Origin of the sequence: Anaerobiospirillum sp. NML120449, from assembly GCF_023051105.1 — a bacterium.
Lineage (GTDB): Bacteria > Pseudomonadota > Gammaproteobacteria > Enterobacterales > Succinivibrionaceae > Anaerobiospirillum.
Window position 1 is genome coordinate 1 of record NZ_JALKIL010000018.1, and the last position, 57,671, is coordinate 57,671.

At 51.3% G+C, this 57,671-nt stretch carries 29 protein-coding genes and 2 pseudogenes; 14 read left to right on the forward strand and 17 right to left on the reverse strand.

Annotated elements, in window-relative coordinates; genetic code table 11:
- Positions 1–118: 118 nt before the first annotated feature.
- The 3 genes and pseudogenes from MXE41_RS06620 to MXE41_RS06630 all read left to right on the forward strand — a co-directional run.
- Positions 119–256, forward strand: a pseudogene (locus tag MXE41_RS06620) (flagellin); the annotation flags it as partial.
- A 127-nt stretch (positions 257–383) separates the two neighbouring features.
- Entirely contained in the window at positions 384–1,295 is a 912-nt protein-coding gene (locus MXE41_RS06625) for a flagellin (RefSeq protein ID WP_247099937.1), read from the forward strand.
- A 244-nt stretch (positions 1,296–1,539) separates the two neighbouring features.
- Positions 1,540–2,142: a GNAT family N-acetyltransferase gene (locus tag MXE41_RS06630; protein ID WP_247099938.1), complete on the forward strand. Its 603-nt coding sequence runs from the start codon at positions 1,540–1,542 to the stop codon at positions 2,140–2,142.
- Positions 2,143–2,618: 476 nt separating this feature from the next.
- Here MXE41_RS06630 and MXE41_RS06635 read toward each other — a convergent pair whose 3' ends face one another.
- Positions 2,619–2,768 carry a hypothetical protein gene (locus MXE41_RS06635; RefSeq protein ID WP_247073862.1) on the reverse strand — a complete coding sequence of 50 codons (150 nt, stop codon included), beginning with the start codon at positions 2,766–2,768 and terminating at the stop codon, positions 2,619–2,621.
- 170 nt (positions 2,769–2,938) lie between these two features.
- Between MXE41_RS06635 and mltB the strand changes: the two genes are divergently transcribed.
- The 5 genes from mltB to MXE41_RS06660 all read left to right on the forward strand — a co-directional run bounded on the left by mltB (position 2,939) and on the right by MXE41_RS06660 (position 10,187).
- On the forward strand, positions 2,939–4,003 hold the full coding sequence (gene mltB, locus MXE41_RS06640; protein WP_247099939.1) for a lytic murein transglycosylase B: 1,065 nt from the start codon (positions 2,939–2,941) through the stop codon (positions 4,001–4,003).
- Between the two features lie 721 nt (positions 4,004–4,724).
- Positions 4,725–5,969 carry a septal ring lytic transglycosylase RlpA family protein gene (locus tag MXE41_RS13075; RefSeq protein WP_281503557.1) on the forward strand — a complete coding sequence of 415 codons (1,245 nt, stop codon included), beginning with the start codon at positions 4,725–4,727 and terminating at the stop codon, positions 5,967–5,969.
- Positions 5,970–6,572: 603 nt separating this feature from the next.
- The gene (locus MXE41_RS06650) at positions 6,573–7,892 is read left to right on the forward strand and encodes a D-alanyl-D-alanine carboxypeptidase family protein (protein WP_247099940.1); all 1,320 of its coding nucleotides are present in this window, start codon (positions 6,573–6,575) and stop codon (positions 7,890–7,892) included.
- A gap of 171 nt (positions 7,893–8,063) precedes the next feature.
- A complete protein-coding gene (locus MXE41_RS06655; protein WP_247099941.1) occupies positions 8,064–8,345 on the forward strand; it encodes a DUF493 domain-containing protein in 282 nt (93 codons plus the stop codon).
- Positions 8,346–9,221: 876 nt separating this feature from the next.
- A complete protein-coding gene (locus MXE41_RS06660; protein WP_247099942.1) occupies positions 9,222–10,187 on the forward strand; it encodes an ElyC/SanA/YdcF family protein in 966 nt (321 codons plus the stop codon).
- 395 nt (positions 10,188–10,582) lie between these two features.
- Here the strand turns inward: MXE41_RS06660 and MXE41_RS06665 are convergent, their stop codons facing one another.
- From MXE41_RS06665 to MXE41_RS06685, 5 genes are all read right to left on the reverse strand, one after another.
- On the reverse strand, positions 10,583–11,968 hold the full coding sequence (locus MXE41_RS06665) for a hypothetical protein (protein WP_247099943.1): 1,386 nt from the start codon (positions 11,966–11,968) through the stop codon (positions 10,583–10,585).
- A gap of 1,236 nt (positions 11,969–13,204) precedes the next feature.
- On the reverse strand, positions 13,205–13,924 hold the full coding sequence (locus MXE41_RS06670; RefSeq protein ID WP_247099965.1) for an amino acid ABC transporter ATP-binding protein: 720 nt from the start codon (positions 13,922–13,924) through the stop codon (positions 13,205–13,207).
- A gap of 402 nt (positions 13,925–14,326) precedes the next feature.
- Positions 14,327–14,983, reverse strand: a complete 657-nt coding sequence (locus MXE41_RS06675) for an amino acid ABC transporter permease (RefSeq protein ID WP_246977199.1) — start codon at positions 14,981–14,983, stop codon at positions 14,327–14,329.
- Between the two features lie 982 nt (positions 14,984–15,965).
- A complete protein-coding gene (locus MXE41_RS06680; protein ID WP_247099944.1) occupies positions 15,966–16,730 on the reverse strand; it encodes a basic amino acid ABC transporter substrate-binding protein in 765 nt (254 codons plus the stop codon).
- Positions 16,731–16,890: 160 nt separating this feature from the next.
- Positions 16,891–17,070, reverse strand: a complete 180-nt coding sequence (locus MXE41_RS06685; RefSeq protein ID WP_247073860.1) for a hypothetical protein — start codon at positions 17,068–17,070, stop codon at positions 16,891–16,893.
- 1,027 nt (positions 17,071–18,097) lie between these two features.
- Between MXE41_RS06685 and MXE41_RS06690 the strand changes: the two genes are divergently transcribed.
- Positions 18,098–18,757 carry an HAD family phosphatase gene (locus tag MXE41_RS06690; RefSeq protein ID WP_247099945.1) on the forward strand — a complete coding sequence of 220 codons (660 nt, stop codon included), beginning with the start codon at positions 18,098–18,100 and terminating at the stop codon, positions 18,755–18,757.
- Positions 18,758–19,316: 559 nt separating this feature from the next.
- On the opposite strand, the gene rpoD is transcribed toward MXE41_RS06690, so the two are convergent.
- From rpoD to lpxK, 9 genes are all read right to left on the reverse strand, one after another.
- A complete protein-coding gene (gene rpoD, locus MXE41_RS06695) occupies positions 19,317–21,338 on the reverse strand; it encodes an RNA polymerase sigma factor RpoD (protein ID WP_247099946.1) in 2,022 nt (673 codons plus the stop codon).
- A 1,423-nt stretch (positions 21,339–22,761) separates the two neighbouring features.
- Positions 22,762–23,361, reverse strand: a complete 600-nt coding sequence (locus MXE41_RS06700) for a cell division protein ZapC domain-containing protein (RefSeq protein ID WP_246977194.1) — start codon at positions 23,359–23,361, stop codon at positions 22,762–22,764.
- A gap of 2,558 nt (positions 23,362–25,919) precedes the next feature.
- Entirely contained in the window at positions 25,920–26,945 is a 1,026-nt protein-coding gene (gene pyrD / locus MXE41_RS06705) for a quinone-dependent dihydroorotate dehydrogenase (RefSeq protein WP_247099947.1), read from the reverse strand.
- A 508-nt stretch (positions 26,946–27,453) separates the two neighbouring features.
- Entirely contained in the window at positions 27,454–27,681 is a 228-nt protein-coding gene (locus MXE41_RS06710) for a DUF2835 family protein (protein ID WP_246977192.1), read from the reverse strand.
- Positions 27,682–28,146: 465 nt separating this feature from the next.
- Positions 28,147–30,954, reverse strand: a complete 2,808-nt coding sequence (pepN, locus tag MXE41_RS06715; RefSeq protein WP_247099948.1) for an aminopeptidase N — start codon at positions 30,952–30,954, stop codon at positions 28,147–28,149.
- A gap of 647 nt (positions 30,955–31,601) precedes the next feature.
- Complete coding sequence (locus MXE41_RS06720; protein WP_247099949.1) at positions 31,602–34,322, reverse strand: carboxy terminal-processing peptidase; 2,721 nt, start codon at positions 34,320–34,322, stop codon at positions 31,602–31,604.
- A gap of 829 nt (positions 34,323–35,151) precedes the next feature.
- Positions 35,152–36,120: a ProQ/FINO family protein gene (locus tag MXE41_RS06725; RefSeq protein ID WP_247099950.1), complete on the reverse strand. Its 969-nt coding sequence runs from the start codon at positions 36,118–36,120 to the stop codon at positions 35,152–35,154.
- A 1,004-nt stretch (positions 36,121–37,124) separates the two neighbouring features.
- Entirely contained in the window at positions 37,125–37,919 is a 795-nt protein-coding gene (kdsB, locus tag MXE41_RS06730) for a 3-deoxy-manno-octulosonate cytidylyltransferase (RefSeq protein WP_247099951.1), read from the reverse strand.
- Between the two features lie 228 nt (positions 37,920–38,147).
- Positions 38,148–40,013 carry a tetraacyldisaccharide 4'-kinase gene (gene lpxK, locus MXE41_RS06735; protein WP_247099952.1) on the reverse strand — a complete coding sequence of 622 codons (1,866 nt, stop codon included), beginning with the start codon at positions 40,011–40,013 and terminating at the stop codon, positions 38,148–38,150.
- A gap of 2,735 nt (positions 40,014–42,748) precedes the next feature.
- Between lpxK and MXE41_RS06740 the strand changes: the two genes are divergently transcribed.
- From MXE41_RS06740 to MXE41_RS06755, 4 genes are all read left to right on the forward strand, one after another.
- Complete coding sequence (locus MXE41_RS06740) at positions 42,749–43,003, forward strand: hypothetical protein (protein ID WP_247099953.1); 255 nt, start codon at positions 42,749–42,751, stop codon at positions 43,001–43,003.
- A 684-nt stretch (positions 43,004–43,687) separates the two neighbouring features.
- Positions 43,688–48,433: a hypothetical protein gene (locus tag MXE41_RS06745; RefSeq protein WP_247099954.1), complete on the forward strand. Its 4,746-nt coding sequence runs from the start codon at positions 43,688–43,690 to the stop codon at positions 48,431–48,433.
- Positions 48,434–49,167: 734 nt separating this feature from the next.
- The gene (lon, locus tag MXE41_RS06750; RefSeq protein WP_247099955.1) at positions 49,168–54,012 is read left to right on the forward strand and encodes an endopeptidase La; all 4,845 of its coding nucleotides are present in this window, start codon (positions 49,168–49,170) and stop codon (positions 54,010–54,012) included.
- Between the two features lie 365 nt (positions 54,013–54,377).
- Complete coding sequence (locus MXE41_RS06755) at positions 54,378–56,522, forward strand: transposase (RefSeq protein WP_247099956.1); 2,145 nt, start codon at positions 54,378–54,380, stop codon at positions 56,520–56,522.
- A gap of 62 nt (positions 56,523–56,584) precedes the next feature.
- Here MXE41_RS06755 and MXE41_RS06760 read toward each other — a convergent pair whose 3' ends face one another.
- Positions 56,585–57,058, reverse strand: coding sequence for a hypothetical protein (locus MXE41_RS06760; protein WP_246977183.1), 474 nt, complete (start codon positions 57,056–57,058; stop codon positions 56,585–56,587).
- A gap of 50 nt (positions 57,059–57,108) precedes the next feature.
- A complete protein-coding gene (locus MXE41_RS06765; protein ID WP_247099957.1) occupies positions 57,109–57,366 on the reverse strand; it encodes a hypothetical protein in 258 nt (85 codons plus the stop codon).
- 151 nt (positions 57,367–57,517) lie between these two features.
- On the opposite strand from MXE41_RS06765, the pseudogene MXE41_RS13220 reads away from it, so the two are divergent.
- A pseudogene (locus MXE41_RS13220) lies at positions 57,518–57,622 on the forward strand (flagellin); the annotation flags it as partial.
- Positions 57,623–57,671: the final 49 nt, after the last annotated feature.

The following is a 57,671-nucleotide window of genomic DNA, read 5'->3' on the forward strand; positions in this document are numbered from 1 at the left end:
TAAAAATTATGTAGCTTTTCTACATATACGGCTGTTCAGTTTGATAGAATTAAATACGAGGTAAAAAAAATGAATGGCCTGTCTATGCGGCTTTAGCTATGGAAGATAGCTTAAATGCCGGGCTATGATTCGCGACGCAGATTTCGCCGAAGAATCTGCAAACCTTACTCAGCAATCCATTATCCAGCAAGCAGCGGCTTCCATGCTTATGCAGGCTAATACCCGCCCTCAGTTAGGTCTTGCCCTGTTAGGTTAATATACTTTATAAAATATTTTAGCCATTATTTAGTACTCACTTCAGTGCGAGTACTGATACACAGGTATTGTTTGCAGGCCATATACTCACATGTTTATGACCACTGCTTGAGAAGAAGGAAAGGAAGATGGCTATTTACGTTAATACGAACGTAAGCTCGTTAAACGGACGCAGGTATCTGAATAACGTCCAGAATCAGCTTACTACGACCTACCAGAGACTGAGTTCAGGTCTGAGAATTAACAGTGCTAAGGACGATGCCGCTGGCCTGCAGATCAGCTCACGTCTGACAACTCAGATTAACGGTCTTAATCAGGGTAACCGTAATGCCAATGATGGTATTGCCTTTGCCCAGACAGCTGAAGGCGCCATGGACGAAATTACTGGCATGCTTCAGAAAGTACGTACTCTGGCAGTTCAGGCAAACAACGGTACCAACACTGCTGATGACAAGACCGCATTAAGCTCAGAAGTACAGTCATTGCTTGAGGAAGTTCAGCGTGTAGTAAAGAAAACAACCTACGGCGGTAAGAGCATCCTAAACGGTCAGCAAGAAAATGCTATTTACGGTAAAGCAGCAACCGCTGACGTCAACAAGGATGCTGAAATATCTTTCCAGGTAGGTGCAAACAGTGGCGACACCATCACTTTTGAGATGAAGAACTTTGCACTATCTAAAATAGTTACTGATGCTAATAAAGAAGCATTTGGTATTGGTACCAATGGTGCAATTACATTTGACTTCAATGATGCCAAAATGGCTCCTGATAAGATACTTGCTGTAATTGACAGTGTAATTGCAAAGTATGACGGCGAGCGTGCAAACCTGGGCGCTTTACAAAACCGTTTAGAGTCATCTATTCGCAACCAGGCCAACGTTTCTGCCAATCAGGCTGATGCCCGCAGCAGAATTCGCGACGCCGACTTTGCCGAAGAGTCTGCAAACCTGTCCCAGCAGTCTATTATTCAGCAGGCTGCCACCTCCATGCTGATGCAGGCTAATACCCGCCCTCAGCTCGGTCTGGCCCTGTTAGGCTAAGCCCCTTTTAATTTGTTATAACCTTTGTCTCTCTTATTTAGCAAGGCTAAATACAGCCTTCATAAAGCCCCGAGCTCTCAAAAGCCCTGGGCTTTTTTATTTGTGGTCTGCGCTGATTCTGGCATCAGGCTCGGCTGTTGTTATATCAGACATTTGAATGTGTAAGCCGGTCCTTGCTCCCATGCCCGATACTGGAATAGGATAGCCATAAACATATTATCTTTGTTATATGAGGAACTTCGTTATGAGCAAGGTTAATCTGGACAAGATTGCCGATGAAAGCAGCATAAGAGATATCAGACCAGGCGATGTTGAGCGTGTCCATGAGATTTTTACCTGGTATGTAAACAATACAGCTGTGACCTTCATGCATAAAGCTCCTTCCCTTGAGGAGTACCGTGAGCATGTTGCCGCTATCAGACACCAATATCCTTTCCTGGTAGCTGAGCATGAGGGCAAGGTGGTCGGATTTGCCTATGCCAACGGATTTGGTCGTGGTGAGGCTTATAACTGGAGTGCTGAGCTCACCATTTACATAGATCCTGAACTGCGCCATGCTGGTCTGGGACGAAAGCTCTACGATGCCCTTGAGGTCATACTCAAGGATATGGGACTGTTAAATCTGTATGCCTGTGTTGGCATCCCTGCCGAAATTGAGGACGAATACCTCAACTACAACAGCTCTCAGTTCCATGAGCATATGGGCTTTAAAACTGTGGGCACCTTTGACCGCTGTGGCTACAAATTCAATCACTTCTATTCCATGATCTGGATGGAAAAGGTCATTGGAGAGCATCGAGACGGTCATGCTCCTGAACGCAAGGGACCACCACACCATCACGTCTGAGTTTCGTCATGTTCACTGTAATGAACTGATCTGGCGGTTCAATGGTTTAACCGATGCAGCAGCGTGGCTGTGCAGCCATTAACTGGTGATGCAATGCACCTGTGACAGGTGGAGCTGTGCACCTGTGACAGGTGGTGCTGTACACCTTTGTCAGCTGATATACAGCACCTGTGACAGTTACGAAACAGTTTTACAAAGGGGCATGCTGTCTGTCGGTGGCATGCCCCTGTCTTTTCTTCTGCTATGCAGGACCATGCCTGCCCTTAAACTCTCTGGTGCACAGTGTGCAGATTTGTGTTTTCCCGTTTTCTGCTTTACGTGCGGGGTATGGCTGAAGCTTACTGTGTACTGGTCAGAGTTTTTGCCTTAGCTGTGCGTATGCAGCGGCCTGAGGTGGTCTTGCCGGGTGTTGAGTTGGTCTTGAGATGGTCAGTAGTGGTGCTTTCTGTCTTTTGCCTAATAGTGAGGTGATACAATCAGGTGCTGATTTTTCCTGAAAAAAGACAAAAAAGATATTGCTGTACTGTAATGGTCATGGCATTTGTGCTATCTTTTTGAGCTTTGCCGGAGCTGTTTAAAGTTCCGGGAGCATTGTAACTGGCACGGGTCGATTTATCGATTTTCAAGGGATCGGCTTGCAGGCTGTCCCGTATGCCATGGATACAGCGCCACTGCATGCAGGAAGTATGTGCATGGACTGAAGTTAAGTTAAGTTCAGTACTTATGCCTGATGTCCTGTCCTTACCGGGGAGTCATGGCACTTCGTCGGAATCTTTTTCAGTATCGAGTATTTTTTATGAGACTTAGCAGTTCCTTATCCAAAACCGCTTTAAGCCTGAGCCTGGGAGTGGGCCTGGCCTTTGGGGCATTTAACTGTACTGCCGTACAGGCTGCCGACAACGGTCCTGACTTAAACGAGCTGGCACGCTACGCCTCCATCGACCGCGCCCTGCTGGACAGCGCCATCACTCAGGCCACTTACCAGCAGAAGATTATCGACACCATGAACCGCCCTTACGAGGGTAAGCCATGGCATCAGTACCGCAAGCTCTTTATTACTGACAAGCGCATCAATGGCGGTATTGATTTCTACCTCAAGCACGAAGCTGAGCTGCAGCGCGCTCAGACTGAGCTTGGTGTAGCTCCTGAAATCATCTGCGCCATTATCGGCGTTGAAACTTTCTATGGTGCCAACATGGGTACCTGGAAGGTGCTTGATGCTCTGTACACCCTGGGCTTCCACTATCCAAAGCGTTCGGCCTACTTCTCAAAGGAGTTTGCCAATTACGTTAAGCTGGCCACCCGTGAGGGCTGGGTACTTACCGATACTCTGGGCTCCTATGCAGGTGCTATGGGTATGGGCCAGTTCATGCCAAGCTCTTACCTTAACTTTGCCATCGATTTTGACGGCGACCAGCATGTCAATCTGTTTAACAACACCCTCGATGCCATTGGCTCTGTTGCCAATTACTTCAAGGGTCATGGCTGGATTTATGGCGCCGGTGTGGTTTACCCTGCTCACCTCAAGGGCATCAAAGGCAAGCCTGTCTCCAAGGCCACTATTGACCAGCTGATGAAGAAAGAGTGGAACCTCAAGCCAGCTGATCTTACCCGTGCCGGCATTACCACCAAGGTTGCCTTAAGCGCCGATCAGAATGTCCGCCTGTTCTCCTTTGAGCTGGAAAATGGCTCCTTTGAGTACATGGTTGGTCTGAACAATTTCAACACCATTACCCGCTATAACAAGAGCCCTCTGTACGCACGTGCAGTATTTGAGCTCTCTGAGGCCATTGCTGCAGGCTACCAGGAAGCCAAGCTGCTGCAGGGTCAGTATGTTGGCAAGGGTGGCCGCAACCCGTAATCTTTTATGGGGTACCACACTCTCTGGTTTGGTCACGACCTTTTACTGGGCCGTATTCCTCATGGAAGAGGTAATCTGCAGGACCAGTAATTTTTATGATTCCCATAATCTTTTTGGGAATCATAATCTGTCAGAGGCAAGCTTTTTTGCCTGGTCAGATTTTCCACTTTAAAGGCGGAAACCATGCTCCGTGATCCTGTCATAACTGAAAGTTCTCTTATCAGTTATGTAACGCATGGGGCACAAGGCTTTCTGACGGCCTTAAGTCAGAACCTTTGTGAGAAATAATTTTCCCGGGAGAGCAGCCGGCAATAAGGCCGGTTAGCTTACACGCAATGACAGCCAGTGAGGCGGCTGTCACAGGATCTGACAGCTTATGTCAGAGCCGCTGCCTGTTGAGGTTATTACCTGAAGGCAGTTGCCTGTAAGCCTCAGACTGATGCCATGGATCTGAGCTGTATGAGTTTACAGCAAGGCCGTGAGCTTCCACAGGTTGCCAGCTTCCACAGGTTGCCAGCTTCCAGATGCTGTCAGCCTCCCACAGCTGATGCTGCCGATGGCGCGTCTGCTCATGATCAGTCTGATGCGGTGGTTAGGCCGCCGTACAAATGCTGCATCATATGCCCTGTAATGTCAGCCGGTATGGTCCGGCGGTTCAGCTACAGGCGATCCCGGTCGGCGTCATGCGACGCGGCTTTGTAATTTATATTTTCTGAAGTTGATGAGAATTTCAAAAATTAAGCTCACCGGAGCAATACTGGCAGTTGTGATGGGCTGCTCTACCCTCCTGATCAATGGCTGTGAGAGTACTTCTGATGTAGTAACCAAGACTCATGGCTCCAAGGCCGGTGACGGCTACACCTATGGTACCGGTCCTAACAAAACCAGACCTTACCCTCAGACTGAAAAGGTAGTCATCAAGGGTGTAGGCGGTGCCACTCCAAAATATGAGCCTGTTTCCCGTGGCGGCAACAAGGATTACACTGTACTGGGCCAGAATTATATGGTCTGGACCGGATGTGATTCTTATCAGGAAGTAGGAACTGCCTCCTGGTATGGCCCTGGTTTCCATGGCAACAAGACATCAAACGGTGAAGTCTATAATCAGAAAGGCTTTACCGCTGCCCATAAAAATCTGCCTCTGCCATCCTTTGTGAAAGTTACCAACCTTGAAAATGGCAGAACTGTTATCGTTCGCGTCAACGACCGTGGTCCTTTCCATGGCAGCCGTATCATCGACCTGTCAGAGGGTGCAGCCAAAGCTATTGATATGACCCGCAAGGGCACGGCCAAGGTCAAGCTTGAGCTCGTTGATATCCGTGGCGGCAACGTGTCCGACCGTACCCAGAGCGCAGGCGGCCAGGTCCTGGCCGGTGTAATTGGAGCAGTGGTAAAAGATAAAGTCAGCTCCAAAAACCAGAGCAACCTTAGCAGTATTGGTCAATACATTCATGAGGTAAGCAAGAACGGTGAAGCCAGTTCAGCCACTACCAGCGCTGCCATTGGCGCCGGCCTGTCCATAGCAGGACAGATCCTGAGCAAGGCTGACAACTTCAAGGACACCAGAGCAGGTGATACTGCCGGTTCCAGCGTTACCCGCACCATTACTACCACTACCTCAGGCCCGGATGGCCAGAAGAACATTGTTGATGAGCAGATTGATACCATCAACTATGGTGCTCCTCCAAAGCAGCCTGAAACCAAATACACTATTGATTATGCCAATCCTGTAGCTGCTCCATCATTTAATGCCAGCTATGTTCAGGTATTCAGCTCCAATACCCAGGAAGGTGCCGCCAAGCAGCGCTGGAAGCTCCAGCAGCAGACTCCTCACCAGGTGGTAGTAATGCCTGAAGACGGATTGTTCCGCGTTCGTGTCGGACCATTAAATGAAGGCGATCTCAACACTACACTTGAGTACATGAGACAGCTCGGTCACAGCGACGCCTTTATCAAGCGCCTTTAACAAGTCAGTCAAACAGCGCGCTGCTCCTGTCACAGCAGGCAGGTGACCTCACAACGTGAAGGGGCTGTATCAGCAGGCAGCTGACGTCAAAACATTAAGGGGCTGTATCAGCAGGCAAGTTCTGACTCAGAATGCCTTATCTGCCATGACAGAGCATGTTCTGTTATCAGGTCAGCACGGCGCTGATCACTGATGCCTGACTGAGATGGTTGCAGGAACTTTTTCCTGCAGTTGGCCGTCTTATTTTCGTGTTTGACACAAAGAGTTCCTCACAATGTTTAAACATGTGGGGTACAGTAACTTCCATGCGCTGTAGCAGATGCCATATGTCCGGCACTGCATTATATGTTTTTTCAGGCGCGGCCCGGCGGTCGCGCCTGTGCGCACCTGTAAGGACGGGATTTACGGCCTTACAGGCAGTTTTTCAGAACAATTACTTCTGCCCTGTGCAGAGGGCGGAACGGGTGCTCGAGCCAATGCCGTGCAGCAGTGGCCCTGCCCCTGGTATCAGATCTGCCAGGAGTCAGATCTGGCCAGCACTGTATTATTGCTTTGCTGATGGGCTATTGCGGCCTAATCGGAGTATTTATTGTGGAGATTAGAATGGATCAGAAAAATGGTCTGAGCTCACGTAAGTTTCAGTCTGACAAAAGCTTAAAGCGCTGGTGTCTGGCAGCCGCTGTGGGTTGCACACTGGTTAGCACAGCCCCGGCCTCTGCTGAAGCCATTCCCGATCCATTTGCAGCTGTGCGTGCCCAGCAGTCCGTAAATCCGGCTGCTCAGGGTCCAGCCACTGTCGATCCGGCCAACAGCGCAGCCAGTGCCCCTATCATCATTCCAGAGCCTCCTGTATTCAATGCCGAGTCCTGGGTACTGATGGACTATGCCACCGGTCAGGTTCTCTTTGAGCGCGACATGCACAAGCGCATCTGGCCTGCCTCCCTTACCAAGATGATGACCTCCTATGTCATCGGTATGGAAATCAAAGCCGGCCGTCTTGATCCTGAAAGCTATGTAACCATTCCTGAGAGTGCATGGGCTGCGCTGGACAAGTATGCCGACTCCTCCAAGATGTTTATTGAGGTAGGCAAGAAAGTAAAGGTCAGCGACCTTAACAAGGGTATTGTTATTCAGTCTGGTAATGACGCCTGCGTAGCCATGGCCATTGTGCTGGCCGGCTCTGAGGACGGCTTCGTTTCCGTGATGAACACCTATGCTGCTCAGCTTGGTCTTAAGGGCACCCACTTTGCCAATGTTCACGGTCTGTTTGATGAGCAGAACTACTCTACAGCCTATGACATGGCCATCCTGGGCCGTGCTCTGATCCGTGACCTTCCTGAAGAGTACAAGCTCTACAGCCAGAAGGAGTTTACCTTCAATGGTATCAAGCAGGTTAACCGCAACCGTCTGCTCTGGGACAAGACCATGAATGTAGACGGCATCAAGACCGGTCACCTCTCAGCTGTAGGCTATAACCTCGTATCTTCATCTGTTGATGGCAATATGCGCCTTATCAGTACCATTATCGGTGCCAAGAGCGAGTCAGATCGTTCCGCCATCTCAAAGCAGATGCTTACCTACGGTTTCCGCTACTACGAGACCTATGAACCATTCCCTGCAGGCAAGACCCTGCTTACCCGCGAGGTTCGCATGGGCAAGCAGGACAAGGTCAACCTTGCTGTGACCACTCCTGTAAATATCATGATTCCGCGCGGCTCCCAGCCAGGCATCAAGATCTCCTACGCCCTTAATCAGGCCACCTTTGTCGCCCCTATCAAGGAAGGCGATCAGCTGGGCGTAATCGAGTTCAAGCTCAAGGACAAGGTGCTGGCCAAGTACCCGCTTACCGCCACCAACTCCATTGAAGAAGGCAGCTTCATGTCCCGCATGTGGGACCGCATCATTATGGCCATCAGCGGCTAACAGCAATCAAAGGCAGACAGGAGGGCAAATGATGGTGCTGCTGCAGCGTCATACTTTGCCCGCTTTTGGTGAAAACAGCCTGTAAATGCCCTGCTGACTTATCATGACAGCGCCTTGCCTCTTAGCTCCTGATAGAATTAAGAGGCTTTTTTTGATCACGGACAATTTAATATGTCTTTAAAATACAAGTTTAATGAGGCTCTGGATTTTCCCTGCGACCAGCACATGCGCATTATCGTGCTCAATGAAGACAGCCAGCCACAGCGCCTTGTCGATCAGGTAAATTCAATCCTGCCTGAGAGCACTTCTGTAGACGGCGTAATTGACTCCCGTCTGAGTGCCAATGGCAAATATGTCTCCTACACTCTCAGAGTACGCTTTGACTCTGCAGAGAATATGGAGCTGCTCTACGAAAAGCTCCCAAAGAGCGACTTCGTCAAGCACCTGCTCTAAGTCACGGAATACAGCCCACCGAACATGCAAAGGTCTGGCAGCTTGTACCATGAACCTGGCACCATTGTGGCTGACACTGCCCCTGTGATCCCGAATATGGATCAGTCCTGAAACCAACTGGCAATCCCCTGAAGATGAGCCCTCGCGCAAGCACCCTGAATACGGGCACCCGCGCAAGCAACCGCATAAGGGCACCCGCGCAAGCAACAGCATAAGGGCACCCGCGCAAGCCCATGAATACGGGCACCTCAAGTCAGAAACTGGCCGGTACTGTCACAGGTAATAGCCATGTTCTGCAGGGATCATGATAAGACTGACTCTCCAGGGCTGCCTGAGCTACATGCTCTCAGGAAGTATTCAAAATCAGGATAAAGTCAAAGCCTGAGGCAAAGGCATGGCCACATTTGAGGTGATGCTAAGTGCTCTTCCAGCCCCCATGGCAAGTGTCTTAGGACCATGTGAAAGTCCAGGTCCACCTGACTGTACAGCCCCTGCTTGCCAAGTGAGCATCCAGAGCACCTGGTTACCAATTACGCTGCTCTCAGCTCGCAAGGTTGCTTGAAAGCTGCTTGAGGTTTGCCTGATGGTTGCCCTGCTAAGTTCAGAAGCGTAAATGGACAGAGCCATGTGAAGCCGTACAGTGACAGACGGAGACGGACAGTGCATGGCACAGGATGGCTGGCTGACAGCCTGACTGAATATTTGTGATTTCCTGCTCCTGCAGTCGCCGGGAGTAGTTTATGGCCCACTGTTGCGTACAGCGGGTCTGCCGTTTTGTAAAGCAGGTTTGCTCCTGCCGGCCGGTGCAGCGGCCGTAAAATTCTTTGGAAGCGGTAGGAACTGTGCTTACCGTATTTGTTTTGAGATCCTGGAACCATGCTAGGCTTAAAAAGAAAAACTCACGAGTCCTCCAACGGATTTGAACACGAGTTCGGAAACTTCTTCAGCGCCCTCTGTTATCTGGTGGTAACCACCCTGCTTGCCTTTATCATTTTTATGGTACTGGCCATGTTCCGCATCTCCAGCTTTGCCTTCAACACCTACGATTCCCTCAATAACATCCCTTACAATGAGGTAGGACTGCTTCTGGGCACGTCTTCACTCATGTCTGATGGCAATACCAATCCTTTCTTTGTCAACCGTATCCGCGCAGCCGCACTGCTCTACAAAAAGGGCAAGATTAAGTATGTACTGGTATCAGGCGACAATATGCATGCCTCCTACAATGAGCCACGTCAGATGACTCTGGCTCTTATCAGAGCCGGTGTGCCTAAGGAAAATATCATTGCCGACTATGCAGGTTTCTCCACTATCGACTCTGTGGCCCGTGCGCACCGCGTATTCATGCTAAAGAACGTTACTGTTATTTCCCAGGAGTTCCAGAATGAGCGTGCCCTCTTTATTGCCAATAACGAAGGCATGAGTGCCATTGGCTTTAATGCCTCTGACCCGGCCTCCAAGCTCTCACACTACATAGTCTATGTAAGAGAGTTCTTTGCCCGCGTCAAATGCGTACTTGATATCTACTTCTTTGATACCCAGCCTACTTATCTTGGCGCTCCGGTGCAGATTGGCTCCAGCCCTCTGCCAAAGCAGCCAAGCAACAAGCCAAAGCGTGCCACATCCAGGCCTAAGCAGCCTGGCATGTCAGCATCAGCCCTGCACAATATCATCAGTGCTCAGGCTGTAAATTCCAAAGAGCAGACCGACGCCTCATCATTCCTCAAGCAAAAGCGTCTTGCCCGTGAGCGCCTTGAGCAGACTCTCAAGCGCGATCAGGAGAGTCAGGACAGCCCTGACCAGACCGAGGCGGCTGCACCGTCCGTAGAGACCCAGAACTGATATCAGGCCCCGGCACCGGCCTGCAAGTGCAGGCAGGTGCTGACCGGGATCTGTCATGACATAATGCTGCAGCACCGTGCTGCCCAGCCATACCAGCCATCCCGGCACTCCTGCACTTCCTGTTCCCACATGCCCTTCCATCCCTACTGCAGGCACGAACAAAGCCTGCAGCAATAAAGGCATGGCCAGGCTGTCAATATGAAGAGCTGCAGTCCCGACCAGCACTTCTGGTCCTGCAATAAACAGTAAAGGCAGATCCCCGCAAGGAGATCTGCCTTTATTGTCTGTACCGGCCTGCAAAATGCCCACCGGGCTCTCACAGCCGCCACCAGCAGCATGACGGCCCGGCCCATAGGCCTGCGGCCATGCATGACAGTGCCTATGCTACGGTTACACTATTTTTCAGCCTGTCCGGCACAGGCGCCATCTTCAGAGCCACTGTCTGCTGCCGAAGCAAGGGAATCTTCCGGGATATGAGCGGCTGATGGGGCAGCCTGAGCTGCGGCACCGGCATCAGCATCATCATGGGCATCTGCCTTGCCGTTGCTCTCAGCTGGGTCGCCTGCCCTGCCATTGCTTTCAGCATGGGCATCTGCCTTGCCTTTGTCATCAGACTGGGCCCCCTGGCCTTCGGCCTTTGCCTTGGCCTCGGCCTCGAGGCGGGCTTTCATAATTGGCTCGTAGTCGACTACTACCGGCTGCCAGCCTGTGTGTACCGCTACCTGAGTGGTGTATGGCACACGGCGGTGTTCGTAATCGGGCTCGTAGTCGAATTTAACCTTATTGCAGTTGATATAGCTGTCAGAGAAGTAGCGTGGATCCGGTACGGTCTTAAAGACACGTAAAAACCACATATACTGCTCAGGGTGACGGCTGATACCAGCCTCCAAAGCAGCACTGACACGCTGTAAGTAATCTTCGTTACTTTCCCCCTGCTCAAGGTCCACACGGTTAAACTCCAGCACATAACTGGCTGTTTTAATATCGTAGAAGGTATTGAGCACCAGTACCTGAGATTTGGTCATGCGGGCAAGTTTAGGCAGAGAGCCCACCATGGACTTTGGAGTACCGAAGAAGTTTACGAAGGTAGTGGTATGTTCAGGTCCCAGATCCTCATCACAAAGAAAATAGCAGTTACGGCCATTTTTCAAGGCTCTGACAATAGAGCGGAAACCGGCACTGCGGGTGTGAATAGTGCCGCCAAAACGGATACGCTGGCGGTTTAAAAACCAGTTAAATACAGGATTTTTCTGCTCATTGACCACAGCAAACATAGGCAGGCCATTGCACGAAAGGTACAGGCCACTACGGTCAATGGCAAAGGTATGAGGGACGCAGAAAATAATAGGACGGGTGTTTTCTACGGCTTCACAAAGCACGTCAGGGTTAGTGACCACCCAGCGGCGCTGCAGTAACGCACGTGGCAGAAACATACCCTCTCCATAACTGAAGCCGGAAATAATGGCATGCATGAGCATGCGACGGTACAGCTGCCTGATTTCAGCTTGAGGACGGCCATAGAAAGCAGTATTGAGGCTGGCCATGGTGACGTCCCTGAAGCGCATGCTAATCATGCTGGCAGGCCAGGAAAGAAGCCAGGCAATACCATCACGGATACGGTTGGGAATCATAGCCAGTAAAAAAAGCAGTCCCAGCACTGCCCAGGCCCCCCAGTGTTTTGGTCCCAGCAGCTGCCGCCATTGATGAGGGTCATAGCCTGCATTGTCAATTACGACATCATCAGTCTTATCCTGATTTAAAGTCTTTTTGCAATCGCCCATAACAACCTCAATAAGGGGAACTTAAGCCCCGAACTTCCATGTACCAGACAAAAATCTCACAAATCATCCAGACCTGTGCCACGGCGCAGCTCTGACAAGCCCTCAGACCACAGCACGGCACGGCGCTGCAAGGCACAGTCCTGCCATGCCATCACAGCACGGCACGGCGCAGCAAGGCTCGGTCCTGCCATGCCATCACAGCACGCCGGACATGACTGTGAATGGATCGTTTATAACTGCAGCATCAACCTGGCTGTACCCGGCAGTACACCACAAGGGAAAACTCCGTTCACATGCCGCAACCTGGGCAGTCTGTAGTGATGTATGCCTGATTCCTCAAAGAAGCCAGCCTGCCAGTTGCCCTTAGCATGGTGTTCCAGCCGGGGCATTATCCCTCTTGCCGGATCAGCATCTGCTGCAGGACCAGGTACCACATCTGAACCCCCCATTTCATCTGATCACATCAGATGGTGGGGTACGCACAAGCAGCGCTGGCAATTATATCTGATGCCCTCACCACGAGCCTCAATCAGCCTGCAGGGAATCAACCCGTCTCTCCTGATGGCCTGTTGTAAAAATATCGTCCGGTCTTTTCAAAAAGCATGGGGTACAGCCCCGTATTCAGTAAATTGCAGCCATATGGTCACTGTTACTGACAAACAAAGCAGAAAACAGCTGCCCCATACCGGTGCACAATCTGAAATTATAGCATAAGGCAGTGATGGCATTTAGGCCAATAATATCTCCAGAAACCGCGCTGGAGCACGCCCGCCCCGCAGGTTCCACTCAATTTCAGCCCGCTCTCTGCTATCAGCACATAAGCTCACGAATAAGGCTCCTTAGCGCCCCCAAATTCTTCCCCGCTGCAACATAGCCAGGCAATGCGCTGCAGCGTACTGTCGTGCGCTGTTGCGCGTTGAGATCCTGGCTGATATTGCTCTGCGGCACATTAAGCGACATACGGTGCACTCATGGCCGATATCGTATCGGTGCCACAGACTGGGCTGCGCCAGACTGCATGACCGCTCTTGCAGGCCGCAAAGTCTTTCTGGCATTGCAGGCGGGCCTTACTTATGTCAGCAGCCGTTTTGCTGTCGCAAAGATGCAACAGGCCCTGTGCATGACAGCACAGAGCCTGTTTCAAAGTAAGCAGTGCCGGCGCTGCCAGAGCCCTGGTGCGAGCTCCTCCCTGTGGAGGCATGCACGAGGCATGGCAGTGGCCGGAGCCTTTGCGTACTAGAGAATCTTGTTTAAGAATTCCTGAGTACGACGCTCCTTTGGATGACTGAACACCTCATCAGGTGGGCCCATCTCAAGGATCTTGCCGCCGTCAACAAAGATCACGCGGTCAGCTACTTCACGGGCAAAGCCCATTTCGTGAGTTACTACCATCATGGTCATACCGGACTTGGCCAGGGTCTTCATTACCTCCAGTACTTCCTTAACCATCTCAGGGTCAAGAGCTGAAGTTGGCTCATCAAATAACATGATCTTTGGATGCATGGCCAGAGCACGGGCAATGGCAACACGCTGCTGCTGACCACCGGACAGCTGGGAAGGGAAGGAGTGAGCCTTGTCCCTGAGGCCTACCTTATCCAGCAGATCAAGACCAATCTGCTCAGCTTCCTGCTGTGACTTGCCACGTACCTTGATTGGAGCCATGGTGATATTGTCGATCACACTCTTGTGAGGGAAGAGATTGAAGTGCTGGAATACCATGCCTACTTCAGCGCGAATGGTATTGATATTGGTCTTGCGGTCGATGTCATGACCATCAATGGAAATGACGCCGTCAGTTGGAACCTCAAGATAGTTAACACAGCGCAGCAGAGTACTTTTACCGGAACCTGAAGGTCCGATAACAACCACTACTTCGCTCTTGGCAACGTCAAGATCAATGCCTTTTAAGATCTCATTCTTGCCGTAGGTCTTGTGCAAATTGCGGATTTTAATCATGGAGCTCATCGTAAAACCTTAATAATCTAAGTCAGTATCAGCAACCGCCAGGTCCTGTAAGTTAAATACCCCCATGCGCTCAGCTGTTATATCAGGCCCTTAGCCCCTGCCCATGCCCCTCAAGCCCTGCCGGACGGGCACTGGCCCTTTGTATGGCAGGCATACTATGTAAGAGAGATATGGACTTACGAAGCTGCTGGCACATGCTGCGCATGCTGGCACAAAGTAAGAGTGCGGCCCTGGTGGCTGCGCTGCTGCAAACCCGATCTCTGCTTTTGTGGTGTGGGCTGCGCCTGCGCTGCATGTGCCCCATCCAGGGCGCTGCAGCGGCATGGCTGCATTGCAGCCTGGCAGCAGTGCGGCGCAGCCGCTTATGCTGCCTTGCAGAGATCTGCCTGGATGCTACTTGAAGCGCTTTTCCAGGTAGGCTACGAAGCGGGTAATGGTTAAGGTCATGATTAAGTAGATGATGGCTACTGCTGACCAGATCTCAAGAGAACCGTAGGTGGAGGCGATGATAAGCTGGCCCTTACGGGTAAGCTCTTCAAAGCCGATTACGGATACCAGTGAGGAGTCCTTTAACATGGCGATAAATTCGTTACCCAGCTGAGGAATGGTGCGGCGGAATGCCTGTGGGATAACGATATAACGCATGGTCTGAGTCCAGGACATGCCCAGAGAGCGACCGGCTTCCATCTGACCCTTGTCGATAGACTGAATACCGGCACGGAAAATTTCTGCTACGTAAGCGCCGGAGTTAATGGAACAGGCAGCTACGGCAGCAACGAAAGGATCGATACGGGTGCCCAGAATAACCGGCAGAGTAAAGTAGATAATGAAGATCTGAACCAGCAGCGGGGTGCCACGGATAAAGTCCACATAAATCTTGGCAGGAATACGCAGCCATGCGTAGCGGGCCAGCTCGGCAATACCGACAAATAAGCCGATACAGGTACCAATAAATACCGACATGGCGGTAATTTGAATGGTGACCAGCGCACCAATGCCAAGAAGCGGCAGGCTGTCTACGATTAATGAAAAGTCAAATGGTATCGACATGTTTTAAGCTCTTAAAACTGTTGACCATGCACCCCCGCCATTCCTTCTCAGGAAAGGCCCGGGCACGAGTTACAAAATAAGGCAGCTGCAAATGCTGCCCCGCCTGCGATATGCACGTCAGTGTCATATCCTCTGCAAAGCGTGAGACCGGAACTGCCTGACAGACGACAGCTCACTGCTGTCTGAAATATCTGTCGGTCCCTCATCTCACCTGCCAATGTACTGGTGCAGGAGCAAGCTGTGGTAAAGCCATAAACAGGCCAGAACATGGCTTTGAGGCACTACCTGCCTCTCTCTGCATAATCATTGGTCGGGCATCCTGCCCATACTCCTGCCACCGATTGAAAAACACCACTGCGGCAGTTCATTCAGACCCGCCACACAGAGGCCGTCAGACCTTTAATGCACGGCATATATATGCGTCCCAGGGACGCTGCGAGCTGAAACACGACATTGTACAACAAAATGCCGGTCGTAAGTATATTTTCGCAACCTCATCCCCGGCAAAAAGCCCACACGGCTGCCCTCTGCCGGAAAGATTTTCAGCTGATCGCCCTGTACCCTTTCCTGACATATAAGCTCAGGCCCCCTCAAGGCAGACTCAGCCCATAACGGCATAAGAGCTCATTACTGAAGAAGCTGATTGCCACCAGGCCGTCATACATCCCTGCAGCAGCTGATTGCCACCGAAATCGTAAACCTGCCTGCCGCAGCTGCATACAAAAGGACAAAGGCCAGGATCAGAAACGTGTTTCTGACTGGCCTTTGTCTTTGGGTTCTAAATTGTCAGAGGCAAGCCCATACGGGTACTGCACATCATAAGTCGGCAGGGCTGGACAGTAACTGACTGGCAGCACCTGAAGTTATGGTCACATAGAGTCTGCACTGCTGTCGCAGTCACGAAAATGCAAAGCCCCTGAGTGGGTGTTAATCCTTGCTGCATGGCTGCAGACTACGGGCTCCAGGCTGCAGGAAAGTGCTCTTACTTTGCTGCCTCGGCCTTGAACCACTTGTCATGAATCTTCTGGTAGGTGCCGTTGTCCTTGAGCTCCTTGAGGGCCTTGTTAACATCGGTCAGGAGTTTGTCATTGCTCTTTGGCACTACCATGGCCATATCCTCGGCATCAATCACTTCATCGATCTCAACAAAGCCTTCAGACTGACGGGAGGCCATAAAGTACTGGTTTGCAGCGCGATCGTTAACCACAGCCTCACAGCCACCTGCCTTGAGCTCCATGTAAGCTGGAGAAATATCGTTGAAATTAGTTACCTTGTCAGGGGAAAAGGCCTGAGCCTTCTTGGCAGATACTGAGCCCATCTGAGCACAGAGCTTCTGACCCTTGAGTGAGTCAACAGTCTTGTACTTGCCCTGATCTTCCTTTCTGATTACCAGAGAAAGACCGGAACGATAGTAAGGCTCGGAGAAGTTAACACGCTTCTTGCGCTCTTCAGTAACGGTAAAGGAAGCTACAGCCATGTCGACCTGAGAGGTTATCAGGGCAGGAATCAGACCGTCAAAAGGCATCTGCACCCACTCAACGCTGGTACCCATGTGCTTTGCTACGGCCTCGGTAAGGTCAATATCAAAGCCTACGAGCTTGCCCTGTGCATCAGTGAACTCAAAAGGAGCATAGGCGGACTCAGTACCTACTCGCAGAACGTCAGCTGCCTGAGCTGAACCTGCGCCCACAGATGATAACACCAGAGCTGCACTGCACAGCACTGCCTTTAACTTTGATAAAGCCATAATTTACTCCTGCTGAGTGACTGTATGATCAGAATAGCCCCTGCCAGGCCCCGCAAAACCGGCACCTGCAAAACCTGGCCATGCAATGCCGGGCAGACCAAGGCGCAGCCCATAGCCGCAAGGCAAAGCCGGATAGTCAAGCTCAATTGCAAACTGATCGTTAAATTAAATGCTCCGCAACATGTCCGGAGAGTTCTGTATGAATATCAGTGCCAGTGAGCACTGCATTGACAACTTGCAAACACGCTGCAGCAGTGCCCTGATTAAGAAAGTTCTGACTGACAAATGACATTACAAATGTCATGAATAAGCCTTTTTCAGCCACAGACATCATAGCCATGTCACCTGGCGCAGCCACGCAGTGCACCATAATTCAGCGGATAGTATTGACATTGAAAGATGTTGGTGCGTTCCGTGCACCATAGCACAGCAAATTCTCTCCATGATGGCCATTCCCATGACCATGGCCACCTCCACACCTCTTGCCAGTAATTGCAACGGCAGCCGCCCCGTCAGCGCCTAGTAGTAAGGCAGCAGCATGGCTCCCTCACAACTCCCCACTGCTGCTCATTTAAAAAGGGCCGCTCAGTGCCAGCTCACCGATGCGCAAGACCTCGCTCGTATATCATCTGCAGCATGACTACTGGCTCTATGAGCATGTAAGGCAAGCTATTATTGGCCAGGCACAAGGATCCTGAAGCAACGGAGCAAGACCTGAATAAGGTGACCACGCCTGTGCAGCGCCTGATCAGTACAGAGCGTTCATAAGCCGCTGCTGACAGCTCAATGGATATGAGGGCAAGCCTGATCTGGTCTGCTATATGGCAATACTGGCAGCTGCATGGAATTGTGACTGTTCGGGCTCCGTTTCAGCACTGATACTGCCTTGCGGACAGGCTGGATAACTGCCCGCAGTTGGCTATTGTGTGAGGAGCATGGACAGTTATGATGACAGTGGCGTGCTCTGCTGAGGTCGGCATGGATGCATCGATGGAGCCGATGAAATTATTTGTTAAGAAAGTGCAGGGTACAGTGAAGTGAAGATTGATCTGCACCCTGGTACTCTTAATGGTTTCCCTGAAAATGTGCCCTGAAGGGGTGTACTCAAGCCGGGCTTACAGTCACGGGTTATGTCTCTCAAATCAGGCAGGAATGTGATTAAGATTCGGGCAGCTGGTAAGATGAGAATGGCGTTAGTACAGGCATTGCGACGGGATCTTTCCGGCCCTGAGACAAAAACAGCGCCTGGATCACATGCATCAAATATTATGAGGCCTATGTATTTTAATGAGCCTGCAGGTGCGCTATGCTAATCATGTACTATCCTGCCGGATGTATCTTCCGGCTATCTGAAGTGGAGTCGAGTTGTGGCTAGAAGCAACATTATTTTTGACTTTGGTGGTGTCTTATTTGACTGGAACCCTCGCTACCTGTACCGTGAGTACTTCAATGACGACGAGCGCATGGAGAAATTCCTGACTGAAGTTGCCAACAGCGAGTGGAACGCACAGATGGATGCAGGCAAGCCTTTTGCCGAGGGAGTTAAGGAGCTTTCCGAAAAATTCCCTGAGTGGAAAAAGGAAATTGAGCTGTACCACACTGGCTGGTCAAAGATGCTCAAGGGTGAACTTGCAGATGGCGTAGGTCTGTTCAAGAAAATTATGGCTGACGGACGCTTCAAAGCTTTTGGTCTTACCAACTGGTCTGCCGAAACCTTCCCGCCTGTTTTCACCAAGTACCGCTTCCTTGACGACTTCGAGGGCATTGTAGTTTCCGGTGAAGAGCATATGAACAAGCCGGACAAGCGTATTTACTACACCCTGCTCGAGCGCTACCACTTAAAGGCCAGCAATTGCGTCTTTATCGACGACAACCAGGCCAACATTGATATGGCTAACAAGGTTGGTATCAAGGGCATCTTATGGCAGCATAATCCTGATGAGGTTTATGAGCAGATTATTGCTGCACTTGAAGAGCCGGAGACTCCAGAGGACGAAGCAGCCCCTCACAACCACGAATACAACTGATGCCCGCACCGGGCTTTAACTGCAGTTAATTATCTGACCCAGGTCACCATGACTGCACAGTCAGTCTGCAGAGCACAAAGACATGCCGGACATAAATCATCCGGCAACAAAGGAAAAAGCGGCCCATGGGCCGCTTTTTCCATTTGTAACAGAGTCACTCCAGTTTGACCGGCAGCCTGCACCATTCCATGAATTCCCTGCCCTGGGGCGCCCCTGGACGCACTGCTCCTGCCACTGCTATACCGCCAGTGGCCGGTCATTGGGTTACCAGGGCTGCTGCCAGTGCAGCGGCCCCGTCCAGTCCCAGTACCGGGACCAGGGCTGGGCCCAGTGCTGCTGCCCGGGCAACAGCCGGTAACCAGTCCAGCAGGCTTCCCGGCAGACAGGCTGGCTGGCGAAATGTCTGTTCGCCCTTTGTTCGTGGGGGACAAAACCAGTGCCCTGAAAAGCACAACAGGAATACCGCCTGAGACAGTATTCCTGTTGCATAGCCTGTGCAGGCTGGCTGCACAGGCTGGTGGTCAGGACAGCACGCCCGGTGCCTGTCCTGGAACCAATATCAGTCAAGGAAGCCCTTGAGCCCGGCAGAGCGGCAAGGGTGACGCAGCTTGCGCAGAGCCTTGGCTTCGATCTGACGGATACGCTCACGGGTAACACCAAACTGGCGACCAACTTCCTCGAGGGTGTGGTCAGAGGTCATGCCGATGCCAAAGCGCATACGCAGAACCTGAGCTTCCCTTGGAGGCATGTCGTCCAGAACGGTATTAATGGCGTTCTTGAGGGACTCGGCAGTAGCAGCATCAGCTGGTACGGCAATAGAGCTGTCCTCAATGAAGTCGCCAAGATGTGAATCATCATCATCGCCTACAGGAGTTTCAAGAGAGATAGGCTCCTTGGCAATCTTCATAACCTTGCGGATCTTCTCCTCAGGCAGGCCCATCTTGGAGGCCAGCTCTTCAGGGGTAGGCTCACGGCCCTTCTCCTGGAGCATCTGACGGGAGATACGATTGAGCTTGTTAATAGTCTCAATCATGTGCACAGGGATACGGATGGTACGTGCCTGGTCAGCAATGGAGCGGGTAATGGCCTGACGAATCCACCAGGTGGCATAAGTGGAGAACTTGTAACCACGGCGGTACTCGAACTTGTCCACGGCCTTCATAAGACCGATGTTGCCTTCCTGAATGAGATCCAGGAACTGCAGACCACGGTTGGTGTACTTCTTGGCAATGGAAATTACCAGACGGAGGTTGGCCTCAACCATCTCCTTCTTGGCCTTCTTGGCCATGGCATCGCCCATCATGATACGACGGGACAGTTCACGCAGACGGAAAATGGAAATACCGGCTTCCACCTCGATCTGCTGCAGAGCCTCAACGCAGCGCTCCACCTGAGGACGGTATTCCTTCAGGCGGGTAGCGTAGGCACGGCGTGGACGGGTAGCACGCTCGAACCAATCCATGGAGGCTTCGTTCTTGCTCTCGGAGTAGAAATTGCGCAGATCATCGATCTTCATGCCGCAACGGTTTACGGCAATCTCACGAATACGACGATCCTGGGTCTTAACGCGCTCCATCATGTCACGCATGCTGTTGAGGAGAACCTCAAGCTGCTGTGGAACCAGACGGAAAGTGGAGAACAGCTCGGTAAGACGCTTTAATTCTTCTTCATACTTGCGGCGGGCAACAGCACCGGTCTTGGCACGCTGAGCCTCTACCTTGTCAAACTGCACGCGCAGTTCGGCAAAGCGCTGCTTTACCATCTCAGGATCAGGACCGGAATCGTTGCTGGAGGTGCTGGACTCCTCGGACTCATCCTCTTCTTCATCCTCGATCTCGACCTCGACCTGGGTCTTGGCCTTGCGGCCACGACGCTTGGCTGGAGTAGCCTTGGCATTCTTGGCAGGTGCAGCAGCCTCTTCTTCGAGATCCTCAAGGTCATCGACATCTGAGCCTACGGAGTCGATGTTGTCCAGATTCTCAAGATCCTCTTCCTGGCCGGATTCATTTTCTGCACTGTCATCAGAGCTGTCTGGAAGTTCAGCATTTTCCTCTTCTTCAATGTAAGGATCGCTGAAGCCAACAACGATGTCAGCAAGACGGATTTCATTTTCAGGATCGCAGGCCTGCTCAAAAGTTCTGAACAGTTCGCGCATGGCAAGAGGGAACTCAACAATGCACTTCTGTACATCGTTGGTACCACGCTCAATACGCTTGGAGATCTCGATTTCGTCCTTACGGGTCAGCAGTGAGACATTACCCATCTCACGCATGTACATACGTACAGGATCGGTAGTACGACCGATCTCCACCGAGCTGTCCAGCTGGGAGGCAACTGTTTCTACGTCTTCAGACTCAACTGACTGAGAGTTCTCGTTTAATAAGATCTCATCAGGATCTGGCGGGGTCTCACAGACGTTAATACCCATGTCAATGAAGGTCTGTATTAAGACCGACAGCTGATCACCTGAAACGAGATCAGGAGAAATTCTGTCATTGATTTCTTCAATAGTAAGGTAGCCGTGCTCCTTACCCTGGGCAATCAACTGCTTGAACTCGGTACTTGCGGAATTGTTTTCCATTAATGGATCCCAAATTAATACTATGGCTTAGAAAAGGCTCAATCTACTATTATAAAAAGATCGGAGTCGTATTTCAAGCTCAAAAAGGACATGCACCTGTCCATCAAACCCCGTTCCAAGGCCATTTTAAGCCCTCGTCATCAACAGCAAATCAGGTATACATACGACCTGCAGGTAAACACCCTGCCCCTTTGTGGCAACCCTGTCCGGCTGTCGCTCAGCCTCGCTGACGCTGGCCCTGGCACTGCCCTGGCTGTCGCCCGGCCTCGCTGGCGCTGGCTTATATGCAGAGCGGCCGGGCAGGCATGACGCCAGGGCAGATATGGGGGACTGCCGCACGGCCATCAGGCTGCGGGCGCAAGTGTTCTGCTCCTGTCAGCTCTGAGCTGTCAGATGCCTGCATGTGAAACGGAGATTGTGAAAGGCTCACTGCCAGCTGCAGCAAGCAGAAATGAGACAGATTGTTCAGCCTGCTCTTTTTCACCACTGTCTTAAGGACCTTGCATCCTTTCCGGTGAATACCCTGTTTTCAGGCTCTGATAACATCTGCCTGCCTATGAGGTACGGCTATGACCGGCAACGAAGGTCAGCAGACAGCAAAGCTGCATTATGCTGCCTGAGGCGTGGCGGCGCAGCTGCCTGTACGCATTCAGAAGGCTTACAGCTGGTTCCGCGAAACAGCAGAGCTGCCCTGTCCTGTCATGCACTGCCCTGCAGTTGTTATGCGGATACGCTGCAGATGTGCTGCAGACGCTCTGCACTTACAGGCAGTTTGGCTTTTGATTGCGCAAAGGACAGGTATGGCCGGTGACGGCCAGGCAGTATGCCGGAATAAGGAGGACGGCAGATACGGTCCCGGCGTGCAACCTTCCCTGTCTTACGGGAGTTGAGCGGTCCGTCCTGCTCTGATACTGCCAGGCCCGCGGCGGCATGGCAGACTCAATCCTTTGAAAACATTACTGCACTTCGGGTCTGACCTGCTCCGGGCAACAACTGACCGGTCAGTCAATCCCCACTTTCCGTATCAGCTGTTTTGCCTTGGCCCGGAAATAATTCAGGCTGAAGTCTGCAGTAGAACTTCAGCCTGATTTTCCCCTTTGCATGCTGCTGTTGCTGTTATGCAGTATGGCCTGAGGAGGTGAATTCAGTAAGCTCAGCCTGCCCTGGCAGTTGCTGAGGCTTTAATCTTGCCTGTGCCTTAAGCTCAACAGCAGCTTTACGCCGCTTCAATGCATGTCAGCCGCGAGCCTGAACCATTCATGCAGGCTGGGCTGTTTTTAGGCTGCTCTTAATCTGTGAGCATGCATCGCAAGAGCCGACAAGGCATTTCTCATGCTGTGCAGCGGTATTACCCTTGCTGTACATGGCGTTTGCTCATGCTGTCCATGGTCTTTGTCCATGCCATGCAGAGCCTTTGCCCATGCTATGCATAGCCCATATTGTCTATGGACTTGCTTAAGGCACGGAATGGGCAGATGAGGGTACGAGGCACCTTGATAAGGGCACCAACGCAGAGAATCTGTTTGCCTATCTTGAGTTCGCGGTTTACGAACATCAGACGGTAGGCACCGTCGACGGCTTCATCGTCACCATCAAGGGCAATGAAGTCACATACCTTCTTGTCCTTGGTGTACAGAGAAACTACCTGACCACGATTGATATGCTCGATATTTCCCATGTACGGAATGAAAGCGTGTTCAATCACGCGACGTGGCGCTGCCACGAAACGGTTGCAGGCTACGGCATTGAGAGCCAGCTCCATATTGATGGAGACATCCTGTTCGGACTCATTGTCGTAGACACCGATTTCATTCAATCCGGACATGAAGTCGTTGAGCAGCTGAGCATCGAGCACACAGAAAGGTGCGCCGTTCTCAGGGAAGACAGCAAGCTTCTGTACCTTGAAGTTGGTACGGAAAAAGTATCTGTTGCCATCATCAGAGGTGATGATCAGGCCAAGGTAGTTTCCGTCATCGATACTTTTGTACGACCAGGTCCATGACTCGCCAGGAGTTATCCGCATACCCGTAGTTCCTTAGACAGACGTAACTATAAGTTACTCAGTCCACTCAGCGCTTTAATCAGTGCCACACATGATCACAGTGCGACGGAGTCTCCGTTTTGCGAAGACTCATGACGCAATTATACAACCATGAAAGCATGGATAACCATAGACAGCACGCCACAACAGGAATATCCTGCCATGGAATGCCCATTGCATTATTACCCGTACAATCCGGCACAGGCTCTGAGAGCACACACAAAACAGCCATGCAAAAACATGGTCTTGCCTGGTAATACTCAGCAGACGCCTTAAACGCTGCAGCACGATTCGCCTTGACGATATCGCGCAATAATACTCCAACCACCATTAACCGCACAGCACCATATCCTGTCAGGTTTACACCTGCAGGCCGGTCTTGCGGCACTCGTCATATCAGCCTGACCGGTTATCAGATACTTGCACGCGTCCCTGATAATTATGGTCCATGTCAAACTGACTGGAGGGCAGTTGCGACTGAAATAACAGTCCTTACACACTGTCGCCTGAGCTCACTGTCCATGCCACGTCTGAGAGTACTTCAGCAAACGCCGTTGTCGCACTCATGACCGGATAATGAGCTGTATTTGATATCCCCGAAAATTCCGCATTCATCAGTCTCACAGCACTCTACAGAGGTAAGAGAGCAGGGCGGGCCATCATAACAGGAGATATCCAGTTTCAATTCTTGATTAAGCTTCGTAATACCTTACTGACCCTGATGATGGCAGGTGGGCCATAAAGCAAACGTTGCCTTATTTAGACTAACACAACCAGGCAAAAAATGTGTGTATATATTTTATTTTCCAACGCAAAATTAGCGCGGTGCCATATTTCAGCATGAAATTGATGGTTTTACGACCATTATTTTTCTACATAACCCCTCAGGGAAAATTCCATATATCTGCCATTACTGCCTTATTCATACTTGACTGTGCCCTGATTAAGGGCGATTTTGTAACTCGTCTTATCTGCTCTTTTCCGAACACATCCATCCATTCATTTAGATAAATCCAAACAAGCTGAAACTGAATACATTCAACAACGTCGTGCGTGTGCACCCATGCCGTATTAATCAGTGTCAGTGTCTGATAAATGCCGGATCCTGGTCACTGTTTATCCCTGCACACCGGCCACAAGGCCATTACAGCCCCCATAATCATGATTATGCCCTGCCATTGTTAAATTTCAGGGACAATCCCGACAAGTCAATCAACTAAATGCATACTTTCCTGGGAATAGCTGGGAATCGCCGGGAAACAAGAATAAAAATAATTCCCTTTTATTCCAGGCTCACATCACAACTGACCCCAGCCCCGCCAGAAGAAAACCCTGGCCGCAAAATCCCAATTCAGCTCATAATTCCCGAGCTCCGCCTCTCCTCCACAGCCAATATCCAGAAGCCAATAAAGTTCAGCTGACAGCTGCCCGCCCCGGGCATGTTCGTCCCCATCAGAGCTGTAGTCATAGCAGAGCCAAAGGCTCAGCATTCGCAGCCTCTTCCATGCTCCATACCTGACAAAAATCCAGCAACCCACATCCACACCCAGCCACATCCAGCTACATCCAGCCACATCCAGCCACATCCAGCTACAACCATCCAGGTGTCAACGACCTGCCATTTGCTTCCCTACGTACGTGCTGCGCACAGTGTGCTGAGAAGTGCCGAAATTTATAACAGCTCCCTGCTTAAAGCAACTCTCTGATTAAAGAACCACTATTACCGGCTGAGCATTTTCTGTATTCCGCTATGAGTGCAAGATTCATTGCGTTATTCATTACAGGTGCAAGTCATTTTCCCGGCATTTGCATACAGGGATTTCAGAGCTCCCTGCTCAACAGGCTGAGAGCTCCTTGTCTAATGTGCCTGCCTGATATGACGTCGAGAATGGCAGTGCCCTCATATGGGCTAAATACGGGCTGTACCCAGGTATGACATAAATACGGGATGTGCAAAGGTATTTGCCAGATCGTGGATGCTGAACTGCTTCCAGAGTATTAAGTATCTGAGGGACCTTTGAGGCAGGACATTTCCGGGCGAAATTTTTGCCGGGACAAAATCAACAGTAATGAGGCGCAGTGCTGGATTGAGATTGCAGTCAAAGTAGAGTTTTCAGGGAGCTAATGAAGGATATCAGGTGCTGAGGACTGACTCGGCATCCGGACGTAAATGAGCGTCCATATTTAGCTCTGCCTGAGGAGTGGCTATTCATCTGGTTTTCACAGGCCCAAAACAAAAACAGACAGCCTGCCGTACTGCCAGGTGCTGCCTGTTTCCTGGAAATTAAATCTGATTTTCTGGCACTCAAATGCCGGAGCTGCAAGCATGACAGCTTGACGCATAGCACTGAGGCTACAGGCTGCAGCGCTTATGGTCAGATAAGCCGGATCGGCGCTGGGCGCGAGATGCGGCAAATCGTATGAGCCCAGGCCGGATATGGCGTGGCCTTGACGGGCATGGCCCGGTTGCCGGGCATGATTGCATGGGCCGGTTGCCGGGCATGATTGCCTTGCATGGTTGCATGGGCTGGTTGCCGGGCTTAGACGTTGGAGACTATGTCCTGAATGAGGGATGGGCCCTGGTATACAAAGCCAGAGTAAACCTGCAGCAGTGAGGCGCCAGCCTGGAGCTTTTCGCGGGCTGCAATAACGCCGCTGATGCCGCCTACACCAATAATCGGGATCTGACCTTTAAGGTGACCGGCTACCTTTCTGAGTACCACAGTAGACTTGTGACGCAGAGGCTCACCTGACAAGCCGCCCCACTCACTTGCGTGTGGCAGACCATGAATCTCCTCGCGAGAGGTGGTGGTGTTAGTGCAGGTCATGCCGTCAACCTTGAGCTTGAGGCAGGCATCGCATACGGCCTCGAGCTGTACATCATCAAGATCAGGGGCAATTTTGACCACCAGAGGAACATAGCGCCCACTTGAAGAGGCCAGCTTGCCCTGCTCGTTTTTCAGGGTGGTCAGCAGCTCCACCAGCGGGCCGGCCTCCTGCAGAGCGGTTAGATCGCGGGTATTTGGGCAGGAAATGTTTACGGCAATGTAATCGCAGTGGTTATAAACCTTGTTCATACAGTGCAGATAGTCATCAGCAGCCTTTTCAATAGGGGTAACTTCGTTCTTGCCAATAGAAACGCCCACAATGCCCTTGTATTTGCGTTTTAGCAGGTTCTGAACCAGAAAATCGACGCCCTTGTTGTTAAAGCCCATGCGGTTAATCAGACCATGGGCCTGCTTTACACGGAACATACGGGGACGGGCATTTCCGGCCTGAGATAAAGGAGTTACGGTGCCAAGCTCGAGGTGACCAAAACCAAGGGCTCCCAGAAAGTCTATGGCCTCGCCATTTTTATCAAGACCGGCAGCAAGTCCCAGCGGGTTATCAAACTTCAGACCCATTACCTCTACTGGACGGGAAGGCACCTGCTGACCAAAGAATCTGGTAAAAGGCTCAGATGAAAGCATATGAGCCACTTTCAGGGTCAGATCGTGGGCATTCTCCGGGTCCATGCTGAAGAGCAGAGGACGAATCAGATTTGGGTAGACAGAATAAATTGACATGAATTTCTCCACTGTTGCATGCAGCTCACAGAGCTTGCTGCACATGCCCTGGCAATTCCCGGCAGCATGACTGCGCGGACGCTGCCATCCAGCCCCTGAGCGCCATTATCTTTCCTGTGTAAAACAGGCAGCATGGAAACTGTTGCATCACTTACAGCCTTAAACGGCCACCATAACCATTGATTCTGCATCAGCTGCAGCGTTATCACAGACCAGTGGCCTTGCAAGGCGTGACACCTCAGGCGCTGCCAGCTCTAGGCAGCGGCCGCATACTCTTACAGCTTAAACAAGAGCAGCTGCAAGTGGCCGGGCAATTTAGTTTTTGGAACGCTCAGTTTCGGGGCATGATGCCGCGCAGCACTCATTACTGGATGGCGCCAGCATTCATTGCCCATTACGGCGCAGGCTGTTGACGCTGTTGATGCTGCAGCTGGTACAGCCGGATGTGGTACCGGTTCGGGGACAGCCTGGTGCCGGGGCAGTATGTTATCCAGGATAAGGGCAGTATTCAGATGCGCTCAAGGCGAATGAATTTGTTCTGGGCAGTAACAACCAGACGGAATCTGCCCTGGATGCCTGAGCGAGTGGTAAAGCTGCGCAGGTGATTGGCATCAAGATCAACAACAACCCCCTCAAGGGAGCGTGCTCTGAGCCTGTGAACTGAACCACGGTACAGGCGCATCAGCTCTTCGGGATCGATATTGAGATTGAAATGATAGTAGCGCTCACCACTCATACTGAGTTCCTAAGACAGAATAATGCTTTTACAGATACTGATCGAAAAACTGCAGAGTCCTGAGACTCTGCAGTCATGGGTCCTTAAGGACCATAAATTCAGGCAGTTTTACCTGGCGTGACCTGGCCTCTTTACATATGTTAGAGCCTTAATCCAGGGACAGACCTGGAAGCACCATGCGGCAGCAGATTATTTTGCTGCCGCCATGGCGCCGCTCTCTGCCTCCCCCGCCGCTGCCGTATGGTGCCAGCTGGCGTCAGCTGCAGTGGCAGCTGGGGCAGCTGCAGCCAGCTGCAGTGGCGGCCGGGGTCAGCTGCAGTCAGCTGCAGTGGCGGCCGGGGTCAGCTGCAGTCAGCTGCAGTGGCGGCCGGGGTCAGCTGCAGTCAGCGACTGTTGCTGGCGGCGGCGAGGGACAGGGTCAGTATTTAAGGTAAGAGTTCCCATGGCGCGCTTGCGCCGGGAAGATTACTGCTGCTTGTTGCTCTCAAGGGCGGAGTTAATCTTCTCGTATACGGAACGGGAGAGATCAGGCAGAGCCTTGATCTTGTTGAGATACTCCTCAGCCTTGTTGATGCGGGTAATGTCCAGACGGTGATAGTTAATCATACCGTCCATGATGCGGGCAGCAACGGACGGATTGATACCATCGAGCTTCTTGACCACATCGTGCATCAGCAGATAACCCATGCCATCACGACGGTGCAGAGCTACAGGGTTGTTGTAGCCCATGGTACCGATAAGGGCACGCACGCGGTTTGGATTGGTGATGTCAAAGCGTGGGTGATCCATAAGACGACGTACAGCCTTTACAGTTTCCTCACTGGAAACAGCGGCCTGAACAGAGAAGTACTTGTCAAAGGTAAGAGGATCATCGCTGTAACTCTGTTCAAAGCTGTCCAGCAGCTTGCTCTTGCAAGGCAGCTCCAGATCAACAGCAGCCTTGAGGGCAGCCAGTCGATCGGTCATGTTGTTGGCGTTCTCATAGGCATTGGAGATGAGATCATCGGCCTTAAGACCATCGTCATCGGCAATGTAGCCTACAGCAACCATGAACATGGCTGCATTATGCAGGGCACGCTGAGCAGCGCTCTGAGCATCATACTTGTACTTGGCAGTTGAGCGGGTACGGTGCTCCAGACCCTTGAAGTCAGCTGCCAGAGCAGCGGCAATGGCAGAGCACAGCTTCTCGCGCGTTGCAGCCAGGCTGTCCAGATCGATCTTCTTGAAGGTCTCCATCAGAGTAATAAGGTCAGGCACAGTAATGAGCTTGGCCTTGAGCTGCATGTCGATAGACTCATCGTTAATGACATACTGCATGGCACGTATAATGGCCTCAGGCTCAGGCAGATCGCCATTCATGACCTTGTCAATGTTGGAGTGGATAAAGTCATTGATTAAGGACATGTAGGAGTCAACACGGATGAAAGGATCATCACAGTGCTGCAGCATTCTGATGTAGTCCTCAGTCTCATAGGTGGCCTTGAGCTTTACCGGAGCGGAGAAGTCACGCAGCACGGCTGGCAAAGTGCCCTCAGGCAGGCCTGTAAACTCAAAGCTCTGCTCCTCTTTAGTAAACATAAGCACGCCATTTTCTGGCAGCTCTGGAGGAACAACCTCAGATCCATCCGGAGCAATAAAGGAAGTGCGTACCGGAATAACAAATGGCTCCTTGGTATTTTGATTTGGAGTTGGAGGGGTGCTCTGCTTGAAGGTAAGTACCAGCTTGCATTTGCCAGTGCAGGATGCGCCCTGCGCTCCGCCCTGACCGGCATCGCTTTCAGTGGCAGCTTCTGCGGCGGCCTCAACTGCGGCGCCTGCTGCGGCATCCTGGGCTGCACTGGTGCCGGACTGGCCCTCAGGTGACTGAGCTGCGGCGCTGTCCTTACCTTCGGCATTGGCCTCGTCAGACTGCCAGTCCCAGGTGGCATAGAGCTCAGGGGTACCGGCCTGGGAGTACCAGCGACGGAACTGGCTCAGATCGGTCATGGAGGCTGTTTCCATGGTGAGGATAAAGTCCTCAATGGTGGCAGCCTGACCGTCATAGCGAGACAGATAATCAGCAATACCCTTCTGGAACTTTTCTTCGCCCAGAATGGTATGAATCATACGGATAACTTCAGCACCCTTGTCGTAGATAGTGACGGTGTAGAAGTTGTTCATCTCCATTACCTGCTCTGGACGTACCGGATGGGCCATTGGGCCTGCATCCTCGGCAAACTGACGGGAGCGGATAACGTTGATGGCATCAAGACGGGTCAGCACACGGCTGTTAACATCGCTTGAGAATTCCTGGTCACGGAATACGGTGAGACTTTCCTTTAAGGACAGCTGGAACCAGTCACGCAGGGTAACACGGTCACCGGTCCAGTTATGGAAGTACTCATGACCGATAACGCCCTGAACTGTGTAGTAATTGGTATCGGTAGCAGTCTGAGGATCAACGAGCACGCAGCTGGAGTTGAAGATATTCAGGCCCTTGTTTTCCATGGCGCCGAAGTTGAAGAAGTCCACAGCTACTACCTTGAAGTTATCAAGGTCATACTCAAGATTGAAGCGGGACTCATCCCATGCCATGGAATCCTTGATGGACTGCATGGCCCACAGGGCACGGTCATAGGCTCCACGGTCAACATACAGACCGAGCTTAACCTCACGGCCGGAGCGGGTTACAAAGGTGTCCTCGATAATATCGAAAGTACCGGCAACCAGAGCAAAGAGGTAGGATGGCTTAGGGAAAGGATCTTCCCAAGTGGTGTAGTACTTTCCGTTCTTAACACCTGAGTCTACCAGGTTACCGTTACTTAACAGTACGCCGCAGCCGTAATCAGGACCAATAATGGTTACACGGTACCTGGCAAGAACATCAGGACGGTCAAGGAAGTAGGTGATGCGGCGGAAGCCCTCAGGCTCACACTGGGTGCAAAAGCAGCCTGAAGACTTGTACAGGCCCATTAAGGAGGTGTTCTGAGCAGGATTAATCACACACTCGGTAGTGAGTTCGAAATCATCAGGGACCTCAAAAACCACCAGCTCGTTCTCATTGACGTTGTACTTGCATGGCTGACCATTTAACAGTACGTCATTGAGCTTGAGGTCCTCACCGTCAAGGCGCAGCGGTGCCTTGCTGTCAGAGGTCTGACGGACATAGTGGGCAGTAGAACGTACCACTGTATAATCATCGCCCAGCTGGAAAGTCAGGTCGATGTCAGTAGCTGTAAACTCAGGCTTTTTGTAATCAAGTCTTTTTTTGGCCTTGAAATTACTGTTTGCCATCCTATTCTCCTCTGATCAAAACAAACGGTCCGCATACTATAGAACGGCCTTTCCCTATAAGTCAAACCGCACCTTCCATGCAGGTCAAACCTCCCTTTCCGTGCAGGTTAAACTGCACTTTCCCTGTTGCCAGACCCTGCCTGAAAGCCACAAAATCCATGCCCACGACCACTGCTCTGCCCACCAGGCGCACCCAGGGCCAGAGCGCAGTATCCCACGCCACTGCAAGGCAGCTCACAGCCCGCCTCAGCTCCTGCTCAAAGCAGTCAAGTCAGGTAAATATCTGTCCGGCCCCCTGCCCTTTTTGAATGCCCTGTCCCCTGTCATAGTCCGCCTTGGGGCATCTGCCTCAGAATCGATTCACCACACTCTTTGCACACCGTCCAGCCCTGCAGCTGCTGGCAGCCAGGTATGGCGCACAGCCCCTGGCTGCTCTGCCACCGGTGCCCAGGGCCATGTATGTCGCACAGCCCCTGGCTGCTCTGCTACCGGTGCCCAGGGCCATGGCCTTAGGCATTGAGGGCCGGGGCCGTGCCTGGCATGGCCGGGCATGGCCTTGCCTGTGGTCAGGATCGGCCTTGCTTATGTGATTGTGCCGGGCTGAAAATGAAAAAAGCAGAGTCCTTTGTGAACTCTGCTCTTTGCTGTTAATGCTGTGGAGCCAGGCGGATATGGCCGCTGGCGGCGTTGTCCTTGCTGGCCACCGCCTCATCGCGAGGCCATACGCTTGGGTACAGACTGTCGTTTAAGTGTACTGAGGTGGACTTGCGGGCACTGTCTTCAAGCAGGGCCTTGAACTCGCTGTCAGACACTCTTAAAAAAGTGTCGTCCTCATTGGCTGTACGCCATGGACCAAGCAGGGCGCCATCCTCGTCCATGTTGTTAATCTCGCCAGTGGCGGTAATACGGCTGTACGGCTGGCCATCAAGAGTGTGGTGAATAACCTCATCCTCAGCAGCACTTGCCATTGCCGGGGCTTCTGCCTTTTCCCTGCTGTCAGTAACTGCAGCTGAAAGAATTGCCTTGTCTGCAGCATCAGCGGCTGCTGGAGCTGCCTTGTCGTGAGCTGCTGAAGCTGCGCCGGCAGCACCGCCGCCGGTACGGTTCATGGCAGCCTGAGCATCGGCTGCGCCGGCAGCTGTTGACATGTCAGGGGCAGCTGAAGCCTTGCCGCTGTCATTGAGGCTGTCCATGCGGGAGATGGAGGTAATCTTGTTTTCAATTACGCGCTGAGCTTCAGGACGGGCTGGCATGGCAGCAGCACCTGGAGGTGACTGGGTACCCTTGCCCTCAGAGAGCTCATCACGCTCTACCTGGTAGCGGTTGAATACAGGAACAGGCTGGGCATCATAGACCTTGAGCTTCTGGGCATCGGCAAAGTCAGAGGCAATGGCAAGAGCCTCGTTGAGGATATTATCCTCAAACTCAAAGTCATCAGGCAGATCCTTGACCTTCTTGACCGGGGCCTTGCCCATCAGAGCCAGACGCTCATTGGTGCTCTTAAGAGCATGCTCGTCGTCTTCCTTCTTCATTTTCTTACGCTTATCAAGGTTTACAGAAATGACTTTCTTCTCCTTGAGAGCATAGTAACGATCGAGGTCGGCCTGGATAATCTTGAAAGCACGGCTCTTGCTGATACGCTCCTGGCTTCTGCGGGCCAGCTCAGGGACGTAGGCGGCAATGTTCAGATAGCCGTCAAAAGCTACAGGATTGATCTTGTCCCATGGCAGAGCATTGACCTCAGAGCTCTCACCAAATTCCTTGTTGTCAATAATGGCTGGCAGGAAGATATCAGGTGAAACACCCTCAAGCTGGGTAGAGCCGCCATTGATACGGTAGAACTTGGCAATGGTGTAGTGGATTGAGCCCAGTTCGGCATCATTGAAGTCATAGACACGGGCCAGAGGCTTGGACTGCTGTACAGTACCCTTGCCAAAGGAGGTGTCGCCTACTACCAGAGCACGGCCGTAGTCACGCAGAGCAGCAGCCATAATCTCGGAACTGGATGCGGACAGACGGTTAATCAGCACTACCAGAGGACCGTCGTAAGCTACGGACGGATCGGTATCAAACTGTGGAATCACGTTGCCACGGGCGTCACGAACCAGAACGATTGGACCCTGCTTGATAAACAGACCGGAGGACAGTGTAGCCTCAGGCAGCAGACCGCCACCGTTGTTACGCAGGTCGACAATCAGAGCATCAACCTTGCCCTCTTTCTTGACGCGGGCAATTTCACGGGCAATATCCTGATGAAGATTGGTGTAGAAGCTCTTGATCTTGAGCACGGCAATCTTCTTGCCGTCAACTTCCTTCATCTCAATCTTGGCTTCAGAATCCTGCAGACGTACCTTGTCGCGGATAATATCCACGCTGAAAGTAGTCATCTGGGAACCCTCGCCACGCTCGATGTCCAGGGTAACCCTGGTGCCCTTAGGGCCCTTAATCTTCTTTACTACCTCATTAAGACGCCAGCCAATGATGTCTTCATAGGAACCGTCAGCCTGACGTACGCCTACGATCTTGTCCTTGGCCTTGAGCTTCTTGCACATTTCGGCAGGAGAGCCTGGCAGAATGGAGTTGATAACTGTGTACTCATCCTCGGAGGTCAGTACGGCGCCTATACCCTCGAGGGAAAGATTGAGGTTATCGTTGAAATTCTCGCTGTCCTCAGGGCTTAGATAGCTGGTGTGAGGGTCAATGGCTGTAGCAAAGCTGTTTTCAAATACAGAGAAAACGTCCTCAGAACGAATCTGGGAGAGCTTGGCCAGTGCGGCATTGTAACGGCGCATGAGGCGCTTGCTGGCTTCTTCAGGAGTCTTGTCAGAGAGCAGCTGCAGAATATAGTCATTCTTGAGCTCATTGATCCACTGTCTCTGAAGAGCAGTCTCATCAGGCAGGAACTCAGCATCCTTGCGGTTGAACTCAACCTGGTCATCGGTGGTCAGATCAATTTTTTTGTTCTTGATCATGTCCACAAAGAAGGAGTACTTGTTGAAGCGCTTTTTGATGGAGCTGTTGTAGATCTCGTAAGGGTAGCTCAGATCGCACAGCAAAATAGCGCGGACGATACGGTCGCGGTTGGCGTAAATCTCGTCAACTTCAGCACGTGTAAAGATGCTCTTGTTATAGTCCATGTAGTACAGATACTGCTTGATGACCTTGTCAGCAAAAGCATTATCGACATCAATGGCCTTATAGTGAGCGCGAATGAAGCTGTTGGCCGTGCGGGTACAGGCTGTCTGGTGGATACCCTCAGGCTCCAGGACAGGCAGTTCTTCAAAAGTTGGTACCGATAATTTGGCATTAGCAGTCAGCGAACAGGCAAGGGCCGCTACTCCTAATGCAATTCTGGACAATTTAAGCACAGCTCAAGCTACCTCTTTGTGCCAAAAAAACATGTCAGTCATCGGGACCTCATGTCCTTCAGACTGTAAAAACCATAATCCCGCCCTCCTGCACCAAGGCAGGCCTGAGCAGGCAGAAAATATTCTATTGCTGACACTGCCAGCTGTCACAGTGCTGGCTTAAGCTCTCCACAAAGAGCTGCGGCACTGGCTTATGCACCGTTTAAGGACACAGAAAACTCTGCCTGAATTCGGTGAATATACCCTTTTGACAGGCCATGGCGGCCAGTGGGCGTAAAAACCCGCATGCCATAATAGCATGATGCAATTAGAACCAAATTAGTATAGCTGAAAATTACTGTTCAGCCAGCTCCCTCAAATAAGCCGCGCAGCACACAGCACCAAAGCGGATCAGCCCCTGAGCAACATAACAGCGCCATTCCTGCCTGACAGACAAAGCACGCTCTGAGCCGTGCCCACACACCCGCCCCTTCCCTCAAAACAGGTGTCAGCCGTACAGGCATACATCCAGACAGATGGACATGCATCCAGAAAGACGGGCATGCATGCAGCTGGCATGCATGCCCGCTCTTAGCGCCAGGCTCATGACCTGCAAAAGCACCATGTCAGGCTACGCTAAGCGGGCTAAGGACAAAGGCTCACGCCCCTGCCTGCCATGACGGGCAGCGGCGAGGGTCGTGAGACCTGAGCAGCGCTATTTGGGTTGTTTTTTTTTGCGGCTGCAAAAACAAACATGCCGGACCCGCGAGGATACCGGCATGCTGTTGTACTGAAGGTAAGCCTTTGCAATGCTGTCAGCAGGCAAATGCATTCTGACAGCCTGTCAGGGCTACTGCTGGGCAGTACCGTCAGGACGACCGCCCTGAGACTGGGAGTGACCATGGCCACCGCCAGGACGACGGTTGTTATTGTTGTTATAACGACCGTTGTTGTTTGGACGTGGTCCACGGCTGTTAAAGTGGCCACCCTGACCATTGCGCTTTGGACGTGGAGCGCCACCACCGGTGCTCAGATATACTCTGTTTAATGGGACAGAGGCTGGAATGCCGTTGTTCAGGGTGATACTTACTACATCGCCCTTGAGTGGCTCACTGACAGTGCCCTTGACGTAGCTGCGCTCTGTGGAGATATACACATAGCGGCCTGGGCGGATATCTGATTCCTTGGCTGGCTCGTAAGTGCGCTGCGGAGCACCGTTACGGTTGTTAAAGCGACGCTGGCCGTTGTTCTGGCCATCACGACTGAAGCGGCGCTGACCATCCTGACCTTCACCTGGACGGCGTGGACCGCGACTCTGAGGACGGCCCTGTGGCTTCTTAGGACGGGCTGGACGGCGCTTGGAGTTGATCTCGGTAAAGCGGGTACGGGCATACTCTGCATGCTCGGCATTTACCGCATCCACCTCATTGCCATTGAGATCCACACGCATGGCGCCTTCACGAACACTGTAGAAATAGCGCAGACGGGTGGTGTAGACACGTACGGCAGCACGCACCTTGGAGATGGACAGGCCCTCGATATCAGCAACTAATGGCTTGAGATCCTCAAGAATACCGATCTTTAAAGGCTTGCAGTCGCCCTCTTTGATAAAGGCTTTTGGGAAGTGTACATAAAGCAGCTCCAGGGCTTCCTTGATGTGCTCCTGGTGAGTACCGCCATTATCGCCATCAGCACTCTGGTTGTCAGCTGCGACCTTTTCATCAGCTGCAGGGGCAGCAGCAGTGTTTTCAAGCTCTGCTGAGCCGTCAGCTAAAGTATCTCTGTTTTCCACTAAAAAACTCCAAATCGCTGGTTCCATGGACTAAAAAGCCAAAAAGTCCTGATAAGAACAGATTGTGCTGTATGGCCAGGCCACGGGCAGCAATCGTCCCCGGCAAAACTCTCGTTAACACAATCTAAGAACCCTGAAGCACCTGAACAGCCGGCGCCAACGATATCGCCCTGTTAAGTAAAGCTCTTAGTACGTGCCTTCATGCCGCCCGGAGCTGAGCATGAGACTAAAAAAACAGACTGCTGAAGTCAGTAACCGGCGGTTCCGTCACTCCATGACGGCACATAAAGCTGCTGACTGGCCCATAAAAAGGCCCTTATGAGTCTGAAAGGAAAAACCAATACCTCTCATGATGCAATTTTCCCGCAGCTAAATCAACATTTATATGTAGTTACAGGCAAGATATCCTGACTTGCATATATATGAAAAGCTGCAGCTGCCCGTACTGGCCGGGCCCGTGCACCATATCGGCTGTCTGTCAGCCGATTTTGTCCAGATTCTGTTACTGCACCAGACAGTCATTGCCCCCCAACAACAATACCCCGCGCTCCCGTACCTGCCTCAAATACATCACGCATTTGACTCTGGAAACAGACAGCAGGCAGCACTGTGGCTTAAAGGTGCATGCGCACGCCCGGCACAGCACCTTGGCCGCCCTGGTACATCCTGGTACATCCTGGCAAGCCCCGCCAGGATTAACCTGCCCATCGTGATTGTGATGCAAGGCAGGAATCAGCTGACAGTCACGCTGGTCTTGCCACGCTGGTCATATCCAGCAATGACCGACAAAAGGCCATAAGGCTGTACTGGAAGTGACCAGAGCTCATGACGCTGTGACTTGAACCCGTCTCTAAGTGTGGTGACGGGACAGTTCTGCAAATCTTTACAGAGGCTCAGTGCACCCTTGCTGATTTGCTTACAGCCTGCATACTGCAGGCGCAGTGGCCTGCGACTGCAGCATGCAGGAAGATTTGCGGATGTGTACTTGCTCAGATTGCTGGCACCATGGTCATTGAGATTGCCGGGTATGGCTACTTGCCCTGGGATGCAAAAATTCGGTTGACGCGCTCGAGATCGGCTGCGGTATCTACACCAGTCTCTGGAGGACGTTCGGTGGTGGCAACTGCTATCTTCATGCCGTAATGCAGCAGACGCAACTGCTCAAGAGATTCGGCTACTTCAATAGCAGCAGGCTCTTTTTGCAGATAGTCCAGAATGGTAGCAGCTCTATATCCATAAATGCCAATGTGGTGATAGTGCTTGAACTTGAGCTCGGTGACTGCCTGCTGTCCCTGAGCAAAATTGTCGCGCTCATAAGGAATAGGAGTACGGCTGAAGTACAGGGCAAAATTGTCTTTGTCCATAACTACCTTTACGCAGTTAGGGTCAAAGACATCATCAATGCTGCTGATTGGGTTGCAAAGAGTGGACATCTGAGCACCGGAGCTTGCCAGCAGTGCAGCTACCTCATCTATATGATCGCGTGTAATCAGAGGCTCATCGCCCTGAACATTGACCACAATGGTCTGAGGATCAATGTTTCTAATACGCAGCATCTCAGCAATTCGCTCTGTACCTGAACGTGGATTCTGAGAGGTCATACATACGGTAAGACGGCTGTCCTGACGGCTGAGCGGTTCCAGAGCCTGAGCCACCAGTTCATGATCTACGCAGGCTACGACCTCACTTGCTGAAGACTCCAGAGCCTTCTGACAGACTCTGACAATCATAGGAGCGCCACCAACGTCAGCAAGCGGCTTGCCTGCAAGGCGTGTGGAGGCATAGCGTGCCGGAATAGCCACCATGTAGTCGACATTTTTGCTCATGATATTAGTCCTCTGTGCCGCCTCATAAAGGCTGAAAATATGCTGTACTCACCACCAGCTGGCCTAAGTCACAGCAAAGTGCTTAAGCTCAGATGGCTTTACCGTTCAGACAAAACCTCAGTGAAGGTACAAACCAGTTAAAACCAGTGGGGTGCAGCAGAGCCTGAACATGTTACTGATGCCGCCCGGTCAGCTCTTATATACCTTTTGTATAAGGTATCAGCCAGCCTACTTACGGCGCTTGAGCTCGCGTGGCAGTGCATCAGGATCGAAATCGCGACGCTGCTTTTTCAAAGAAAAAATGTCCTTGCCATCATCATGCGCCTTAACGCTTCTAAGGTCATTGATGCTCTCAGAGACAGAACTGTCCCTGCCTTTTGCTTCCCCTGCAGCTGAGCTGGCAGCATTGTCAGTCTGACCGGCATTGTCTGCCATATCGTCCTTGTCTGCCATATCGTCCTTGTCTGTCCGAGCGGACTGATTATCGTCTGGGGCATCGACCCTGGCGGAATCTGAGCTGCTCTCTGAGCTGCTCTCTGCTCCGGTTGCGTTGCTGGCTGCTCCGGTTGCGTTGCCGACTTCTCCGGTTGCGTTGCCGGCTTCTCCAGTTGTGCTGCTCTCTGTAAGATTCTGTTCTTCAGCGGTGTCAGGGGAGTCGGAGCTGTCGTCATCGCCTGAGCGTGATGACTTGTACTTAAGGCTCTTTTTCAGGGACTTGTGCTCCTTGCCCTCGCCATCATCATCGCCCTGATGGGCTCCATCATGAGCACCGTCATTAGCACTGTCGCTGTTTGCAGTTGAGCTTCTCATGCTGCTCTCATATGAGTCATGAGCTGAATACTCGTAATGAACGGACTCAGCGCCATTGTCATACTGTGCATCAGGATTGTCAGCATCGCGTTCCAGATCCTCAGGCGCTATGGCAGGAGTAGTATCCGGCGTCATTGGGGCAGCGGCTGGAGATGGATTGGTATTGGCATGAATGGCCGCCCAGCGGGCATTGTGCTCAGCTACTTCCTCAAGAGAATCCACCAGATCAATTTCAGGTCTGATGTAGCCGGCCTTTTCACGTTCCTTGAGGCGCTTTTCCACACGGGAGCGGCTCTGCTTTACCTTGCCTACCACATCATCATAGAACTGTTTGCTCAGGTGAGCACTGACGTTGAGGACAAAGACATTGGAAAGATTGTTACGTGCAGCCTCTGACTGATACTTGATGGCATCCTTGGAGGTCATGACAACAGGTCCTTTGGAGGCCAGAGCAGCAAGGCGCTCGTAATCAATACGGTCATGATCGCCTACTTCAACACGCTCGGCTACAGTAAAGCCGCAGTCTTCAAGGGTTTTGTAGAAACGGTCAGGATTGCCAATACCTGCAATAGCAATCACACGGCTCTTTGGCTGCAGTACTTCCTGTGACTTGAGGTTAAGCGGCACTATGGAACTCTGCTTGAGGACCATAGGAAAATAGCCAAGGTGGGCCACAGCACCGGATACTACTACAGTATCAACGGTTTTAAGACGCCAGCGGGCCTCACGCAGCGGACCGGCTGGAAGCAGATGACCGTTACCCAGCATACGGGCACCGTCGAGCACACAAATCTCAACATCACGATCAAGAGCGTAATGTTGCAGACCATCATCGGTAATGATGAGGTCAACCCCCAGTCCGACCAGGTAGTCAGCGCCACGGTTACGCTGCGGATCGATAACTACAGGGGCACCGGTCTCACGGCGTATCAGACATGGCTCATCACCATAAATAACAGGATCGGCATCCAGTGGAACCTGAGCCGGGAACTGGGCACCTTTGGCCTTGTATCCACGGCTGAGCACACCAGGATTGAAACCACGGGCACGCAGCTCCTTTACCAGGGCAATACAGATAGGAGTCTTGCCACTGCCACCGACAGTGATACCACCTACTACAACTACCGGGACCACAGGGCCTTCAGTTTTACACAGACCATTGGCATAAAAAGCACGCCTTGCGGCAGCAACCACGCCAAAAAGTGATGAAAAAGGCAGCAGCGGCAGCTGCAGTAAAAATGAGGTAATGTTTCGTCCGTACCAGATATTATTTAGAAAAGACACTCTCTTGTCCCCGGAAACAGCGTGAACCTGATTAATAAAAGGGCATGATTATACCATGAACCCCGGCATTGGACAGCAGACCATGCCTGGCACCGGACGAAAAATTCCCAGCCATTCCCCGCCTGTCCCGCGCCTCTGCAAAAGCATTCCTGGCGGCCCCGTCTGAGATTATGACAAAGCATGACAGCATAAGTTCCGAGCCAGAGAGAACTTACGTCAAGATTACTCCATCATCAGCCCAGCCAGTACCTGCAAAAGCGCAGACCTCTGCCCATAAACAATGACTCAGACAGCGGCACTGATACAAAGAATCATCGCCCATTACATGAGCCCCAGCCCTGACATGCCCTGCTCTGCCATGCACTGCCCTGTCAGGCCAGGCAATAACCTTGTCCTGACATTACCGGCGGGGAACCAGGAAAGGCTATTGACCGCATGCAGGGATCAGGTGTCAGAGCAAGAGGAGTTTGTGCAGTTCATAATGCAGGTGCCTGAATAGCAGGTAACCGGTACAACTGACTAAATTACAAGCCAGATTTTGTTGTACTCTGAACTTACGGTCGTCAGTCAGCCCCGCTGTGTCCCGGCAAAACTTCTGCAGGGAATATTGCAGCCTGGAATATTGCAGCAGTCATTTGCAGCACTGGATTTACTTCATGATCATCTCTGGAGGAAGCTCTTGTTTGTCAGCAAGGCAGGCAGGTATGCATGCATGCATGCATGCATGCCTGTTCAGGTCATTGGCTGATATCATCAGAATTTTGTGCTCCAGGATTTTGTGCAGCTGGATGCCGCGTCAGCTCATTTAATGCAGGGAAAGCGGGTATATGCGCTTTTGTGGAGCGAAAATGCGGATTTTTTTGCGCTCAATTTTTTCAAATAAGATTTGCCGTATTTAAGCCTTTTAATCGATTTTCCTGCCTTGTCCGTAAATAATTTGGCTCTGGAAATGTCCCTCTGAAACTGACAGATACGGCCCTTTGACTGCAATAATCACAGCCCGCTTTTTCCCTGCATTACCTGTTAAATATGCTGTGCCAGATCATACTGAGCTCTGTATCGGGCCAATGGCAATCAAGTCAGGCGGTTGAATTTTTAACAACTATGAGCGTATCATTATGTCCCGCAAGGCTGATACAGTTAAAATCAGCTTCAGGCATTTGACAATGTCATCGAGTCCATATCTGATACGGGCTATCCGACATTTACCTGACAGACATGTATATTCCGCTGTCCGACTCTGATTGTCCGGACCTTACTGCTGCGGAACAATAAGTTAACAGTTAGATTTTCATACCTGATTCCCCTGAGTGTCCAACTGCCTCCCTGGAATGAGTAAATTCCTCTTAACAGGAAATGAATTTAATCTGAGCCTGAACCAGGGCTCTTTTTTCAGACTGCCGCTATGCCACCACAGGTTGTGTTTGCCAGACCTTCCTTATGCCAGGCGCTTAAATGGCAGCCGTCCCATGCTTCAATAAGCAATATACACAGGGCCTGAAAGTTCTGCAGTTCCCAGCTGACTGTATTTGTCTTCAATCTGGCCCTGAACACAATTTAATCAGTACCATTTGCACTCACAGCCTCTGCAATGCAGGAGCGCCATCATCATATCTATTGCTGCATGCACAGGCAGACCAGCTCTTTGACCGGCTTAATATGCAGCTAAGAGAGTTAATGTTTATTTCACGGGATTAGTCCCGATGCCACCAGGTATGGATCAAACTGTCAGCACCGACAACTGACAATAAGTGCTGGTGCACTCGACATTAAGAGAATGCAGGATAAACCTGAACACCACCGGACAGATTGAAGTCATGACTGCTTGTCAAAATGGCATGTAATACCATGCTGTGTGATGTCATGCCGTGCTGTGTAATGTCATGCCGTGCTGTGTAATGTCATGCCGTGCCGTGTAATGTCATGCCGTGCCGTGCCGTGTAATGTCATGCCGTGTCATGTCTAATATCTGCCGGCCAGATCAGACTGTGACATAACACTGTCCATAAATTCGTTCACAGCAGAAACAGTGCGGAGCCAGCTCCATATGCATTGAGCGGCACTGCAATTTCTGCATTGAGCTGAGCTGTATTAAGTTGAGCATGAACACAGCCCTGCTTCCTGTCCCGCATGAAACAGACCCGCTGAGTTTACAGCATGCGCACAGATCTGCAGTTGCCAGAACATGGGCAGCAGTTCGCAACCTTAAACTTAACAAGGCAGAATTATTTTGCCTTCACCAGTATTTTCCATATGTGAGCAGTGCCCATGCACTGACACAAAGTCGTCTGTATTGCATTATTTTTTAACAGACACTTTTATCTGCAATATTACCCGCCGCACCATTCGAAGTTGTGTTCAGTGCGGCATATGATTTTGTATTTTGTTTTATAAAGCGTTATTGCTTTACCCGGCATGTCTGTCCTGCAACCAGGGCTGATTTTATATCCCATGCCATTTCGTATGACTGTATTAAGATCTGACAGCCCGGCTGATTTACAGTATTTTGCGAGCAGTCACTGTCAGGGACTGAGTTTGAGCCAGAAAAATCCATCCTGGCACAGGCTGGCTGATTTGCCGCCATATGATTTGTTTACTGCGCTGTTTTATTTTTGATGTAATCCTGCTCCCAAAGAGGAGCCTGACAAACAAAGTTAATCTGCCAGCCCGCAGACTGCTAAAGAATCAGTGCCAGCTGCCGCAACCTGGCAGCAATAACAACACTAAACACATAAATGAGCCTGAAGCTGTCTGCATTTAAACTGAGCAGCCACAACCCTGACAATTTACCTGACGTCAGTACGGCCGCCCAGGCTTGCCAGTCAAAACACAAGCAGGCGGCAGTTGCGATGGCTGCGTCCCAGTCATTTGCGGCACCGGTTACGATGGCACCAGCAGCTCCATTGGATGCATCGATTGAAATGGCGGCGGCGCCAGCAGCAGTGGCTTTAAGGCATCCTGTACACGATCATTACAAGTCCCTCTGTTGATTAAGGTAAGGATGCTTTATTTTCATTACTGATGACAATACTGCTGTACCAGTCAGCAAGCACTTACAGCTCTGTCACTGACCGTCTGTTTTTCTCACTGCACCTTACATGCAGCAAATCAGCTGTTTATCTCAACGTCAGCTGTAACACCATGGTGACAGTGTTTATGCTTTATAAATCGATTTAGTTCTACCCCTCAGATACGGTAAACAGCATCTGATGCAACACTGCTGCGACACTGCTGCGACATAAGTGAAACCGCAGTGACCTTACAGCACAGAAGATGTGTCACCTTAACTTTTATAAAGGAATACTTTGCCAGGCAACCTGGGATGCAGAACCTGGATCATGCTTATACTTAACTGAATTTCTGCCGCAGGCGTACAAACAATCAAACAGTGCCCGGCGGCCACTTTTATCAGCACTGTGATCCTCCAGCGCAAACACAGCTCAATGCATGGAGCATGAGGACTGTTGACTGGGCGTAAGGATCAGGCCTCAGGCCAGATGCAGTACGCTTTACAAAGCAAGACCATATGCAGGTCCAGCGCTTTGCCATTAGCATCTGAGCATACATTGCTGATATTGCCGGTTTTTCCATCCCATGGAGGTACAGACTCCATGGGCAGCAGCCATCAGAGGCTGACTGAACTTTGTTTTCTTAAGTGGGAATCTGTTTTTTCTATGAGAACTGCCAAAAAGTCACAGACAACAGATAATTCACCTTACCGTAATGCCCGCACCTCACTGTCAGAGCCTAAAGGCCGCAAGCCCCGCTCTGCAGCAGCTGCAGGCAAGTCATCCGGTGCAGATGCTGCATCCGGAGGTTCTGCTGCGTCTGCTCGTAAGAGCAAGGCTGCAGCCACCTCCGCCAAAACCACGGCCAAAGCTGCAACAGCCAGGACAAAAGCTGGCGCAGCCAAGGGTACAAGCGCCAAAGCAGCCGCTAAGCCTGCCGCCAAAGCCGCACCAGCTAAAGCTGCAGCCAGCAAGGCTGCACCAGCCAAGGCCGCAGCTGCAAAGGCAGCGACAGCATCTGCTGCTGGTAAGGCATTGAGTAAGACTGCCAGCAAGAGTGCAGGCAGGAGCTCAGGTAAAAGTGCCGGCAAGGCATACCGTGCATCGGCCGCTGATGCATGGAGTGCATCACCTCAGGAAAAAACTGAGGGAAAGACAGCAGCAGGCATCAAGGCTGCCTCAAAGGCTGCTGCCCTTACATCATCCAGGTCAGCCTCATCTGCATCTGCAAAAGCCCGTAAAAAGGCACGTGCCGAAGAGGCAGCTGCTTCTTTTGATGATGGTGATGAGTATTTAAGGGCTGCACTGCGCGCTGAGGCTGAGTCTCATGCCCGCGCTGCAGCTGCTGCAGTATGGGGTGATGGCAGTTCCTCCCGTAAAAGCAGCACCAGAAGCAAGTCAAAGGCAGCCCGCAAGGCCGCTGCCAAAGAAGCTGCTGCCGCTGCCGGCAGTGCCCGCAGCAGCAAAAAGAGCAAGGCAGCTCCTGTGCGCAGACGTGGCAGCGCTGCCTCTGCAGGTCATGCCGTTCCTTATGCAGCAGGCGCCCACAAAGACAGTCAGGCCTTTGGACCATCTGCAATTTACGGCCAGGATCCGGCCTCTGGTTATAACCACTTTGGCAATGGCGGCGGATATCCATATCAGCCTGATGCCCCTCACGCCAATGGCCCTGTGGGCAACGGCCCTTATGGCAATGGCCCTGTGGGCAACGGCCCTTATGGCAATGGCCCTGTGGGCAGCGGCCCTTATGGCAATGGCCCTGTGGGCAGCGGCCCTTATGGCAATGGCCCACGCGGCTCTGCAGGCCCTGATGGTCAGTCAGTTAATCATGATGTTTATGGCTTTGGTCCCCAGGGACGCATGAACGCCGGTCCTGGCGGACACGGGCAATCATCTAATGCTCCTCACTCCGCCAATGGAAATCCTTATATGGATGCCCCAGGCGTCCCAGGTCATTTTGATCATTACAACAGCATGGGTAATGGCTCTGATGCAGGCAACTTACCGGGCTACGGCTATGCAGGCATGCACGGCGGAATGCCTGGCATTCAGGGCATGCCAGGTCATATGCAAGGTAATGACGGATATTATGATGAAGGTCCTTACGGTTTTAATGATCGTCATGGACCAGCTGATCGCGGCCATGATGCCTGGGGTCAGCCACCACAGCGCCACCGCTCTTCCCGCCGTCGTCACAGCGACAGCCGCAGGGGAGCGGCCTATGGAGCTGGTGGACCAAATGTTATGACCGGACCTATGGATCATCCAAATGAGTTTTCACCAGTTGGAGGAATTGATCCGGGCTTTGATCCTGAGCTGGTAAATGCTGCTCCTGAGCGCTCAGTTGAGGAGGCTGCAGAAATTCTGCGCCGCTTCAAGAGTCTGATGCAAAAAGGCTCAGAGGCCCCTGCTGTCAGTGAACCTTACCCAAGCTATGAAATTGATGAGCTGGGTAATGTTATCCACCAGAAAGGCAGCAACCGGCCAAAGTCTGAGGTGAAGGTCGTGGTGCGCCGTCGTCGCTCCCTGCTAAGCGAGGCCGACAGCGGCAGCAAGTCCCTGTCTGACACTGTGGACAGCAGTGCAGCTGCCGCCGATGCAGCCAGCACAGCCGATGCTGCCCAGTCAGCTGCAAATCCAGCAGAACAGGCTGCAGCTAACGCCGCCAATGTTCCAGCAACTGCCACAGCTGTCGAGGTCGCAAATGCATCTGCTTCAGAGGCATCTGCTTCCGGCAAGTCAAAGACACTCTCATCATTGAGCGTGCGTTCTGACTCTGCCAGTGCTGCCCGTAATGCAGGTGAAGAGTCTGATCATACTGACAATTACGAAGGTGCTGATGAGACTTATGCAGATAATGAAAGCGATCATGATGACTCCAGCGAACTGCTGCGTGCAGCAGCCATAGTTTATGCTCAGGATCCTGTTCTGGGCGTAAGCCGTGAAACCAGTGAGCAGCTGGGCATTACCAGAAGTGTTGCCCAGAATATTCTGGAGCAGCAGCACCCAGCCAAAGGCCGCAAGAAGAAAAAACGTAACCAGCTTACAGCTACTCAAAAGGCAGAGGCTGAAGCTGCTGAGGCAGCAGCTCAGGCCGCTGAGGCTGCAGCTGCGCTGGCCTTTTCCCGCATGCTTGAAGAAAACGGTCAGTCATCTAAGGATTCAGGCCATGGCCGTAAGGCAGCTAAAGCTGAGCGCAACCGTCAGCGTAAAGGCGTAAATGCTGCCGGCAAGGCCCCATATTTTGATCAGGGCATGATGCCCGCACCGGGCAATGGTCCGTCCCTGGGCCATGGCATGGGCCCAGCTATGGGTCAGGGCACTGGTCCAGGAATGGCTCAGGGCACTGGTACAGGTATGGGGCCAGGTATGGGTCAGGGCATTGGCAACTTTGTGCCTGATGCCTTTGCTGGCGGCGTGCCTATGGTTCTGGGCTTTGACGGTCCTGTACCGCTTAACGCTCCGGAAATTTTCCGTACCCCTGACGGCATGATTCATCAGGATACTGTCAATGGCCCTGTGGCTGTTGGCCCTGCTCCGGGCATGTTCCTTGGTGTTGACGGTATGATTTACCTTGATACCGGAAACATGATTGTGCCTGCCGGTCCTGTGGTCGGTATGTTTATCGGCCCTGACCATATGCTCTATCAGGACACTCCAGGTGGTATCACCCTGATAGGTCCGGCACCAATGATGTTCTATGGTCATGACGGCATGCTCTATGAGACAGGTCCTGCAGGTCCTGTACCTGCCGGTCCGGCTCCGGGCATGTTAATGGCTCCTGATGGTACTCTTTATCCTGATGAGGCCAATCCTGTAAGCCTTAACGACCCTGATATTTATCAGGATCAGTACGGCATGCTTTATATGGATACCCAGTCAGGTCCTGTTTTAATGGGCCCGCCTCCGGGCATGTTTGATGAGCTTGGTGCTCAGGCTGTCATTAACAGATTCCATGCAGCTGCCCCATCTCAAAGAGCAAAGTCAAAAGGCAACCGAGACCGTAATGCTGAGCTTGCAGACCAGGCAACACAACATGGCAGCGCACCTGGCGCGGCCCTGGCTCAGGATGCTCACAGTATGCCTGTCAGTCAGTCCAGGGACGGTCAAAGCAAATCCTCTGAAGCCGATGCAGCCGCTGCCAGCAATGCTACTCCTTTAACAACCCGCATTGCCGGAGTTGGTGCAGGTACAGGCTATCGCCGCTCTTCTGGACTTAGCAAGTTCTCATCTGTCGGCCTGCCATCTGATGATGAGAAAAAGCGCCGCCAGCTTATGAACAAGCTTGCCCGCACTCAGGCTGAGTTTGACCGTATGACCCTGCTTCCAGATGAGCTGGATCCATCAGGTGCAGACATTGATCTCAGCAGCTACGATCAGGCCTTTTCAGGCGTGTCATCTGCAGCTGATTATGATGATGACCTTCTTCTTGCCTCTGAAAAGAAATCAGCATCATCGATCTCCAGCAGCGCAGATGAACCGGTCCCAGCCACGGAAAATCAGGACGAGTACGCACAGCACGAGGCCGATGCAGAGGATGCCGAAGACGACATCGGCAATCTTGATTACGAAGATCAGGATCTGGATGTCATCGAAGAAGCCGATGCTGATGCTGATGCTGACGAAGAGTCTGACTCTGATGATGAGGATGCTGACTTCGATGCAGATATGGATGAATACAGTTCAGAAGATGAGGAGTATGAGTCAGAGGATGTATCGGATGACGCAGATTACGCTGATGACAGTGATCTGTATGCAGCTGCATCGTTCCTTGATGATGAGCTGAACGATACTGACTTCAACGCAGCCCGCGATGCAGATCCGGCTGCGCGCAAGTCAAAGGCAAGTGCAGGCTCCAAAGCTCGAACTGGCTCAAAGTCAGCCGCAGCCACAAAGAGCAGCGCTGCCTTAAAGACCGGTGCCAGCGCTAAAGCTTTATCAGCCACAGCATCCAGGAAGACTGCAGTACGTTCAGGCTCACGAGCCAGTGCCGCATCAGCTCCAGCAGCCCAAAAAGCTGCAGCCAGCGCACAGGCAAAGGCCCCAGCCAGGGCCGCCAAACCAGCTGCTGCAAAGGCTCCAGCCAGGGCCGCCAAACCAGCTGCTGCAAAGGCTGCTGAAAAGGCCCCGGCAAAGGCCACTAAAACAGCAAGCGCAACTAAAGGTCCTGCTGCTAAGGCAGCCTCTGCCAGGCCGGCTGCAAAAGCTTCAGCCGCAAAGGGAGGAGCTGGCAAGGCCAGTTCCACTGCCAAAGACAGCTCCCATGCCAAAGCTGCGTCCACCGGCGCATCAAAAGCTACTCGAGCTGCACCTCGTAAGACCTCTGCAGCCGTATCTGACAGTACCAGAACCACTGGCCGCAAGGCTGCTGCAACTGCAGGCTCACGATCAAAGGCCAGGGCAAAAGAATAAGCTGATGGCACATAGCCCCGAACCGGGGCCATGACCTTAAGAGAAAAGACTGAAATGGTTCAACTGCACTGATGGGTTGCAAGTTGAGCTGTTTTGGTCTTTTGTTTTTCAAGGCCGGCATTACACTGGCTTTGAAATATGGATGTCGCTCTTCGGATACGGCCAACACAGGGGGCAGATTGCCAGGCAATACCGGCAAAAGGCCTTTTTATGCCTGATGTACGGTCTGCTGCAGGTAGCTGCCATAGAATGACTCTGTCCTGCCAGGCGGTTCATTATGGAGCTGAGCGCGTATGGTCATGGCCCCGCAGGCCACTTCAGGCTGTTATGTTTTTCTGTCAGATCAGTTATTTTTTTGCAAATTGTGTCCTGTGATCTTGAACTGAGGCCAGTTAGCCCCTATTTATTGATTACGTCCCTTATTGCCTCCGTACAGGGTACAGGGCAATATTGAGCAATATGTCCATGACTGCATTCACATTCTTATACAGCAACTGCTGTATATCATGAAACAGGGGTTTAACCACTTAGCCTGACTTTTGAGTAAGGCAGACGCAGACTCATGGATATTCCAGACGCCAGTTTCATATTGACTGCAATCAGAGCGCAGTTGCTGACTTAAATAATATCCGGACCATTCGGTAACAGGGATTTGAGTTTACAGCCGAAATAATATGCGCACTGTTTAGTGCGTGATGTCTGCCAGAAATGGCACGATAGAAGGATAGATAAACATGGCTAGACTTGATGACATCAAGATGATGTTAAGCTCACTTTTAAAGGTAAGAGAGCCGGCCGAACAGGAAAAAGGCAAAAGTGACGATGGCTATAACGCTGAGGATGGTTATGACAATGACAACCCTCTGGCGCTGACCTCACTTTACCGTGATGAGATGGGCAACCGTCTTCCAAACAAACTGCACGTTATTCCACTTGCAGGCGCTCCTATACTGCCTTCACAGCTGTCATCCATGCAGCTTAACATTGAGTGGCTGGACATCATTACCGAGGTCATCAGCTCCTCCCACCATACTTTTGCCATGTTTGGTGTGGACAACGAAAAGGCTGCCAGCGCCCAGCTCAATATCGACGACTTTCCTAAGACAGGTACTGTTGTACGTCTGCTTTCAGCCCGTACCGGTCCTGAGGAAATTGATATTGTCTGTGAGGGCGTACGCCGCGTAAGCCTGATAGAGGTATCAGACAGCAAGAAGAATCTGGCTCAGGTACGCTATCCTGAAATTGAGTACCGTCTTGCCAATGCTGAAACCCAGGGCAAGGATACTGTCAGCCGTGACAGCCTGCGCGAGAGCCTTAACCGTACTGCTGCTCTTGATAACCAGCTCAAGAACCTGCTTAAGGAGCAAAAGGAATATGCCCGCTCCATTGGTATAGATGTGGTCAAAAAGCAGGGCAGCTTTGACTTTGATTACTACATCCACAGTGATGAGCGTGTAATCGGCCGTCTTTCCCGCAGCAAGTTCAAGGACCTGCTTGAATTTCTGGCTATCAATGATATTCCAGAAGAGCAGAAGGAGCAGATCGCTCTCTATCTGGCACGTCCTTCCCAGGAGGAGATCGACCGTCTTAACGAGTACTATCAGCAGGCTGTAGCTGTTATCAAGGAACGCTCCGGTTATATACGTGACGGCCTTGCCCGTGTCACCGGAAAAATTGCTGATGCCGCATCAGCTGCCACGGAAGCCTACCGATCTGCTGGTGATCCTGGCTCAGATTCATCTGCCGCCACTTCAGGCTCCACTGCAGGCACAGGTGTCGACAACTCTTCAGATACCTCGGACTCTGCAACAGTAAACGCTGAAAGTGGCTCATCTGAACCTGGTCAGGAAGTTAACCGATCACTTAAGGATCTTGCCGAAGAGCTTACTCATGCTCTGCGCAGCCGTACCAGCCAAAAGGAAAGCATCCCAGACGCAAAGATGCTGGTTGGTGGCAGCAGCAATGCACGTCAGGCAAAGATCAACGAGGAAGCCCGCGCCAGCGACAGCAGTCTCAACCAGGTCTTTATTGACCGCATGAACTTCATTCTTGATGACTATGCAGTTCATGAGGCCAATGGCAAAGCCCCGGGGGCTGACAGCGCCAGCAACAAGAATATTGGCGTAGATGAAAAGGGCAACCTCATGGGCACCGCCAGTGAGCGTCTGTTCAAGATGATGAGCCTTATTGATCGTCGTGAAGAGCTTGAAGACGACCTTGCTCAGAAACGCTTTAAGAAAGAAGCTCTAAACGCCATTCTGGAAAACAGCCCAAGTGACAAGGAAGACATTGAAAATGCTGAAGCATCAGCTACTGGTCCTAACTTTGGCTTTGTTAACGAAGATACCGCAGTAATTACCTTTATGCCTGGACACGAGGCATCAGAGGACCTGCTCATGCGCCTGAATGAAATTCAGAAAGAACATGAGCTGGCTCTGACACGTCGTGCCCAGGAAGAAGGCAAGCTGACATCAGGAACTGATACAGCTGCCATTCTTGACAGTGATACTGACGAGTCTCAGGAGCAGACCAGCTGGAGCGAGGAGCTTGATGGCGACGATGGTGCCGGTCTTAACATTCTTGGCAAGACCTTTAATGAAGACGGCAGCACTCAGACCAGTATTACAGTCAACAGCGACAATCAGCGCCTTAACCCTGAGCTCAAGGAGTTCCTCAACTACCTGATGCAGGGCAAGGATATTGCCGATATTGCTCAGAGTGAAATGGGCCAGAACGGCAAGAAAGGCAAGTGGGCTGCACTGCAGCGCGCTGCCATGATCCGTAACAAACTGGCCGCCCTGCTCGGCGGCAAGGTTATCTTTGGCGTTTCCACAGTAAAGGAAGACCGCAACAGCGCCCAGTATGATGTAGAGCTGCGTGCCTACTGCCTTGGTATCAGCGCTGCTCTGCAGGAACTGATTCCGCTGAATCCTCTGATCACTGATGAAATGCGCCAGTACCTGGCACGTTTTGACATGAGCAATCCGTCAGTTCTTGCTGACTGTGGCGCATCTCTTACCCAGTCCAAGCCAGATGACCTCCAGAAAGTACTGGATACCATTCCTGTTCTGCCTCGTCTGCGCCTGGTATTTGAGCTCATAAGCCGTGAGCTGTCTGCAGCCCGTCTGCATGACAAGATTAAGATTTCCGTTGCTGAAAAGATTCAGAAGCGCCAGAAAGATTTCTTCCTGCGTGAGCAGCTCAATGAAATCAAGAAGGAGCTTGGCCTTGCAGCTGACGAAAAGGATCTTGATGTCGAGAAGTTCAAGGAGCGCATGAAGAAGCTCTCCCCTCCTGATCACATCAAGGAGCGCTTTGAAGACGAGATTACCAAGCTTTCCCTGCTTGAGACTGCCAGCCCTGAATATGGCCAGACCCGTAATTACATCGATATTCTGACCTCTATCCCATGGGGCAAGATGGCCAAAGAAAAGCTTGGCCGCAACACCAGAGATGACAAGGACAGCAAAGGTAAGGAAGGAGTCAAAAGCAGTATCGACCTCAACCGTGCCCGTCGTATCCTTGATGAGGATCATGAGGGTCTGCAGGATGTTAAGGACCGCATTATTGAGTTCCTGGCTGTCGGTGCCCTCAAGGGTCACACCAGTGGTCAGATTATGCTCTTTGTCGGCCCTCCAGGTGTAGGCAAGACCTCTATTGGCAAGTCCATTGCCCGTGCTCTTAACCGTCCTTTCTACCGTCTGTCTCTGGGCGGTATTGATGATGTGTCTGAAATCAAGGGCCACAGAAGAACCTATGTGGGCTCCATGCCGGGAAAAATTGTTTCTGCCCTGCGTGAGACCAAGGTTATGAACCCAGTGATCATGCTCGACGAAATCGACAAGCTGGGCCGCTCCTATCACGGTGATCCTGATTCAGCTCTGCTTGAAACTCTTGATCCCGAGCAGAACAAGAACTTCCTTGACGTGTATCTGGATGAAAAGCTGGATCTGTCAAACTGTTTATTTATCTGTACTGCCAATGGCACTGATACTATTTCTGCACCACTGCTTGACCGTATGGACCCTATCCGTCTGTCGGGCTACATTGCACGTGAGAAGTTTGCCATTGCCAAAAAGCATCTGCTGCCACGAGCTCTTGATGAGGCCGGCCTCAAGAAGAACAGCACCAAACTGCGTATTCCTGATGCCACCATTTCTGACCTGATTGATGGCTATGCCCGTGAAAGCGGCGTACGTTCCCTGGAGCGTGCCATTGCCAAACTGATCAGAAAGTCAGCTGTAAAGCTGGTTGAGGGTGAGAGCAAGGTAGTCATCAGCAGTGATGATCTTGAAGATTACCTGGGCACAGCTCCATTTAAGAAGGAAAAGATGCTCCAGGGCGTGGGCATTATGACTGGCCTTGCATGGACTGCATCTGGCGGTGTAACCCTTCCTGTTGAATCCATCATCACCAGTCACGATACCAACGGCTTCAAGCTTACAGGTTCTCTGGGCGACGTGATGAAAGAGTCTGCAAGCATTGCCTACAGCTATGTACAGTCTCATCTTGAGGTATTCTGCAGCACTTCCAGCCGCAGCTTCTTCAAGAAAAAGACCGTACACGTACACGTGCCTGAAGGCGCCATTCCTAAGGATGGTCCATCAGCAGGTGTCACCATGGCTACCTCTCTGCTGTCTCTGGTTCTCAACCAGGCTCCGGCCGAGAACTACGCCATGACTGGTGAGCTGACCTTGACCGGTCATGTTCTGCCTATTGGCGGTCTGCGTGAGAAGACCATTGCGGCACGTCGCATGGGCATAATGCAGCTCATCATTCCTGTTGGCAACGAGGGCGATGTCAAGGAACTTCCAGAGCAGGTGCGTTCCAATGTCACCTTCTACTATGCTGACACCTATAAGGATGTAGCATGGATTCTCTTTGAAAGCGTACGTCCGGCCATTAGCAAAGCCTTTGCTGACTACACCGGCCCACGCAGCGTAACTTTCGATGACGAGGGCAACGCCCTGTCAGAGAACAGCGCAAAGAAAGAGCAGCCTGCTGCAAAAACCACAGCCCGCGCCACCAGGTCAGTCAAGACCAGTGCCGCAACCGGCAGCTCCTCCAAAAAGGCCACCTCAGCCAAAACAGCTGACTCTGCCAGCGCCGACACTGCAGCCCCAGTAAAATCAACCCGAGCTAAAGCCGATACCTCAACCGGACCAGCAACCAAGGCAAAGGCAAAAGCAAAGGCTGAACCAAAGCCATCTGCCAAATCTACTGCAAAGGCACCAGCAAAAGCTGAAGCAAAGCCAGCTGCAAATGCACCGGCAAAAGCAGAGGCAAAACCAGCTGCAAAGGCAACCGCTAAAGCTGCAGTAAAGTCAGCTGCTAAGACCTCGGCAAAGGCAGCATCAAGCACCGTCTCTGCAGATAAAAAGCCTGCTTCCAAAGCCAGTACTGGTACTGCAGCAAAGGCTACTACCGCGACTAAGGTAAAAGAAAAGGCTCCTGTAAAGAACACTGCAAAGTCCACAACAGCCACCAGGGCTCAGACTGGCACTGCGCAGAAGAAAGCCACCGTTAAAAAGACCACTGCCAAAAAGAAAGGCAGCTCTGACAAGGGCGGCACCAAATAACAGGCGCTGATTAAGCCAATTACAACAAAGCCTCCGGCTCGCAAGAACCGGAGGCTTTGTCTTTTCTGGATATGAAAGCAAAACTAAAATCAGATTGCGCCTGCACATCAGATACATGGCGGCAGGCGCATTAATTTCTATAACTAAAATAAAACTTTACCAAAATTTAGAACTATGTGCATGACGCATTAGTAGAGTGATATGGGAAATTGCTCCACCTATAAGACAAAATCCCTTGTACAAGCCAAATTACAATAGACAATATTAAATAGGCTACCAAGTTAACCGAGTTAATAGTTCCATTGTTCAGAGCTATCGGCTATAATACAGTCAGGTAATTTCCAGTGTTTAATTTGGATTTTTGTATGGTTCCTGACGATATTAAGAAAGTCGATAGGCCAAGGAATACGGTGGTGGTTGATACTGGCAGCAAGAGCTCACGACGCTATGCTGTCAGGGAGCGCTCCGGCTACAAAAAGACCTGCAATAACAATGCAGGCCCAAGGAACGGTAAGACTATTGGGTACATAGTTAACGGTCGCTATGTGCCCAAGTCTTCCATCCACCAAGATGTAGTAAAGAACAGAAGAGAGATGCTTCAGTATGGGGCAGCAGCTCTTGTTCATAGTGTATGTAAAGATGTCTATGAAGATCTTAACAAGTGCTTTACTGTTGAGGATGCCAATCGGATTTTCACTATCGCATCACTAAGGGTTACCAATCCAGGTATAGCCTGTAATCGCTACTCTTCCAAAGCTAAAATCAGCTTCATAAGCGTACTTTACCCTTGTATAGGACTGTCCAAAAACAGTGTCAGCTCGCTTATCGAGAATCTTGGTAAGGCACCATCCAGGCTTAAGGAGTACTACTCCCTAAGGCTTGAGCGTGTCAAAGAAGATCAGAACTTAATCTTGGATGGAGTTCTCAAACAGGACACTGGCGATAACTCCCTGTCAATGCCATCAGCAAAGACCCATCTGAAAGGTCACAAAGAAATCTCTGTGATCTATGCATACAATCAGGAGATGTCTGAGGTGGTATGCGCCAAGGTCTACCAGGGGAATATGCTCGATGCAAAGGCTTTCCGTGACTTTATTCTTGATAACAAGATAACCAGAGGCACAATCGTATGTGACAAGGGATTTCCTGTCAGCAAGATTTCTGATCTTCTGGAACGGTACCCTGATCTTCACTACATTGCTCCGATTAAGAGGAATGACAAGCGCATTTCCGAGCACAATATGCTGGCTTGTGACAGTACTGCCATACTCAACAACGGTCATATGGTCATGTACAAGAAGCTTAAACTGGCTGATGGTACATTTATGTACACCGTAAGAGATGTAACAAGAGGAGAAGCCGAAAAGCACGCAATCTTAAACCGCATCAATGACGATACAGCCTCGCTGGATGGTGATAAGTTCCTGGAAAGTATGTGGATTCATGGAACGATTACATTTCTCTCAGACATGGATCTTGATCCATTTGATGTACTTGAGTATTACAGTAACAGATGGCCTCTTGAAATCGAATTTGATCACTACAAAAACACCCTTGATCTGGACATTGCCATGGTTCAATCAAAGCAGGCTGTTATTGGCAATGAGTTTATAAACTTTATTGCTACGCTGATGCTTTGCAAGATCATTTCCCCAATCAAGAAGCTTGAGAAAGACGGAGAATTAACACGACTTTCAATCAGAACCATACTGGAAGATCTCAGTGACATTGACCGTAATGTTGATGCACCTTTTCGCGGTCACATTGATGATGGCTGCTGGAATGTTCCAGCCAGAGACAGTGCATTTGAGCTGCTTGTTAAGCTGGGTCTTGCTGATGCTTCACAAAGTTATTTAGAGAGTATATCTTCTAAAAACGGAAGGTCTCCAAAGTCCAGAACAAGGGCAGCTGACAAGCCTGATGATTATGCATGTAATGAGACAGTAACGGATCTTAAGCCGATTAAACGAGGCCCCGGCCGACCTAAAGGAAGTAAAAACAAAAAGACGCTACTACAAGAGGCGTCTTTTGTTGGACCAATGCCTAAGAAAAGAGGTCGGGGTCGACCTGCTGGCAGTAGGAACAGTAGCCTTGTTGAGTTTGAAGCTGCCTTTGTTGGACCAATGCCTAAGAAAAGGGGACGCGGCCGACCTGCTGGCAGTAGGAACAGTAGCCTTGTTGAGTTTGAAGCTGCCTTTGTTGGACCAATGCCTAAGAAAAGGGGACGCGGCCGACCTGCTGGCAGTAGAAACAGGAAGCTTGTTGAGTTTGAGGCCTCATTTGTTGGTCCAATGCCGGCAAAGCGTAAGCCAGGTCGTCCAGCAGGCTCCAAAAACAAGAGAACCACCACTTCCTTGGAGTCATCATTACCCGTATCTAAAATCTGGCCATGGGCAAAATACTCTCGAAAACATACTAGAGAGTTTCATGCTGCATTTGTAGGACCTATGCCTGCAAAACGACGTCCAGGAAGGCCACCGGGCAGCAAGACTACAAGGGCATATGTCTAACTCTTGACTAAGAATTATGTACATATTTGCATAGATCTATTAATTAGAGAGCTTTTTATAGTTCAAAACTCTGGGAAAGTTTTAATTACTTCGTCAGCATCAATCTGAACCATTGAGTCCTTTGAAGACTCAATGGTTTCAGCAAATCGAATTGTGCGGATAAGACTGCCAGGGTCATACGCACGACCATTTAAATCGTTAAACTCTTTGATTTTCCCGGCAAGATCGCTTTTGTCCATAACTGCCGGAGCTTGACGGCAACGCTCTGTCCATTGGTCAGAATCAAGCGGAAGTCCAGTTGTTGGGCAAAAGCCATTACCTGAGAGAATCTCGTCTCTTTGATGGGTATAAGACTCATGAATTACTTGAGCTGTTGTTTCAACCAGGTCCTTCAGGGTCGAAACACCTAAAACGCAACGACCGTAGTTTATAAGGTTCTTATGAACATGCCTGAATGATGTGTCGGTGAGCTCACTTAGAACGGCATTTTTAAAACGGACAGATCTGAGCGTCAAATTTGGGTTGTAGTTCGGCACAATGGATGTCCCAATAAAGACTTGGAACTCACCTTCGAGACACTGCAAAGTTACTTTCTTGAGGTCTTTTTTTTTGGTCCTTCAGCACCGGAGGTAAGCTTTTTGAACGTGTATGCGGCCATGGCTTCACGGGCATCAGCTACAATGGTTTCCGTCTTGTCGAGGGCGTCCAATATATCGTCCATAGACTCTGGCTCACGGGCAGAACATGCAGGAAAGGAAGAAACTTCGTCAGATGAAACCATCTTGCCACCCTGCCAAACCTGAGCAACTAAAACTATTTTGCAATCATCGTTTTTCTTAGACATACTTGAAGCCTCATTATCACGCTTATCATAGGTATTAAGTATACCATCGACACATGTACGGCCTATTCTCGTCCGTACACGTGGAAAAATATATGTCAAGAAGGCGATCCTTAAAGGCCGGGCTATGATTCATTATTAAGACTTTGCCGAAGAGTCAGCAAATCTGTCCCGGCAGTCTATCATTGAGCAGTCTGCTACCTCTATGCTGATGCAGGCTAACCCCCGTCCACAACTGGGCATATACCTGTCAGGCTAACCCCCGTCCACAACTGGGCATATACCTGTCAGGCTAATCCATCCAGCAT

Excerpts from the sequence above, each read along its gene's own strand:
- MXE41_RS06625 (WP_247099937.1), top strand. The coding sequence starts at position 384 with ATGGCTATTTACGTTAATACGAACGTAAGCTCGTTAAACGGACGCAGG.
- MXE41_RS06630 (WP_247099938.1), top strand. The coding sequence starts at position 1,540 with ATGAGCAAGGTTAATCTGGACAAGATTGCCGATGAAAGCAGCATAAGA.
- mltB (WP_247099939.1), top strand. The coding sequence starts at position 2,939 with ATGAGACTTAGCAGTTCCTTATCCAAAACCGCTTTAAGCCTGAGCCTG.
- MXE41_RS13075 (WP_281503557.1), top strand. The coding sequence starts at position 4,725 with ATGAGAATTTCAAAAATTAAGCTCACCGGAGCAATACTGGCAGTTGTG.
- MXE41_RS06650 (WP_247099940.1), top strand. The coding sequence starts at position 6,573 with ATGGATCAGAAAAATGGTCTGAGCTCACGTAAGTTTCAGTCTGACAAA.
- MXE41_RS06655 (WP_247099941.1), top strand. The coding sequence starts at position 8,064 with ATGTCTTTAAAATACAAGTTTAATGAGGCTCTGGATTTTCCCTGCGAC.
- MXE41_RS06660 (WP_247099942.1), top strand. The coding sequence starts at position 9,222 with ATGCTAGGCTTAAAAAGAAAAACTCACGAGTCCTCCAACGGATTTGAA.
- MXE41_RS06665 (WP_247099943.1), bottom strand. The coding sequence starts at position 11,968 with ATGGGCGATTGCAAAAAGACTTTAAATCAGGATAAGACTGATGATGTC.
- MXE41_RS06670 (WP_247099965.1), bottom strand. The coding sequence starts at position 13,924 with ATGATTAAAATCCGCAATTTGCACAAGACCTACGGCAAGAATGAGATC.
- MXE41_RS06675 (WP_246977199.1), bottom strand. The coding sequence starts at position 14,983 with ATGTCGATACCATTTGACTTTTCATTAATCGTAGACAGCCTGCCGCTT.
- MXE41_RS06680 (WP_247099944.1), bottom strand. The coding sequence starts at position 16,730 with ATGGCTTTATCAAAGTTAAAGGCAGTGCTGTGCAGTGCAGCTCTGGTG.
- MXE41_RS06685 (WP_247073860.1), bottom strand. The coding sequence starts at position 17,070 with ATGGCTATGATGTCTGTGGCTGAAAAAGGCTTATTCATGACATTTGTA.
- rpoD (WP_247099946.1), bottom strand. The coding sequence starts at position 21,338 with ATGGAAAACAATTCCGCAAGTACCGAGTTCAAGCAGTTGATTGCCCAG.
- MXE41_RS06700 (WP_246977194.1), bottom strand. The coding sequence starts at position 23,361 with ATGCGGATAACTCCTGGCGAGTCATGGACCTGGTCGTACAAAAGTATC.
- pyrD (WP_247099947.1), bottom strand. The coding sequence starts at position 26,945 with ATGTCAATTTATTCTGTCTACCCAAATCTGATTCGTCCTCTGCTCTTC.
- MXE41_RS06710 (WP_246977192.1), bottom strand. The coding sequence starts at position 27,681 with ATGAGTGGTGAGCGCTACTATCATTTCAATCTCAATATCGATCCCGAA.
- pepN (WP_247099948.1), bottom strand. The coding sequence starts at position 30,954 with ATGGCAAACAGTAATTTCAAGGCCAAAAAAAGACTTGATTACAAAAAG.
- MXE41_RS06725 (WP_247099950.1), bottom strand. The coding sequence starts at position 36,120 with ATGGAACCAGCGATTTGGAGTTTTTTAGTGGAAAACAGAGATACTTTA.
- kdsB (WP_247099951.1), bottom strand. The coding sequence starts at position 37,919 with ATGAGCAAAAATGTCGACTACATGGTGGCTATTCCGGCACGCTATGCC.
- MXE41_RS06740 (WP_247099953.1), top strand. The coding sequence starts at position 42,749 with ATGAGCCTGAAGCTGTCTGCATTTAAACTGAGCAGCCACAACCCTGAC.
- MXE41_RS06745 (WP_247099954.1), top strand. The coding sequence starts at position 43,688 with ATGAGAACTGCCAAAAAGTCACAGACAACAGATAATTCACCTTACCGT.
- lon (WP_247099955.1), top strand. The coding sequence starts at position 49,168 with ATGGCTAGACTTGATGACATCAAGATGATGTTAAGCTCACTTTTAAAG.
- MXE41_RS06755 (WP_247099956.1), top strand. The coding sequence starts at position 54,378 with ATGGTTCCTGACGATATTAAGAAAGTCGATAGGCCAAGGAATACGGTG.
- MXE41_RS06765 (WP_247099957.1), bottom strand. The coding sequence starts at position 57,366 with ATGTCTAAGAAAAACGATGATTGCAAAATAGTTTTAGTTGCTCAGGTT.